Genomic DNA, 55,985 nt, shown 5'->3' on the forward strand with positions numbered 1-55,985 from the left:
CCCGCTTTGCGGACGCCACGATCGTTCCAAGCCCTGCGATGTCGCGCGAACTCGACACCGACCACGTCGAGATCCCGTTCGGCGTCGACACCGAGCAATTCAGTCCCGTCCCACGCGCGGACGCCCGCGAGCGCGTGGGCTGGGATCCCGACGAACGCATCGCACTCTTTCCGTACGATCCAAACAGGGATGAGAAGGACTATCCACGGGCCGAACGCATCGTCGAGCGCGCCGGCGCCGACCTCGAGTTGCGAACGGTCGACGGCGTCCCCTACGAAGAGATGCCCTACTACATGAACGCCAGCGACGTCCTCCTCGTGACCTCGAAGCGCGAGGCCGGCCCGATGGTCGTCAAGGAGGCCGCCGCCTGCAACGTGCCGGTCGTCTCGACTGACGTCGGCTTCGTCCGCGATACGATCGGCGAGGTCGACAATTGCGTCGTCAGCGACGACGAAGCCGACCTCGCCGCGGGCCTCGAGACCGTCCTCGCCGGCGACCGGCGGTCGAACGGCCGTGACGTCGTCGACGGACTGAGCCTGGACGCCATGGGCGACCGACTGCTCGAGTGCTACCGCGACGTCCTCGGACGGCGGTCCCGACCCACGGGCCAGGGTAGCGGTCTCGAGGTGACGGAGAATGCGTAACTCATCGTTCCTGTCAGGAATCCGGCCACTGCGCCTCGATACCGTCGCCGCGATCGTCGGACTCGTGCTGGCGCTGGCGATGCTTCCACTCCGATTCCTGGCGTCCCAGATCTACATCGAAACCGTGCCGATCGTCCTCGGGCTCGCCTGCGGGCTGTACCTGCTGTCGCTGTACGCCGAGACCAACAATCCGGCGATGCCGACGCTGTCGAGACCGGCCCTGATGACGCTGCCGACGCTCGTCTTGTTCGGCCTGTCCGCGCTCGTCGCGCTGTCGTTCGTACAGGGCGAGCGGACGCTCGTCTTCTTCGTGTTGTCGGGTCTCGTTGGCACGCTGTTGATCGCCCAGATCGTCTTCTCCGAGGACGAGACGTTCAATACGGGACTCGTCTTGCTCCAGATCGTCCTCTTCGCGTTCGTCTTCCGGTTTACGGCACTGTACGCCACGCCGGGGTTCATCGGCATCGACATCTGGACGCACATGGAGCTGGCCAATGCGATCTTCGAGGAGCGGTCACTGAGCGCCATTTCCGACAACAAACACTACGGCTCACCGCTGTATCACCTGCTCGTGGCGTCGAGCGCACTCGTCTTCGACGTTCCGCTGCGGGCAGCACTGTACCTGACCGTCGGCGTGGTGATGCCGCTCTCGATCCTGCTCGTCTACGCGACGGCGAACCTGCTGATCTCGCCGCGCTGGTCGGTACTCGCAGCCGGCCTGTTCGCCATGGCGAGTTACGTCGCCCAGTGGGGGATGCACCTGATCCCGACCAGCATGGGGCTCGTGTTCTTCCTCGGCGTCCTCTATGCACTGCTTCGCGTCATGCGGATCGAGTACACGATCCGGGACTTCATGTTACTCCTGGTGTTGAGCCTCGCGGTCATCCTCACCCACCAGGTGTCGACGTTCATCATGCTCGTGGTGCTCATGACCGCGTTCATCGCCCAGATCGTCTTCATGATCGGCCCATTCGGCCTCGATCGCCTCGACACGAACACGTTCCGGACGAAGAAGCCGGTCAACCTGATCGGTCTGGTCGTCTTCAACTTCGGGCTGACGATCTTCGTCTGGTCGCTCACGCCGTATCGCGAGGATTCGTTCCTGAGGACCGTTCTGAGTTTCTTCACCCAGACGATCGAGGAGAGTGCCGGCTTCCTCAACATCGCCAGCGGAACGGGAAGCGAGGAATCGGCCAGCGAAGTCGCAGCGCCGACGCTCCTCGATCAGGTCGTCCCGTACGTCGACGCGCTCGGATTCCTGATCCTGCTTGGACTGACGTTCGCGGGCTGTCTGTACGTCGTCCACCGGCGTCGGGCGGAGCAGTCGGTTTTCACCCTGTTGCTTGCGTCGGCGATCATGCTCTTCTTCGTGATGGGGCTGCCAATGTTCGGCATTCGGAACTTCATTCCGACCCGCTGGTTCGCCTTCCTCTACGCGCCGATGGCGATCCTCGGAGCCATCGCGATCCGGGTGTTCGTTCGCGACCTCGATCCTCGCCTCGCGATGGTCACCATACTTCTGGTGGTCCTGGTCTACCCCGGGGCGATGGCCTTCGCCGCCGAGAGTAACACCGAGAATCCGGTCTTCCCACAGCAACACGAACAATTGGCCTACGACGAGTCGGAACTCACGGCCGTCTCGTCGATCGGCGAGATGACCGGCTCCCCGGCCGGTTCCGAAATTCGACCTGACCAGCAACTACACACCGACCATCCGTACTTCACGGTCTTCGATCGGACGCACGCCTACTCGTCCTCGTCGTACGTGACGTTAGCCGAAGACGGCGCCGCTGACCACGACTACACGGTCTACCGGACCAGCCAGACAGAGTCCGTGGCCTACTTCGTCAACGAAGACGGTCGAGCGGAACTCAAGTCGGTCGACCGCGCACAGATCTGTCGTCCGACCCAGGCGACGGTGTACGATAGCGGCGACGTCAATTTCTGTACGCCGTCGCCAGTTTCGAACTGACGGGGCGGTCACACCGTCCGCGTGCGCCGACTTTTTACTCGAGTACGACGTCACGAACGCTCGAGTCGCTATCGACCGAGTGACTATCACTCGAGTTGCTCCCAATCAAGTGAGCGCCTACGTGTGCGTGTACGCACCCCAGATGGGAGAGCTACGCAGCCCTGCTCGAGTGAAAGCCGTCCAGGCCAGCGTGTCATCCATCTCGAGTCCGTGAGCGACGGTATGAACTGATGTGACCCGTCCACAGATCGTGCCACGAACGTTTGGACGGATTCGGACGAACTCCACACGAGACGTTCTCGGACGGTTTCAACGAACGCCACACGAGACGTGAAGCGGTTGATCGCTTCCATCTCCCTCGCCCAGTACAGGTGTCGATCTTCGGTCTGGTAGACGAACAGTGTGACCTCCTCACGTATCGGACGTCGTTGCAAGGTGGACCCGTTCGTTTCGGTGGGGCGTCTCTCGAGCATCTTACTCGTCGTCCCTCTCGCTGTGACGGACGACGACGTGCAGGGTACAGGGGCGTGAGCGGACGACTGAAGACGTGCCGGGCGTGTGTGGGCGGACGATCGAACTACGTCCGCCGGGACACCCACCGCCAGCAGTCGGCGGCGACCGGCGCCCCGTCGTACACCCACAGGACGACAGTGAGCGCCAACAGACCGAGCAGCACCGTCAACTCCTGGGGGATCTCGCCGCTGAGAAACAGCTCGAGAGATCGGTGGCCGTAGATGACGACGTGATCGAGGAAGCTCCCCTGATCGACCGCCGGGGGTGAAGCGACCGGCCACGTGACGGCTCTCGGCTTCAAGTGGCCACCCGTGAGCCACGGATAGACGATGTCCCCGGCGAGGTGGGACAGAATCGCGATCGAGAACGCAGTCGCCTGCCGGACCGATCCGCGCTCCCAGCGGTGGAGGAGTACGTACACCGCCAGGCAGACGAACGGAACCACGAAAATCGAGTGGGCGACGGAGAGCCCCGTCTGCGTGACGTCGAACGTCCAGGCCAGCGGCTTATCGACGAGATCCGGGAGCTGTGAGCCGACGGCGACCGCGAGGGTCTCAGGCCCCGACGGACTGCGTCTCCGAACGACGTTGGCATAGAGCGAGTACAGCAGGTACGCGAACAGCAAGTGCTCCCACGGCCACATTCACTCCACCACGATCGGTGCGTGCACCGCCCGGTAGGCGTTTTCGGTCGAGGGGTCGGAGGGCGGCTCACCCTCGTACAGCAGCACTGTCAGTCGGAGGTCGTCTCCTTGCATTGACGGCGTCATCTCGAGCGTCTGGTTTTGCTGTTCGCCGTCCGCGAGTGTAACAGATTCGCTCGTGAGCTGTGTCCGTTCCTGAACGGTCACGTCTGACTCCCCGTAGCTCACCCGCTCGAGAAGGACCACGGTAGTGTACGTTTGCTCCGTTCCCTCGTGGTTCGTGATCGAAACGGTCACGTCCGAGGCCTCGCCCGCTGCGTAGTTGGTCTGGTACACCGTGTCGGTATCGGCCGTGACTGGCTCGGTCTCGAACGCGAATTCAGTGTACGACTCCGAGGTCGGTGGGTTGGCGACCGCGAAACCGGTCGTTGCGACGAGGATCAGGAGTGCGAAGATGATCGCGATGTTGAACGGTCGCGGGGACACGCCGGTGGATCGGCCCGAGTGACTGAACAGGAGACCGGACGTACCGACCGTCAACGCGAATCGGCGATCTGGTGCGCATCGGTACCGTGCGACAATCGCGAAAAGCGTCAATAATCCTGTCAATCCTGCAATACCGAGGATGACCGTTTCCGGAGCAATACCCCTAGGGGCTACGCTCGCAAGAAGGGCAATCACCGGAACGAGGAAAATACTCGCAACGATTGACAAGATAATCCGCTCCGTGGACGCCAGGCCGCCAGAGACTAAAAGCGGGTTTCGAAGCCCAGTGCGGTCGATATCGAACGGTTGGTAGTCGTCGCTCGGCGCGTCCGGGAACAGTACGGCGATCAGCGCGTATCCCGGCAAGAATAACACGAGCGGCAGGGCGAATACCACTCGAGCGGCGCCTGGAACGCCGAGCAGGAGGCCGAACGAGAGGAATCCGGTCGCCGCGACGACAGCGGCTAGATCGAGAAACCACCAGTTGTTGTCGCTCATTGCTTCTCGAGAGGTTTCCCCGGTCATTTATTATCTGGACGGTAATTCTCGGGGGTCACAGGCGGAAAAAACGGGGGATGTGGCCCGGAATGTAACGTTCCAGACACTGTTTTGCTATCTTTAGCCCTTTCTCGAGACTGGCTCCTCATATGGCCAAAAAATGGTCTTGAACAGTGGCTAATACCGTCCTATTTTGAGCGAAATCAATTACAAATTGGATATTTTACATAAAGGAGATTCTGGCGGTATAGGGGCTGTAATTGCTAATTATTGGATATTAAAACGACAGAAAATGTCTGGGACGGCCCGTGAACTCAACTAAAATGAATCGTTCATCACTGGACGGTTTCTATCCTTTATTACCCGGAACTGTTTCCAGAAGACTGGTGCGATGAAGTCCGAATATATCAGCCCTGAAGAAGAGAACGAGCAGACGACTGATGGGAGCGCCGATGCTCCGGAAGAGGACGTCCCATTTTCGAAGGACGAACTCTTTCATCTACTGCAAAACGAACGTCGCCGGCTCGTGCTCGAGTATCTGCGCGATTCGGAGGGGAGCGTTCGCATGCGCGACGTTGCAGAGCAAGTCGCCGCGTGGGAACACGAGACGACCGTCGACCAGCTCACGTCCGCACAGCGCCAGCGCGTGTACATCCCGCTTTACCAGTCACACCTGTCGAAACTCGACGAGGCCGGTATTATCTCCTACCAGAAGAACCGGGGGGTCGTCGAGCGAGAGCCGCTGGCCGATTACGTCGACCAGTACCTCCAGGTTGGAGAACCGACGGACGAGGAGTCCGCAGAGCCCACCGCGAGCGGCGGGTGGGACGATTACTATCTGGGAGCGACTGCACTGTGTTACCTGGTCTTCCTGGGCGCGATCTTCGAACTGCCGTTCGTCTCGTTGCTCTCTGGCATCGGCCTGAGCGCGTTGATACTGCTGTTGTTTACGGTACTGACTGCTGGTCGATTCGTCAACTGAGTCTCCCGTTGATCGGACGACGGTCGTCTCACCGTGCTGACGACGGCCCTCCTTTCTGTGTCAGCTACGTTTTCTCGAGAACACCGTCACCTCACCGTCGCTAGTACGTTGAGAAGTTTGTCGGATGCTACGGGTAGAACGGGGTCGCCGTAACGACACCGGTCGAGACGAGAAATAGCGTCGTCGCGAGCAAGACGAGCGAGAGTAATCCGAGGACTGGTCGAGAAAACCAGACGTCTTCGGCGTGATCTTCGGTTTCTCGAACGTGTTCGATCATTCCTTTCTCGGCGTCGAATTCCAGTGCTCCTCCCGCTTCGAGTCCCGGAAGCCGTTCGTCGTAGAGGAGTTCGTGGACGTCGGCCCACGTTTCGATTGGCGGATCAGCCGGCCAGATAAGGTGGTCTGCGAGCTCGTCAACCGTGACTGGCGCTTCGAGCTCGGCGATTTCTTCGAGGAGCGCCATATCGGATTCTGGCACGAACGAGGCAGCCGATACCGGAGGAGTCGACGACGAATCCGTCGACTCGTCGGTCGCTTAATAGATTGGTACCTCGGGTGCGGGTGAAACGCTGTCGTCGGGGGTGGACTGGGTGCCCGAAGACGCGTCTCGCGACGAACGAACCCAAGACGGCGTCAGACGCATATTCCAACCAAACAAGTGATGGGTTATAAGTATTCTCCTCATTTTTGGATTCTGAACAGTACTACGAGCCCATTAGAAAGCGTTGAGGCGAGCAAAACCGAGTAATGACTCATCGGTCCGTACGTTCACCAATTCGGACACCTTCGTGAACGAATGTGTGTGAAAGACGGTGACAGAACCGTTGTTGAGAAATTTGAAACCGACTACAGAACATCTTTTGGGCTATTACTCACCGAAACAGTCCACTACTGTCACACGTACGGCCCGTTACTGGGGGAGTGGCTGCGTCGAGCGGTCGTCATTTCCGTTTTCGTCTCTCACTATCGACTTCGGGTGAAGCCACGAACGAGCACTGTCGACGTCGTCGGTCGAAGCACCGATCCATCGGTTGAGATCGTTCAGCCGTAATTTGTGTCTCGCCGGTAGCTCGTGTACGTGTTCGAGCTCGGGGAGGAGTTTTCGGTCGAGTTCGTAGTGCTCGAAGATCCACCTGCGGTCCGGCCACGGCGATTCGAACGGCTCGAGCAGGGGCGTCTTCCGGCGAATGAACCGCTCGGCCTCGTTGAGCAGCGTGACGTCGTGCGGACGATCAGGCGGGCGATGGTGGAGGAGGTCGGGATCGAGACGTTCGCAGGCCTTGAGGAAGGTCTCTGTCGTTCGGTGGGCCGGCGGCGTCTCGAGGTGCCAGCGGACGAGTTCGATGTCGGCTGCGAGGAACGACGCGAAGAAGTTGTCCGCGAGGTGATTATGAAACGGGATCGACGGCTGGTTAGCGATTCCACAGCACGTCAGCGAGTTCTGAGTCGTCACGGCGCGGTCGCCGACGGCGTCGAACTCTTCGGCGATCGCGTCCCGGACGAACGGCTCGGGATCCTCGTCGAAGGCGATGCGCTCGGCGAGGGCTTCACTCGACTCCCGGTCGTATCCGAACTTTCCGAGGAGGGAGTCGACTGGATCGGGGTCTGGATCGAGCCTGTTCCGTGGAACCTCCGTTCCGAAGAGTTCGATCGTATCTTGTGCGGTGAAGTGACCCCGGAAGAACGTATCACAGAGCAGGCCGTGATACATCGTATCGACGTTCATCTCGTCGGTGTACCCGGCGTGGTGGATGTGGAGCGACTCTTTGATCCCCTGTCCGTACCTGGTCTTCGACTCATCAGCCAGCAGGTATCGCTCGTCGGGTTCGAAGGCGACGTGGTCGGCACCGTACTGGTTCGCGACGCGCCGTGCGCCGGTAACCTCCTGGGCGGACGGCGTTCCGACCGTGTAACAGCGGTCGATGTCGGGTATCGTCGGCAGGAAGATTCGAGAGTCGTAACCGGCAGACAGGAGCAGCCCCTTCCGTCCCGGGAGGATAGACCGACGCTCCAGTGCCTGTTTCAGCCGATTAGCCAACTCTTCGACGTAATCGAACTGGTGGGGTCGGTAGACGAAGCGTTCGAACGATTCCACCCCGGATTGGGTCAGTTGGCTATCTATCGGCAGTCGCGAGAGCTCCTCGAAGGCAGCCTTTTCCCCGAGGGTCACCCCCAGGTGGAGGTACTCAAGGACGGCGTTTCGATTCACCGACGGTGCGTCGATCGTTTGGGCGACGCTGGCCGCGTCGGTCCCGAACGTTCGGACGCCCGGTTCGTCTGTATAGAAACACTCTCGAGAGCGAACCGGGTCGGTCGCCACGAAGGCGTCGTCGTCGACGGGATCGACGACGGCGAGGTAGGATCCGTTCAGCACGTCGAACGCCGCGTCGTCTTCGGAATCGTACTGCTCGAGCAGCCAGCGAGCCGCGTTGGTTTCGTCGCCGGGAACGTAGGCTTCCCCCCAGACGACACAGATACCGCGCTCGTCGGCGTAGCGGGCGCTCCAGCCGGGCGTGCCGAGACCGGGGTCTCTGATACCGACCGTGAGCTCCGTTCCCGCGAGTACGTCGTCGAACGCCTCGACCGATCGGTGTCGTTCGAACACCTCGATGCTTCCAAACACGCCGAATAGTTCCTTATTCATCGTCGAATGTCTCTCTCGAACGAACCGTCGACGGCGTCCCGACGATCGTGGTGGGGCCGTCGCGCGTTCGCCTGTGTACCTACCAGTAGCTGGCCCCGCGTCGTTTACTATGGCGTCATTAAGCATCGAGCGAGTGACGGGCTCGGTTCGAGTCGCGCCCGATTTCGGGGACTCTGGGGCCAGAACCTGCTGTGGTGGTCTGCTACGGTATCGGATGGGGGCTCGAGGGGTCTATCGCGTCTATAATAATGGGGCCGTTGCCGGTACTGCCGGGTACCAATGACGCGAGACAATACGACGCGGCGACGCTTCCTGGCCACCTCGGGTGCGGCTGCGATGGCGGCCGGGCTCGCGGGCTGTACCAATCGCCTGAACTCCGTGAGAGGTAACGGGGACGGGAACGGTAACGGGAACGATACTGGCAACGGCAACGACTCCAACGGGAGCGAGGACGGCAATGACTCCGACGGAAACGAGGACGGCAACGGCGTGCCGGCGCTCGAGACCGAGTACAACAGCCGTGAGGAGTTTCGCCAGGCGGGCGACTCCCTCGACGACTTCGAGGATCTCGGTCCGTGGGAGGTCGTACAGGGGTCGGGCGAAGCCGACGAGGAGGTCGTCTTCGATGAGTCACAGAGCTTCCATCTCACGGCGGGCGAGGACGAGAACATCGTCGTCGAACGCGAACTCTCCGACGTCGACCTGACCGACCTCGACCTGTCGTTCGCCGTGCGAACGACGACCCCGGACAAGATCACCATCAACATCCGTGTCGTCGACTCCTACGGAAGCGAGCGAGTCTACTCCCTCCGGGAGATCACCTACCGTGCACCCGACGTCGGGTGGTTCCGCTCGAGCCCCGGCGTGTTCGAGGAGAGTTCAATCGAGCCAATGATGGACGACATCGCCACCCTTCAGATCCAGGTGCTCCACTCGATGCCGGAGGCGGAGGTGTGGGTCGACGACCTGCGCGCGGTCCCGACGGCCGACACGGGGTACGTGATGCTGTCCTGGGACGACGCGTCTCTGGACTTCCTTGAGAAAGCGAGCCCACTCCACGACGAGTACGGCTTCAGTGCGGTCCAGGCCGTCGTTCCCCGGTGGTCCGAGGAGGCACGCGAGGGGATCATGTCGACCTCGCAACTCAAGGAGCGACAGGAAGCGGGTGACCAGATCGTTACCCACGGGACTCACTCTCGCATGCACGAGTACGATGACGAGGACCAACTGGACGGTCGCCTCAGGGGGGACAAGAACTGGCTCATCCAGCAGGAGTTCATGGGCGCAGATTTCATCGTCTACCCGCACAACAGCTACGACGCCACCAGCCTCGAGTACATCTCGAAGTACCACTACTGTGGCGGCTTCAACCAGGCCGGGAACGTGAACACCACGAACGTCCACGGCTTCGATCCGCTGGCGCTGCCCCGGACGATCGGTCACGACCTCGACATCGCCAAACGCTGTGTGGACCTCGCCGGCGCGTACAACCAGTGTACGATCCTGAACTTCCACGAGTTCTCCGCGAACAACACCATGCCCGAGGAGGACTACGAGGAACTGCTCGCCTACATCGACGAGTCCGACGTGGAGGTCATCACGTTCGACGAACTCTGGGAGATGCGCACGTCCGGAAACTGATTCAGCCGAATCGCCAGGAGTCACTCGTTGCGTCGTTAGCGTTTGACGACACTCGAGCGAGTACCAGTCCTTCGAGAGCGATTGTGTGAGAGGACCTAGTTCTTCGAGAACTATTGTGTGGAGGGTCCTGCTCGATAGCGAGTACTATCCCGTTCGAACGAGCCATCTCGAGGCGCCAGACCGCGCCACCTCACCACACGAGCGGAGGTGGTGCAGTCAGTCGCTCTCTTCGCGTGGAACTCAGGAACTCTCTACCGAGAGCGTGATCTCCGCGGTATCGGTTCGCCCGCCGTCGTCTTCGACGCGGAGGACGATTGGGTGGTCACCCTCGCCGCTGATCGTCACGTCGATCGTTCGTCCGGTTTTGTCGAAACTGCCCTCGTCGTAGCCGCTCCATTCGTAGCGAACGATCTCCCCCTCCGGCGCACGCGAACAGGAGGCGTCGAGTTCGACGGTATCGTCGACCGAGAGCGTCCGCTCGGCCGCGTCCTCGGGCGTCGTTCGGATTTCGGCGACCGGATCGCGACCCGGCTCACCCGCGTCGGGGTCGTCGGGTTCGGGTTCGGACTCCGGTTCGGGTTCCTCCGGATCGTCGACGTCCGGGTCCTCGATGTCGGTCTCGTCGTCTTCGTCCGCAGCGACGACCCCGTCTCCGACTAGCGACTCGACGGCCGCCAGGTGCCACTGGACGCGCGTCTCGAGGTCGATGTCGACCGAGAGCGTCTCCTCCAGATGCGGGACGGTACCTTTGCTCGCGTATTCGACGCCGGCGCCCGCCAGCGCACAGCTACCAACAGCGGTCAGTGGCGATCGGCGTGAGACGAACGCTCTCTCCATTCCGGTCCGGACTCACGCGCAGACTGACATTACGATCTCGACGCTACCGTCGACGGGCGAGTAACGCACTCGAGATGCCGTTCCGGGAAAAATATTCCATCCAGTGAAACGTTTGGCCGCATCGTTCCCGACGCGTGGGCTGCTCGACGGCAGTCGTTACCGCGACGACGACGGATCGAGAACGCGGTTCGTGAGCGTCCGTCGGGCGAGTGCGCTGGCGACGAAGATCAGCGCGAGCGAGGCGACGATCGGAAGCGGTCGACGCCGGACGCCCGATCCCGTTGCCCAGAGGAGGCCGGGGTAGTGCCGGGCGGAGACGGCAGCCTTTCGCAGGTGCCAGGCCCCCCGGAGCAATCGCCCCTCAGCGAGGTATCGCTTCGCGACGACGAGTTCGTGCCTCGAGCGAATCTCGTAGCCCTCGGCCTCGTAGCGCTCGACCAAACCCTCGTGTTTCGAGAGGTACTGCTGGTTGGCTCGACGGACGATGTCCGCTGGCGGGTGACCCGTCTCCTCGCGGACGACCAACTTTTCGTCCACGTACGCGAGTTTCCCCTGCTCGAGGACGCGGAGACAGAACTCGGGATCCTGGAAGCGATCCAGGTCCTCGTCGAAGCCGCCGATTTCGCGGGCGACGTCGGTTCGGACGAGCAGCGTCGAGCCGGCACCTGGCTGGACACCGTCGGACAGGATCTCGCCGATCAGGTCGTCGTTGCCCTCCATCGTCGGCTGCTCGTCCGTCCGCGAGAGGAGACTCGCGGCGATCCCCCGGAGTCGGCCGCTGGTCCCCTCGAGGTCGAACGCCGTGTCGCAGTAGGCGCCGATCCAATCGTCGCCGCGGTCCTCGATCGCCGCGAGCTGTTTCTCGAGTTTGGTGGGGTCCCACTCGTCGTCAGAGTCGAGGAATGCGACGTACTTACCGCGTGCGTGCTCGATGCCGGTGTTGCGGGCGACGTTCGCTCCCTGGTTCGTCGCGTGGACGACCGGGCGAACCCGCGGGTCGTCGTAGTCGGCGAGGACCAGTCCGGTGTTGTCCGTCGAGCCGTCGTCGACGACGACGACCTCGAGGTCTTGGTCGTCGACCGTCTGCTCGAGCGCGCTGTCGATCGCGCGCACGAGCGACCCGGCCCGATTGTACGTCGGGATGATAACGCTAACGCGTGGCATCTACCCCGGATAGCGACCCCGCGTCCATTATTATCAGGTGAATAAGCGCCGTATACGGCGTATTTCCTTCGCATAAGGTGTTTCGCTCGAGCCACCTATTACCTCTATAAGGAAGGTGCAACGTGTTGACGACTCTGATGATGACGTACCGAAATCGACGATCGTTCATTCGTACTGCTGGGACGGTTGGTGCACTCGGACTGGCGGGTTGTCTCTCGAACGACGGGGGCTCGTCTCCGTCCGACTCGAGTGACAACGAGACGAACTCGTCGGACGGCTCTGACACCGGTAACGGTAACGAGACCCCCCAGGACTCGACCGGCGAACTCGATCACCTTCCGGGCGAGACGCTTGAGGACTTCGAATCCCTCGACAACTGGGCCACGTTGCTCGACGGCGGCTCCATCGAGGCGACGACTGACGACCCCTACGCGGGATCTCAGTCCGCTCGACTGCACGCAGGCGAGAACAACGAGTCCGCCGGTTCCTCGTTCATGCTCCCCGAGAGCATGGACCTGTCCGATGCGGCTTTCTCGATGGCCGTCAAGTACTCGGGCCGAGAACAGCTGATGATCACGCTGGAAGTTCTCGCACCGAACGCACGGAACAAGGTTTCGTTGCGTCGGACGCTCACCGGACCGGTCGACCGCTGGGTCCGCGTCGACTTCGGGACGACGAACGTCGATACCTCGCCCGACCTCACGGACGTCCGCGAATTCAGGGTCATCGCTCACCGACGCGGCTCGAACGAGGGACCGATCGACTTTGCGATCGACGACCTTCGCGTGACCGAGCGCCCGGACCAGGGATCGGTGCTATTCCTCTTCGACGGCACCCTCGAGTCACACCACGCAAACGCGTTCGAGCACATGGAGTCGTTCGGCTTCGCTGGTGTCGAAGCTGTCATCCCCGAAGCAGTCGGCGAGACCGGACGCCTCACCCACGATCAGATGCAGGACCTCGCTGACGCCGGCTGGGACATGGCCGCTCGCCCGCGAACCGGCTCCAGAAACATCAACGAGTTCACGCGCGAGCAACAGGAGGGCGCGATGGAACGGGCGAACAAGTTCCTCGAGCACCGCGGGTTCGAAGACGGAGCCAACTGCTTCGTCACGCCGCGAAACATTATGGGGCCAAACACCTACGATCTGGTCCAGGACCACTACGACGTGGCGTTCCGCTACGGGGGCGGCCCGAACGGACTTCCCCTTACCGACCCGCACAACGTCGGTACGTTCTCGGGGACGGCTGGTTCGGAAGTGACCCGGTACGTCGACTACGCCGACCAGTACGGTCAACTCGTGGTGATCCGCTTCGAGGAGATCGGCGATTCCAACGGGATGTCCGAGGACGCGTTCGTCGACCTGCTCGAGTACGTCGATTCGGCCGACGTCCAGGTCGTGACGGCCTCGGCGCTGGCCGGTGGCGCGTGATTGGACGTATGGATTGCCGTCCGTGATCGGATCGAAGCGTCGCTGTCGACCGTCGACTGAAAGCGCGACCTCGACCCCGGCCTCGGCCCTGGCGTCGACCACGAGCTTCCTGGTGACTGAAATCAACCCGGTGCCCGTGCTTTTCGCGACAGCTTTCAACGTGTTCGCATTCGCGTTTGCACCCACGCTCGTGCTCGTGCTCGTACTCGAGAACGAACACCTCGAACACCGGATCGAGTGACTGCTGAGTTCACCCTCGAGTGTCGGGAAGTCTGGCAGTCGATAGCCAGAACTCTCTGACCGACTCGATGATCTCGAGGAATGCGTCGGGGTCGATCGGCTTCGTGAGAAACGCGTTTGCACACTTGTCGTACGTCCGCAGTACGTCCTCGCGCGCCTGTGAACTGGTGAGCACGACGACCGGAATCCGACGAAGCGTCGGTTCGTTCTTCATCTCTTCGAGGATTTCGTCACCGTTCTTCCGCGGGAGGTTGAGGTCGAGCAAGACGAGGTCCGGAGTGGGACTGTCGGCGTACTCCCCACGTTGAAAGAGAAAGTCGAGCGCCGCGATACCGTCGTGGACGACGGAGAGCGTCACGTCTTCGCTGTGTTCCCCGAAGGCTTCCTCTATCAGGCGGATATCGCCAGGATTATCTTCGATCAGCAGCACGTCGGTGTGTTCGTTCCTAGTAGCGTTCATTGCAGTCTCTTCTCGGTGATACGTCTGCGGGTATCCAGGACTCCCCACCGCCCCAGCCCGCCAGTCGCCGCCCATGTTACATCTCGAACGTCGGTCCCGCCGATCACGGGCACCACAGCCGCTCCGGCCGAAGGTCCATTGTGGAAACTAGGAACGTCCCACTTGTAAACCCTTCCTCCAAAAATTTTCGTGTCTGTTGGCCAGACTACGGTCGTGGCCCCGTGACGTCTACCGGTCAGGGCTGAGTCACTCCAATCCCCGGACCGACCAAGCTGAGAACGAGTCCGGAAACCAGCAGCGATAGTCCGATCGCGACGAGCAGGCTCTGTCCCATCGCGACCGGCGAATCGCCTGCCGTTGACTGGAGACGCCGACAGACCCTGCTCGCGACGGACCCGATCGGATCTGGCGCGATCGCGAGAATTTCGAACGGTTCGGCGGGATCGAGTGCGCCGAGTAAGACCGCAAACCCGAGGAAGATGGCGAGCCCGACCGGCGGAACCACGACGAGCGCGAGCCACGGGTTCTGGATGGCGGTCGCGAGCGCGAAGATTGGCAGCCCTGCGAGTCCGGCGGTCGCCATCGCCTGGCTGAGTCGCGCGTCCGATAGCGGGTTGAATCCAATCGTTCGAGCGCTCACGACGTGGAAGGCGAACATCGAGCCGTATCCGATGCTCGTCGCGACCGCCGCGCCGTGCATGCCGAATCTGGGGATCAACAGGAAGTTGAGGACGACGTTGATCCCGGCGGCGACGCCGGTCGCAGCGACGGGATACCGGAGCTGTCCGTTCCCCTGTGAAATCGCGAGAATCGGGCGTGCGAGTGCGAATCCGAGTGCGCCGGGTAACAGGAGTATGAGCGGTTCGACGGCGGGTTCCGCGTCGGACCCGAAGTAGAGCGGTACGGCGACGTCTGCCAACGCGGCGAGGCCAATGGCCATGACGGCCGTCAGGAGGAACGTGTACCGGGTCGTTCGGGAGGCGAGCGACGATATCTTCCGGTATCGATTTTGCGACCAGAGTTCCGACGTCGAGTGAACGTACACCGTCTGCAAGGCGAGCGGGACGAACCAGAGGAACTCCGCGAGCGTGAGCGCCGCTTTGTAGTTTCCGACCTCCGAACTGACCCTGAATCGCTGTAGCATGATGATGTCGATGTGATACAGCGACATCAGGAGGAAGACGAGGACGATACTCATCGAGTTGAACGTGAGCATCTCGCGTCGGGGAAACCGCGACGACGGTGAGGTGAACACACACGATAGCGACTGTCGTCGATTGACCACGTACAGTCCGGCGAGACCGACCGATAGACTCGCGACCAGGTGGCCGGCGAGCGCCCCCGCCACGCCGAACCCGAGAGCTGCGAGCGGAATCGCGACGAGAACGAACCCGATCGTATCGAAGGTCTTCAACGGTTCGGAGTAGCGCTCGAGGCCGAATCCCATGAGCGTCTTTCGGGCGTAATCGCGAAACTGGGCCGTGATGACGAGGAGGGCGAGCGCGTAAAAGTATGGAACGAACGTCTCGCCAAACGCTGCCGCGACGACCCCGAATCTCGCGGCGACGACCATGAGTGCAGCGCCCACGAGAGCGAACACGACCGCGAGCCGAAAGTAGAAACTGACGACGTTTGCCTCCCAGTGTTCGGCACCTCGATCCTCGGCGAGGAATTTTCGAACGCCGTCGGTAATTCCGGAGCTCACGAAGATCATGTAGATGGCGAACACCGAGAGCAGGAACGAGTACTCGCCGAACTGAGAGACCCCGAGCAGTCGGTACAGAAGCGGGGTCGAAATGGCCGTCACCACGAGAACGACGACTTTGGCGCTGACGACCGAGAGGACACCGCTGGCAATACTCCGGTTCATGGCTGTTTTCGGAACCCGAAACCTGGTTCCACCACCCTACTTCGATCGATATCCGACACGGTCACTGGGTGGACGAACGGCCTGACAGCGTGTTATTATAGGGGGGCTAAGTAGGACCGACCGGCGATTACTGTGCCTTCACCAGGGTACCGTCTGGCGTTCAGGACGACGTGTTTGAGTAGGTGTAGACGTTACTTGCACCGAAGTCGCGGATGCCATTGACGAGACGGTTGTGCTTGAACGAGACACCGTTCACCGAATCGTACAGGCAGGCCGCCTGCTTGCCGCCGGTCGATTCGAGGTCCGAGGATAGCACGAGGTTGTCGTCTCCGAGGTCGACGTAGGGGTACTTGCTCGCGCGAAGGGTGCTCTTCCAGACCGTCAGGTCGTCGGCAGTCGACGTGATCGCGTTTCGGGTGGCACCGCTGCGGGTGGACTGATTGACCTCGATCACGTTGAACCGGCAGTTGTCTCGCTCGACGCGGATGCCGTCGCGGAATCCGGAGGCGTCGCCTGCTTTCCCGGTGATTGTGAGGTATTCGGCGAGCACGCGGTCGGTCGCGCTCGTGTTTCGGATCCACACCGGGTAGCCGCCGGCGGTTTCGTGATTGATCTTCGTATCGACGATTGTGACCTCCCCACAGTTAGGGGAGACGACAATGCCGTGATTGACGTCGTTGCCCTGCATGTCAATGCGGACACCCTCGATTCGAGCGCTGTCACACGTGCTCATCGCCGAGATCGCGTGGCTGGTCGGCATCGGCGAGGTCACTTCGACGGCCGCTCCTTTGATACGCAGATTCTTGCCGTTCTCGATTCGAATCCCGCGCTGAGCTGCGTCTTCCGGACGGGTGTCGTCGATTCTGACCGTCGGCCAGTTGATCTCACTGCCGTTACCGCCGATGCGGAGATTCGCGCCGTTGCTGTTCCGGTAGGTACCGCCGCTGACGATAATCTTCCCGCTTCCGCCGGCCGCGTAGAGACCGTTGTCAGGGAAGGCACCGAGCGTACAGTGTTTGAACTCGAGTGTCCCGGCGTTCTGGTTCGCAATGATGCCGGTCGGACCCCGCCATCGCTCGCCGGCCGTCGGGGTGTTGTCGATCCACTCGCCACCGTGGGGGGCGCGGAAGCGTTCGACGAGGCCGTAGCCGCTCGAACTGGTGACGTTGAACAGACCTGGTCCCCACGTTCCGCTGTCGTGCTGACCCTTGATGTTGACGTCGCGCACCTCGAGATGGTCGGAGACGTGCGCCTCGATGACGCGAATCCCGGTGTCGGGGGCCGTCTGATCGACGTCGAATCCCTCGAAACGGAGACGGCGTCCTGGTCTGTAGCCGACGCCGAGACGGAAGAGCCGGTACTTCGGCCCCTCGAAGTTGTAGTAGTTCGCGGGCACGAGCGTCGCGTTCTCCCCGACCATGCCGAAGTTGTCGAAGCCGGTAAATCGGAGCTGTTCGTCGATGTAGTACCGCCCTTCAGGGAAGACTAGCAGCGTATCGTCCGCGCGCAGTTTCTTGAGAACGGGGGTGATCGATCGCTTCCCGGTGTTATCAGCACCCGCGTCGGTGACGTCGACGACGTTGCTATACTCGTCGTAATAGTGACTGTACGTGCCCGTCGCCGCGCTGGCACTCGCGGTCATTCCAACGAGAGAAACACCGGCAGCGGCGACACCACCCATAAATGCTCGCCGCGATCGGCCGTTGTTGTTCGATGAGTTCTGTTCGTCTCCTACCTGGGATCCGTTTTGGAAATCCGAAGGTTGAGCACCCGAATATTTTGCACCACTTCGTTTCGCCATTGATATTCACTTTGTTTAGAGTAACGTCCCAGGCCAATATCTATGGATTCGGATATCCAGCCTTTAAGACGGGTCGGATTATCAGAGTGATAATCCCGGAAATGCCGTATTATGACTGTTTCATCAAATGAAATATGGTCTGAAACGGTGTTTTTGGACCTTCTATGGCCCATATTCTGTTTCAGGAGCGAAGACTGTCGAATCACTGCCGTCTCCGAGTGGGAACGTCTACCAACCGTGGACCCTCTACTGTCCCATCCAATCCCACCGACTTGCAGCGGGCGGGTGAGCCGCGGTCCTGTGCTCGAAACCCGTGGGACGGTCAGATACGGTCAAACGTGCGCGTCGCTCACGAATGGAGGTGTTCTCAGGTACCGAGAACCGCTAATACTGGAACCGACGGCGAAAATCGCAACACCATATCGCCGGGGCGATCGAGGCGATGAGCGTAGTTAGCGGGCGAGGAAGTCGGTTCGCGACTTAGCGATCGGGCGTTCGATCGTTCTCGAGGGTCGACTCGATGAGCTCGGCGACGGCACGGCGAATCCGCTGAGAGACCGCTGACGTCGAAATTCCGAGCTGGTTCGCCAGATCGTTCTGGGAGGCACGACGTGGGATTTCAAAGTATCCCGAGTAGTACGCTTTCGAGAGAATCTCGTGTTGCTGTTCCGTGAGAAAGTAGGTGTCGTCGTCGTCCTCGGCCGTCGACTGGGACAATCGATTGACCCGGAACGTGATCGACCAGGATCGACAGTACTCGCGAAACGCCGATAATGCCTCCCGGTCTGGAACGTGTATACGGACCGTCCACCCGTTCTCGTTGCTGATCGTCTCGAACACGAAAACGCCCCTGGCGGCACATCGATACGGGACGATTTCGAGGTTCGTATCGATGGCTAGTTGGTAAATCGCTCGTCCTTCGAACGTGGCCACCCGGGTCGGATTCGAAATGGTGTGGTCGTCGGCCATTGTCGCCTCGACCCGCTCGAGGTCGTCGCCAAACACCGAGACGAAGCACCGCTCACCCCCGTCGGTCACGACACCGTACTCGTATCGTATCGTCACATCCGGTTTTGCCCGAATCGTGGGTGTGAGAACGAGATCGGGATGCGACAGTGAAACGTGTGCTACGAAGCCCATGTACCAGTATACGTGTGCTATCGGCGACGGGGACAATACTTATGAGTAAAATAAGATTGAATGACTGTTTCACCGACTGAAACGGTTAGTTCATATACCCAAGATCGGCGAGGCGAGCGGTTACCGTCTCGTCTGCGGCCTCTCGACTCGCTGGCGTCGACTCGCTGGCGGTTGGATACGCTTCGGTTCCCAGGGAGTCGACGATTGGAAGTACCATCCCATCCATCCGGTCGCTCTGGGGCACGCCCAGCGCGGCTAACACGGTCGGTGCCACGTCGTAGATGGTGGGGTGTCCGAGCGCTGCGGTCTCGTCGATCCCTGCTCCGCTCGCGGCGAAGACGCCGTCGAGCTTGTGATTCCACGGTTCCACGGGGCCGAACTGTTTGCCACACAACTCCTCTGAGAGCGCGTGTTCGAAGTCGGCTGGAATCGTCACGATGTCGACGGCGTGTTCTTCGTAGGGGCCGTGGAAGTACTCCTCTCGGGGGGCGACCGTCTCGAAGACTGGCTCTCCGTCGGGCGTCTCGACGGCCCGGAGATCCGCCATCAAGGATTCGCGGAGGGCGTCGTACTCAGACGGCGAGACGATGCCGTTGGGCTCTCGCCCCTCGAGGTTGATCCGAACGCCGAGTTCGGTTCGAGCGCGGACGTACGCCTGCGAGGCGGCGAAGTCGACCTGCCTATTGGCCGTCCGGGCGACGTTCTGCGGGGCGTACTTGATGACGTGATCGGCGAGGCCGACTCGTTCGAGGGCAATTCGAGCCCGTCTGGCGGTAATGCCGAACCTCGCGGCGACGGCGGCCGCTCGCTCGGCCATCGTCGGCTCCCAGCTGTTGCAGTCTTTCCCCTCGCGTAACTGGTGACGCATGGGCTGCCAGGAGGGCATTCCCTTCCCGCTAGTCGTCGCCTCGAGGTATCCTGCCTCCTCGAGGAATTCGTTGATCCGGAACTCGTAGCCCTCGTACGGGCCCATGCCGTGATCGCTCACGACGAAGACGGTGTCTGGGTCACACTCTTCCAGGATCTTCCCGATCTGGTCGTCCGTCGCCTCGTACACCGTCTCGACCTTGTCGGGGTCGCCCGCGAACTCGTGAAAGACGGTGTCGGTCTTCTGGAACTGCACGAACCCGAAGTCCGGTTCGTGCTTGCCAACGAGATACCGGAACGCCTCCCCGCGCATGCGAATGAGGCGCTGGTACTCGGCCATCTTCTCGCGGTCGGAGATCGACTCGTCGCCCCGAGTGTAGCTCGGATAGACGCGGTACTCACCGATGGCCTCTCGAACCTCTTCGAGCGTTCCTTCGGGGTGACACTTCGGATTCTCCGGACCGATGAACCCGGGGATGATCGCGCCGTCGAATTCGTCTGGCGGGTGGGTCACCGGGACGTTCACGACGACGCTCGAGCGACCGTGGTGGTCCAGGAGCGACCAGAGCGAGCGTTCGTGGACGTCGTCGTTGCTGGAGACGTGCCAGTCGTAGCCGTCGTAGCCGACGAAACCGACGACGCCATGTTTGCCGGGATTGACGCCGGTGAAAATCGACGGCCACGCGCTCGGCGTCCACGGCGGAATCTGCGACTCGAGCGGGGCCGAGACGTTCCCGGGCCCGGTACAGAGTCGCTCGAGGTTCGGAATACGCCCTTCCTCGTAGAGTCGTTCGAAGACCGGTAGACAGCCAGCGTCGATACCGATTAGCAGTACGTCGAGGCCGGAGTCGTCGGTCGTTCGGCCAGTCGTCGATGCCCCATTCGTTCGATTGTGCCGTCCTGTCATCCTCTCACCGCCTCCCCATGAGTTGGTGTTTCCGGCCGTCCACATCCACTGAGCCTGGACAGGGGTCGATGCGAAGTTGCTTCATACGGATGCCAATACGCGGGGCGCCCTTCATTATCGAGGCGTTAAACCCTGAAATTCACCTCCAAACCCATCTGGCAGCGAATTCGACTGGATCAACACCCACGCTGTCTGACTATTTCACTCGTTGACGTGTCCCGCACGTCGAATAGCGTTCGATCGCTCACTCGCATCGTTGACCCGGGCCGAGCCCGCCTCACAGCGCCGAGTAACTATGGATTTCTTCGTTTCGAAAATGAAATGTCCGCCCAGCCATCTTTCAGGTGTCGGCTGGTGAGTGAAACTGGTGAACGCCATCGGTTTTCAGTCGTTCAGGCTCAGACCGCCACTAGAATTCCGTCGAGCATCGATCGATGAGACGAACCGGACACGAGACGTCGGTTCGTCTCGGAACGATCGGCTTGCCCAACACTAGAGATACCCGAGGTCGGCGAGCCGATCCTTCGTCGAGTCAGCCATCTCCGGGGCGGCTCCCTCGGCGGGACGTTCGACGGTATCGACGCCCTCGAAGTGTGTCTCGAGTCGCTCGCGAAGCGCCTCGACGCGGTCACGTTTCCGGTCGGACAGGTCGACCGTCTCGGCCGGATCGCTCGAGATGGCGTGCAGGCGTTCGAACCCGTCGTCGCCACAGACGTACTTGTACTGGTCCGTACGGATCGCTCGTAGCCGGCGGTCGTAGGTATAGACTTGCTCCGGGAGCGATCCGAACCGGGCCTCGAGGCGTTCGATCGACGGCTGGGGGGCGACGTACTCGGCGAACACGGCGTCCCTCGTCTCGGTGATCGCGTCGGGATGGAACGACCGCCCCCGACTCTGGGTTTCCATCTCGGGATCCGACACGCCAGTCGCCTCGAGCACCGTCTCGGGCAGGTCGAGCAACTGGACGAAGTCCGTCCGTCGCCCGCCATCGGTAAACGCCCCGCCGTGAACGACCAGTGGGACGTGGATCAGGGTGTCGTAGAGGTTGTACTGGTGCCCGAAGAAGCCGTGGTCGCCGACGTTCTCGCCGTGATCACCGCAGACGACCAGCAGCGTCTCGTCCCAGACACCGGCCGACTGGAGCGCGTTCCGGAGGCGCTCGAGTTGACTGTCGACGTAGGCGAGTTCGGCGCGGTAGAGGCCGTGGAGAGCGGCGAACTCCGACTCGGAGAGGTCGTAGTCCTCGCAGTCGTAGGCCCGGGGGTCCTGGCGGATGTCCGTCGCCGCCTCGTAGTCCCAGCCGTCGGGCAGGAACCGCTCGGCGAACGCTCGGGGCGGATCGTACTCGATGTGGGGTTCGATGTAGTTACAGAAGAGGAAAAACGGCCGATCGTCCTCCCGCGACCGGATCCAGTCGGCGATCCACGTTGTCGACCGGTCGGCACCGTCGTCTCCGCTCGGCTGGAGGACTTCACTGTAGAGGACGTTCGCGGCGTTGATCAGCGGATTCCCCTCGAAGAGGCGGTCGCGCGTCGCCTCGAGTTTCTCGCGGAGGTCCTCGCCGCGTACGACGGTACCCATGTCGACCTCGGACTGGATGTACTGCCAGCCGCGACGGAGGTCGTCGAACCCCCGGTCGAAGCCGAACTCGTCGGTGATCCAGGTGTTGTTCGAGACGCCGACGGTCTCGTAGCCGGCGTCTCGAAAAGCCTCCGGGAGCGTCCGGAGGCTCGAGTCGAGGTAGGTGTGCCCGCCGTGGGCGCCGTGTTCGCTGGTGTAGGTACCGGTAAACAGGGACGCGTGCGATGGAAGCGTCCAGGGGGCCGTCGCGAACGCGCGTTCGAACGTCGTTCCCTGCTCCGCCAGGTGGGTGAGCGTCGGCATCGTCTCCCGCGAGACGCTCGTCTTTCGCGCCGTGTCGAGAACGACGAGAACGACGTTCCGCGGGTTTCGATGGGTCTGTACATCACGCTCGTTAGCGTCGCCCGTTACCATACGATTCATGCACCGTAGATGGAGAAGGCCATCGGGCCGGCGTATGCAGGTTCTCAGCGTCCGAATCGAGTTACTCGGGGCGTCCCTCGAGCACGCTCGCGCCCGGCGCGTTCCGTACGACGCTTCGAATGCCGTTGCGGGCGCTCTGCTTCGACGTGTATCCCTCGCCGCTATCTGCGATGATGTTTCCGTTCTGGTGGCGGAGGTGCCAGCGCCATTCGCCGGCCCGATCCTCGAACAACCGAAACTCGGCGAGCGACTCGGGTGGTGAAGCGATGGCGACCACTTCGTGGGGACGCTCGGCGTCGACCCGATTCGTCTCGCCCGCCGGTTCCACCTCCTCGCTCGACTCGGCCGTCGATACTACTTCGACGGCGTCCGCACCGGCCACCGGCCACTCGAGTTCAATCTCGAGTTCGAAGTGCGTCTCCTCGTCCCCGGCTTCACCGCCGTCCTCGCTTTTGCTCCCACGGTCGGGTTCGTCTCCGTCCTCCCCCTCGCTCTCGTCCACCCCCTCGAGTTCCAGTCCCACTTCGAACGCGACCGAGTCAGGAAGCGGAACGGCTACCCGCCGATCGGTTCCCTCGAGTCGCAGTCGGTCACCGTGCTCGAGCTGGTCGGCAATCGCTCGCAACGTTCCCGCGGCAGCGGTCAGCGATCTCTCGTCGGCCATCGTCAGGAGGTCCTCGTCCATACGCATCGTCCACCAACCCTGCGTAAATAGGTGCCACCGGGTGAGCGTTCGTCGAACGTGATAGTCGGATCGACGGCCAATAGCCCGTTACCCGTCTGGGGATCGAACGACATCTATGAGAGGCAGTGATCGCGCTGATCGCGCGAACTCCCCGCTCGACCGCGAGGATCAGGAGATCGCCGCCGAAATCGCCGATGAGGCCGACTCCCTCCTCGCGATCTTACCACACTACTACCGGGGCGAGGTCAGCCAGGCCAACAACGCACAGGACCGAATCGATCAGACGACCAATTGGGCGATCACGGTCATCGCGGCGCTGCTGTCGCTGGTATTCTCGAGCCGCGAGATGCCGGCCTACCTGCTGTTGATCGGCCTCGTCGTCCTCTGCGTCTTCCTCTCCTACGAGGTTCGACGATACCGCTTCTACGACATGTACCGGGCTCGAGTCCGGTTCGTCCAGGAGAACGTCTTCGCGAACGCCTTACAGCCGGTCGGCGTCGAGCATCCGCGGTGGCGCGAGGAACTGGGCACTGACCTGCGCGAGCCGACGTTCAAAGTCTCGCTCCTCGAGGCGCTTTCCCGCCGCATACGACGCATCTACGGGTTGTTGTTCGTCATCGTCGGTATCGCGTGGGTCGCGAAGGTGACGCTCTTCACACCGGAGGCGCAGTGGACCGAAGCGGCCGAATTACCTGGCATTCACGGCTTCGTCGTCGCCGGGATCCTCGGCGTGTTTTACCTCGTGGTCGCGGTACTCGCGGTGTGGCCGGGCAGGCGGAAGGCGAAGGGCGAAATTCACGGCGAGAATACGGGCGACTGGAAGTAGCTGCTGAAATCCGGCGATCGGTCGTCCGATTCGGCGCTGGGCGCTGGAAGTGGAACCGTAACCGGAATCAAAACTGGAACCGGAACCGACGGGCCTAACCCCCACAGGACCGTCTCGACGCTCGAGAATCGATGCGCGCCTACCGGATCGCCTACGACGGGACCGGCTACTACGGCTTCCAGCGCCAGACCGACGTCCCGACCGTCGAGGATGCCATCTTCGACGCGCTCCGGAACCTCGACGTGCTCGGCGACGACCCCAAACCCGCGGGGTACGCGGCGGCCGGGCGGACGGACGCTGGCGTCTCGGCGCTCGCCCAGACGATCGCGTTCGAGGCACCCGACTGGCTCACGCCGCGGGCGCTAAACTCGGCGTTGCCGGCCGACGTGCGGGCCTGGGCCAGCGCGAACGCGCCGGCGGACTTCCACGCGACCCACCACGCCACGCGCCGGGTGTACACCTATCACCTGTACGCGCCTCGAGCGGACTCGAACGTGGCAGCCGAAGAGGCCGTCGACGACGAGCGCTTCCGAGCCGCTCTCGAGGCCCTCTCTGGAACCCACGACTTCCACAACCTCACGCCCGACGAAGAGGGGACCCGCCGGTCGCCGACGCTCGAGGCCCGGCGAGACGGGCCGTTCCTCGAGGTCACCGTCAGCGCGTCCGGGTTCGCGCGCGAACTCGTCCGCAGACTCGTCTCCCTCGCTCACGGAGTCGGAACCGGCGAGGACCCTCTCGAGAAAATCGACCGCACGCTCGAGCCCGAACCGCTTCCCGGTCACGAGGGCATCGCCCCCGCGGCGCCGGAGCCGCTGGTCCTTTCGCGCGTCGACTACTCGAACTCGAATCCGACCCTCGAGTTCGCCGTCGACGCGGAGGCCGCTCGACGGAGCCGCGAGATCCTCGAGACCCGACGGATCGACCGGCTGGTGGGGGCTCGCGTGGCGAGACAGATGCGGGACGGGCTCGAGTCGGGTGCGTCAGGTGCGTCGGGTGAGTCGAGTGCATCGGGAGAGTCGGGTGCATCGGGTATGTCGGAAGAGTCGAGTTCGCTGGGCGACTCGAGCGAACCCGGACCCCCGACTCACTGATGAGTGACGAGTGACGAGCGTCGACGACCACCGGAAGCTATCACCCGCGAGCGCCACCTCGAGCCAGAGGAACAGACACGAACATGGAGGTCTCACCCGAAGAGTACGGCGCGTACTGGCAAGCCGCCATCCGAATCGCCATCGGCGTGATCGTCCTCGTCTTCGGCTACCGCTTCACCGCACCCTTCCTCGAGTACACGGCGCTCGGGGCTCGAGCGCTCGGCTTCGTCCTCTTTTCGGGACTCGTGCTCGTCGGCTCGGTCGCGATCACGATGGGGCTGGCTCGAGTCGTCAGAACCGCGGTAGGGGCCGAGCGGCGGTGAGAAACGATAAAACCTTAACCGTACCGGGATCAAACGCCGGCATATGAGCGACGACGAGGGTGGGCGCAAGAACCTCCGAATGCCCGACAACGACGAGGTCTTTGCGACCGTCACGAACATGCTCGGGGCGAACCGCGTGAAAGTGCGGTGTGCCGACGGCGAGGAGCGCACGGCCCGCATTCCGGGGAAGATGCAAAAGCGCATCTGGATCCGCGAGGACGACGTCGTCCTCGTTTCCCCCTGGGACTGGCAGGACGAGAAGGCGGACATCACCTGGCGCTACGAGAAGGCCGACGCCGACCAGCTCAGGCGGGAAGGCCACATCCAGTAAAACGACCTTTTACGCTGCGTTCTAGCTCACGGACGGCAGCATTGCTGCCGTCCGGTTTGCTGTCACTCGGTAAAAGCTCGGCCAAAAACACTCCTCCTTCCCCTCTCCTCACTCCGTTCGTTCCGGGTCAGTCGTCGGCCCGCTCGGTCGGCCGTTGGCCTCCCTCGCGGTGAGCGTCAGTGGAACGCCTGCCTTTCCCCGGGAAACACGACTCGAGCAACGCGAGAGGCGTGTCCCCGGCCACCGCACGTGGTGGTACTGAGGCGGATTTTCGTTTCGAGCCCACTCGCTACAACCCGGCGACGTCCTCGATCGCGTCGGTCAACGCTTCGATCGACTCGAGGTCGTGTTCGCCCATGTGGCCGATGCGGAACGTCTTCTCGCCCAGTGCCGAGCCGTAGCCGTTCGAGAAGACCATGTCGTACTCCTCGCTTACGGCCTCGATGGTACCGGCGACGTCGATGTCCCGAGTGTTCTCGATGCAGCTCACCGTCTGGGACTCGTAGCCCTCTTCGGGAAACATGTCGAAGTGCTCGCGGGCCCACTCCTGGGTGTACTCGGCCATCTCCCGGTGGCGCTCGTCGCGAGCGTCGTGGCCCTCCTCGAGCATGTACTTCATCTGTTTCCGGTACGCGAGCATGATCGGAATGGCCGGCGTCGAGTGGGTCTGCCCCTTCCGATCGTAGTAGTCGATGGTGCGCTGGAAACCGCCGTACCACGACGCGGAATCGCTCTCGAGTTCGCGCTCGTAGGCGTCCTCGCTGACGACGCAGACGGCGAGTCCGGGCGGCATGGCGAACGCCTTCTGGACCGAGGTGAAGATGACGTCGATGCCGTGGGCGTCGATGTCGACGTAATCGCCCCCCAGCGCGGAGACGGCGTCGACGACGAAGGAGGTGTCCGGGTACTCGGCGACGACGTCGCCGATCTCCTCGACGGGATTGCGGACGCCGGTCGAACTCTCGTTCATCACGCAGGTGACGACGTCGTAGTCCGTGTCGCTCTCCTCGAGGCGCTCGCGCACGTCCTCTGGTTTCACCGCCTGGCCCCACTCGTACTCGAGGGTGTCGACGGTCTTGCCGAGGCGTTCCGCGACGTTGGCCTGGCGCTCGCTGAAACTGCCGCAGGTCGTGACGAGGACGTGCTCGTCGACGAGGTTCAGAATCGAACTCTCCATGAACTCGGTACCCGACCCCGTGAGGCCGATCACGTCGTTGTCGGTACCGAGGAACGTCTTCGTGTCCTCGACGATGGTCGTGTAGAGGTCAGTCATGCGGTCCATCCGGTGGCCGAACATCGGCTCGCACATCGCCTCGATGACGTCCTCGCGCACCTCGGTCGGACCCGGAATGTACAGCGTCTTGTCGGGGTAGTCGTCTCTGTATTCGCGTTTCTCGGTCACGGGGCTCACCTGGTAGGCGGTACTGGGTCACGTGAGGCTATGGTCCTTGTGAATGGCACAATACCACGACGGGTGCCCAATCAGGCGCCACAGTAGCGAGAAGGTACTCGAGGTGCGTGTAGATCGCTAGTCCGCAGCGACGGCGTCGCCTCGAGTCGCTCGCGTCGATCCGGGGGTTCGGTCCTGATCCTGGTCCTCGTCCACGAGGTAGACATTTCTGCCGACGACGACGCCGTCGGTGTCGGTGTCGCTCGGACGGTAGGGACCGTAGCCGATAGCGGGCGCAGCCGTCTGCCAGAGGGCGCCGAGTTTACACAGCGCGAAGCCGACGATGATCAGCGTGAACCCCGCGACCGTCCCGGCGGTGAGCGACTCGCCCAGCGCCGCCCAGCCGACGACCGCCGCGACGACCGGCACGGCGTAGTTGACGAGACTGAGTTCCGTCGCTCCGATGCGCTCGAGGAGGACGAAGTAAACGAAGAACCCGCCGCCGGTGGCGATGACGGCGAGGTACGCCAGGGCGAGCACCGCGTCGGTCGTCACCTCGAGGCCGACCAGGGTCTCGGCGGGGTGGAGGCCGCTGAGGGTGTGCAGGACGATTGCTCCGAGGCCCATTGCCCAGGCCTGTTGGGAGACAATCGGCAGCGTTCCCCGGGTACGTTCGGTGAGCACCGAACCCAGGGCGAAGACGACCGCCGAAGCGAACAGCAGACCGACGCCGAGGGCCTGGCCGCCGAACGAGCCGCCCTCGAGCGCGATCGTGCTGACGCCGACCAGTCCCAGCAACAACCCGATGACGGCCTGTGGGCGAATCCGCTCACGGGGGAGCAAGGCGAGTGCCAGCGGCGGCGTCACGATGGGCGTCAGGCTGAGGACGACCGCCGCGACGCTGCTCGAGACCATCGACTGGCCGAGAAAGAGCAGCGCGAAGTGAGCGCCGACGAGGAGGCCACCACCGACCGCGATCAGGAGCCAGTCGGCTCGAACGCTCGGCCGCCAGGACGCGCCAGTGAGGGCGACGGCGGCGACGAAGAGGAGTGCCGCGACGTCGAATCGAAGTGCGGCGAAGAGGATCGGGGGCACGGTCGCCAGACCGATCTCGATCGCCGCGAACGAGGTCCCCCAGACGAGCGCGAGCCCGAGAAAGAGCACGATATCTCTCGTTTCAGTCATTATCCAACAAATGACTCGAACGTATATCTATGTTGCTATGCGCGCTTCTCGGCCCCCAGAAGTCCTCAAATCGAAGGGGTATGCTAACACTCGACAATGGTGGTAGTAAGCGTGTTACTAATTCACGTGACAGCTATGCGGAGTCGAGACGACCGGGTTCGTCCGCGATGGCAGCCACGAGGCGCTGCCTCGTGGCTCAGCGGTTCGTCAGTCCGTCGCCTCAAGCGGTGCTCCACCTGGTCGGTAAAAACGGTCGACGCGCGATGGGTTATTCGTCTTCGGTTTCGTTGTCGGTCTCGTTATCGCCCATCTCGGTCTCGTTGTCGTCGGTTTCGTTGTCGCCGATATCAGTTTCGTTGTCGTCGGTTTCGTTGTCGTCGGTTTCGTTGTCGTCGCCAATATCGGTCTCGTTGTCCTCTTCCTCGTCGTCGCCGATGTCAGTTTCGTTGTCCTCCTCGTCGCCAGCGCCGGTATCGGTTTCGTTGTCGCCGCCAACACCGGTATCGTTCTCTGGCGCACCCTCCTCATCGCTCGGTCCGCCACATCCGGCGAGGACGGCCGAAAGCGCAACGCCTGAAATACCGAGTATTCGTCGTCGTGAGTAGGGTTGTTTTGATCCCATACTCACCAGTTCATCAAACGGATGGATATAACGATGACCTGCAACTGCCGGTTTTTTGTTACGAACCGACACGTCGATCGGAGGATTCTCGACGGCTGAAGCGCCGATAACCACCCGGTTCTGGCGCTATCTGACGCTCATCCAACGGGACCTCACTCCTCGAGAGAGGGTTCCGGTCGGCTAGACGTCTCGACCCTCGAGCGACAGCGACCCCCGGCCGAGCGAGAGGTGCACAAACGCGGGTGCGGCGACGACAGCGATCGCGATCTCGAGGCCGCCGACGACGAGGAACGCCAGATCGTAGCCGTACTGGCTGGCGACCGTGCCCCCGATGAGGAATCCGCCGAGAAAGCCGAGGCTGCCGGCCAGGTTGAACCCGGCCATCGCCAGTCCGCGCTCGCCGTCGGCCGCGAGGTCGGTGACGAGGGCCATCGTCGCCGGCGAGATGAGCGCCCCCAAGATGCCGACGACGACCATCATCGCGGCGGCGAGGGTAACCGATGGAGCGGCGCCGACCGCGAGAATGCCGACGCCGTAACAGAGTGACCCGACGACGATGGGGACGGTCCGGCCAATGCGATCCGAGAGCGCGCCCATAGGGTACTGCAGGAGGGCGAATGGAGCGAAAAAGCACGCGAGCAGGAGGCCGGTTGTGGCCGCGTCCACCTCGAACGTCGCCTGGAAGTACAGCGTCCCGACGAGGGCGAAAAAGCCCGCCGTCAGTCGATCGATGAAGCCGAACGCGTACGGGATCGACAGCGTCGGCCGTCGTCGGACGCCCTCGAGGATCGCGCTCGCTCGTCGGCGCGTGCTGGGTGCGCGGTCGGTCGCGAGGGTCACGAGGAGGCCGACCAGGCCGAGCAGGACAGCCGCGACCGCGAGCGGGGCGAGGGGGTCGACCGCCGTGAGCTGTCCGCCGACCGGGGCGCCCATCGCGGCGCCGAGACCGATAGCGATCCCGGCCGCGCCCATGTTCCGACCGTGTCCGCCCTCGAGGTCCATGAGCATCGTCATGGTGAGCGAGAGCGCGCCGACGGTCATCGCCCCCTGGAACGCGCGCAGCACGAGCACGCCCCCGAAGGAGAGCGAGGCGAACGCGCCGATGAGCGCGAGGACGGCGTAGCCGGCGCTTCCGGCGAGGGCGCTCGCGACGATGAACGGCGTCCGCTTCCCGGTCGCGTCGCTGGCGATTCCCCAGAGCCCGACGAAGACGACGTAGGCGGCGAACTCCGCGACCAGGAACCACATGCTGGCGTCGAGGACGGTCGACGTCAGCGGCGAGGTGGTTTCTCCCGCGCCGAGCGCCTCGACGAGGTCCGCGATGCCGGGGTAGAGCAGTAGCTGAGAGAAGAGCACGGCGAAGACGACCGTCGCGAGGACGATCCGATCCCGGTCGTTCGAGTGCACGCACACGTGTTGGCACTCGATACCTATGAAACCGTCAGTTCCGGGTGGGCTCGAGTCCCCTCTAAAACACTCGCTCGGCCACCGTGCAAGCGAATCGCTCTCATCCGATGGCCGTATTTGCCGTTACTGCTGTGCATAAGTCTCCGTAGAAGTATGCATACGAAACATGAGTAACGACGAGAGCGACGGCCCCTCGAACCCGGGGCTGGCCACCCGGAGCGTCCACGCCGGCTACGACGGCGATCCGGCCACCGGTGCGGCCGCGGTACCGATCTATCAGACGACCTCCTACACCTTCGACGACGCGGATACCGCCGCCGACCTGTACGCCCTTGAGCGCGAGGGTCACATCTACTCGCGGATCAGCAACCCCACCGTGAACGTTCTCGAGGAGCGTCTCGCCTCGCTCGAGGGCGCGAGCGGCGCCGTCGCGAGCGCGAGCGGGATGGCCGCGCTGGACTCCATCGTCCTGGTGCTCGCCGAATCCGGCGACAACGTCGTCTGCTCGACGGACACCTACGGTGGGACGACCGCGTACTTCGCGAAGACGGCCGCTCGCCGCGGGATCGACACCCGGTTCGTCCCGACGCTCGAGGCGGACGCCTACGCCGAGGCCATCGACGAGGACACGGCCTTCGTTCACGTCGAGACGGTCGGCAACCCCTCGCTCGTCACTCCGGACTTCGAAACGATCGCCGACATCGCGCACGAGAACGGCGTTCCGCTGGTCGTCGACAACACGTTCGCCTCGCCCGCGCTGTGCCGGCCGCTCGAGTACGGTGCCGACGTGGTCTGGGAGTCGACGACGAAGTGGATCCACGGCTCCGGAACGACGGTCGGCGGCGTCGTCGCCGACGGCGGGTCGTTCGACTGGGGTGCTCACGGCTACGAGGAGGTCGCCGGTCCGAACGACGCCTACCACGACGTCGACTTCTCGCGTGACTTCGCGGACGCACCGCTGGCCGCCGCCGTCCGCTACCGGTCGACGCGCAGCCTCGGCAACCAGCAGTCGCCCGTCGACGCCTGGGAGACGCTCCAGGGGCTCGAGACGCTTCCTCTCCGAATCGAGAAACACTGCGAGAACGCCGCCATCGTCGCCGACTACCTCGCCGACCGCGACGACGTGGCCTGGGTCACCTACCCGGGGCTCGAGAGCCACCCCACTCACGACAACGCCACGACCTATCTCGCGGACTTCGGCAGCATGATCGCGTTCGGCCTCGAGGGCGCCGGGGAGCCGGATTCGGACGACGCGCGCGGGGGCTACGAAGCCGGCAAGCGGTTCTGCGAATCCGTCGAAGTCGCCCAGTTCCTCGCGAACATCGGCGACGCGAAGACGCTCGTCATCCATCCGGCGAGCACCACCCACGGCCAGCTCACGCCCGAGGAGCAGGCCGACGCTGGCGTCACGCCCGACCTCGTCCGGCTATCGGTCGGCATCGAGGATCCCGAGGACATCCTGGCCGACCTCGAGCAGGCGATCGAGACGGCGACGACACCGACGGGAGGCGAGTGACCCGATGACCACCAGGGACACGGTCGACCTCGGCGAGTTCACCTTCGAGTGCGGGGAATCCATCCCGTCGCTCGAGGTTGCTTACGAGACCTACGGCGAGTTCGACGGCTCGAACGCGGTCCTAATCTGTCACGCCCTGACCGGGAGCGCGCACGTCGCCCGCCGACCCGACGCTGGCGACGAGACCGCCGGACAGGCTCGAGCCTGGTGGGGCGACGTCGTCGGCCCCGGAAAGGCGATCGACACCACGGAGTATTACGTCGTCTGTGCGAACGTTCCCGGTTCGTGTTACGGCACGACGGGACCCTCGAGCGAGAACCCCGAAACCGGTCGCCCCTACGGGACTGATTTCCCGCCGGTTACGGTCGGCGACTGGACGCGCGCCCAGCGGCAACTGCTCGACGAACTCGGTGTCGGTCGCCTGCGGGCGGTCGTCGGCGGGTCCGTCGGCGGGATGAACGTGCTCGACTGGCTCCGGCGCTACCCCGACGACGTCGAGTGTGCGGGCGCCGTCGCAACCGCGCCTCGCCTCGATCCGCAGTGTCTCGCGCTCGACGCGGTCGCTCGGCGGGCGATCACGAGCGACCCCGACTGGAACGGCGGCCACTACTACGAGGTCGAGGACGACGGAAACGACACCGGCGACGGCTCTCTCGAGGCCGGTCCCACGGATGGCCTGGCTCGCGCCCGTCAAATCGGCCACATCATGTACCTCTCGAAAGCCTCCATGGACCGGAAGTTCGGCCGTCGAGCGGCCGGCCGGGAGGCGACTCGAGACGAACCGACGGACCCGGCGGGCGCCTTCTTCCCGTATCGCGAGGTCGAATCCTACCTCGACTACCAGGCCGAGCGCTTCGTCGACCGGTTCGACGCGAACAGCTACCTCTACCTGACCCGGGCGATGGACGACTTCGACCTCGCTGCGGGCTACGAATCCGACGCCGACGCGCTGGCTGCCTTCGAGGGTGACCTGTTGCTCCTCTCGTTTACCGGCGACTGGCACTTCACCGTCGAACAGGCCGAAGCCCTCGCCGAGACCTGTCGCGAGGAAAAGATCGACGTCGCCCACCACGTCGTCGACTCCGACCACGGCCACGACGCGTTCCTCGTCGAACCCGAGAAGGTCGGCCCACCGCTGTCGGGACTACTCGAGGCTGGCCTCCAGGGGCGAGCGATCACGGACACCGTCGAACGGCCGGACTCGAGCCCGTTCGCACCCGTCCACACGAGCCTCTTTTCGCGGTGACGGAACACAACACGCCAATGTGACGCCGAACCGTACTGTACACTACTTTAACCTATATTCTCGTATATTTATTGAGTTGCTATCTTTCACCGATTAATGATTCTACGATGATGTAGAAAATTATAAGGCAGTACTGTGGAATAGATCGATGATGGCAGTCGATAGCCAACTCGAGTACGACGATGCACCACCAATGGACGAACAAGTACACCAGATGCCGGCGGACTCGTCGGACCTGCCGGTCAAGGACGGGGCCGTTTTCGGCATCGGAGCGTTCCTGCTGAGCTATTTCTCGCTGTACGCCGTCGTGCAGGGGGCGATGAGCATGGGCGGGGTCACCGCGGACGACGTTCCGGCTACGTGGGAGACCGCTGCGTGGGTACTCCTTACGGCGCTCGGTGCCGGTTTCGAGGTCGACGGCGAGACAGCCGCAGTCGGGGGTTCGATCATGGAACTCTCCGTGGTAGGGGGCTTCGTCGTATTGTACGTCGCGGTTCCAATCGTCGTTCTCGTCGCCGCCGGATACAGCATGGCGAAATACACGAACGCTTCGGACGCCAGCGAAGCGGTGCGCTCGAGCGCTCTCGTCGTGCCCGGTTGGCTGGCACTTTCGGTCGTGTTCGCATTCCTCTCGGAGTGGGAAAGCGAGGCCGAAATTGCCTACGCCGTCGTTACGTCCGACGCGATTCTCTACGCCGGCGTCCTCGTTCCGGCACTGTTCGCCATCGCTGGTGGCCTGCTCTACAGCTGGCCCGACCCCGCCGAGAAAGTGCTGGCGAAGATCGACAGTTAAACTGAATTGGCTATTGTCCCCGCCTCCACGATATCGCCACCCTACCGATCACAAAACTTATTTTCCGTCATTGATACCCGGCTGTATGTCACTCGACCGTCGTCTCGAGTACGACGCGTCGCCCCCTGCCGACGGTGATTCGTTCGACGACCAGCCGCAGTCGACGGAATCGGAGGACGACGGGTCCGGGAACGACGTGCGAACCATTCTTTCGGTAGGGTCGGCAGTCGGTCTCGGCGCCTTCATCGCCGTCTATCTCGTCGCCTATCAGCTCTCGCTGGCCGCCCGGAACGGAATCTCCTGGTCCGAGGGCGAGCCAGGGGCCTGGATGACGGCCGGAATCGTCACACTCACGAGCCACGGCGGCACGTTCGTCGAGGACCCCGAACGACTGCCGTACGTGGCCGCCACTGGTGCACAGACCGCTACCCAGCTCTTGCCACTGGTCATCGTAATGGCGCTGGTGGTGGCGGGAGTTCTCGTGGGTCGCGTCCTCGAGCCCTCGACCCCGAAAACGACCGCCGCCTACGCTGGCTCGATCATCCCGGCGTACGTCGGCTCGCTCGCGGTGCTGACCCGTCTCGCGAGGTACACGCCCCCGGACGACCGTCCGCAGACCGGCAGCCAGAACATCTGGTTGCTGTTCGAGGTGGAGACAGTCGCCGTCTCCCTCGACGCCTCGTTTCTGCTCACGACGACGGCCCTCGCGTTCGTGTTCGCGTTCGCCGGAGCTACGTTCGCACGGCGCGCCGTCCTCTTCCCGTCGACGTTCGAGCCTCGAGTCGAGCGGACAGTCACTCTTCCCACGAACGAAGCCGGAGAAACTTCCGATACGGTCGAACGGGAGACAGGTGCAATGCCGACATCGTCGGCTGGAAACGGAAATGCCGACTCGTCGGGATTGCCTCAGAATCTCTCGAGGGAAACGGACGAATCGGACACGAAAACCGCTCGAGGGCATCGAAACGATGGAGCTGAGGGCGTCACGAGCGACGATCACACTCGATATCGGCCCGGCGGCGCGTCCGACGGCCGAGCGAATCGGGACCGAAGTAGCGACCGCGACCACGACCGCTACCGCCCGTCGGACGACTAGTCGTCGGTTGGGCGTACCTGATCGAACCGGTTGCCGCCATCGGCGAGACCGTTTTCGAAACTCGAACGACCGAGCGAAGCGTCGGTCCCTGGCTGGTCGAAGACGAACTGGTCGTACGCGGTGGACTGATCGACCAGACCTTCGAGCCAGCGGTGTGCGTCTCGGGCGAAGAGCGTGAGACCGTCGACGCGAGTAATCGGTGCTGACTGACTCCCGGGAGAGCGGAAAAGGGCGATTAACGCCCACATAGTGCCGGCACTGAGCGCTCCCATCGCCGAGAACGTCATGCCCATCGTCGAAAACGTGAAGCCGTACACCATTCCGATTCCCATGGAAGGAAGACTCGTTCCGAGCGGGACGCGTGCCGTCGCATCCCGCAGCGTCGGGGCGAGGAAGAATATCGACAGGCCGCTCCCAATCGTGAAAATCAAATCTTGCCACATCATCACCAGTACTATTTCGGAGCCGAGTAAAGGTCTGTTGGTATCAGAAATGGACGGTTGGAAATAAGTTAGCATGGAATTGACTATCATCCGAGTTAATGTGTAGCCTCACCAGAGAAAGAACAGCCTTCGCCTCACTCGTGCCCTCTTTCGAGGGACGAGGACCCGGACGATCACTCGAGTATGTCTGCCTTACGGAGTTCCGCTCGAACGCCGTCCATGGACGTCACGACGACATCGCAGTGGGGCTCGACGGCTGGCTTCGGATCGAAGCCGATGGCGAGGCCGGCCACCCGGAGCATCGGCAGGTCGTTCGCCCCGTCACCGACGGCGACCGTCGACTCGAGCGGGACGTCGACGGTTTCGGCGAGGTTCGCCAGCGCGTCGTCTTTCGTCCCCTCGATCAGCGGGCCCTCGACGTCACCGGTCAGCGCCTCGCCGTCGGCGTCGAGCGGTAGGCGATTCGACACGACGTGATCGACCCTCACGCCGTCGCGCTCGAGGGCTGCTTCGACGCCGCGCTGGAAGCCGCCAGTGAGAATCGCCGTCGTGATCCCGGCTTCGTTCAGATTCTGTATCAGGTCCGCCGCCCCCTCGCGGAGGATCACGTTCGCGTACGCGGCCTCGACCTCGTCGCGCTCGAGCCCCTCGAGCAGGGCCGCCCGCGAGCGCAGGCTCTCGGCGTAGCCGATCTCGTCGTTCATGGTTCGCTCGGTGATCTCGGCCATCTCGTCGGCGACGCCGAGTCGGTCCCCCAGCAGGACGGTCATCTCCGAGTCGGAGAGGGTGCCGTCGAAGTCGAACGCAACGATCGTTTCGCGCATCACTCCCCGATTGCCAGTCCCAGGATAAACCAGTTCAGGTTCCCGCGAGTCTGGTCGTCACGAGGAAAGGACGCTAGTGATGGGGCCGCTGGTACGAGTATGACCGACTCGAGCGACGCTGTTCGGTGCTGGCTCGTCGAACGAACCTTCGACGATCGGAACCTCGTCACGCTCGTCTACGCGACGCCGAACGGCGAGCGGTACCAGCGACGCTCGTAGTGTGGCTCGCCCGATGGTACGGACGCGCTACCGGTGCCTATCCCCCGATTACTTACGCCACTGCTCGAGGCCGATGTAGTCGATGTGGTGGGCCGACTCGGTGGTCACTCTGGTCACTTCTCGGGTCGTCGATGAGCACGCCGCGGTGCCGATCGCACGTCGCTACCATCGTCAGCGCATTCGTCTACAGACCTGGTGGACCTGCGGACGGCACTACGCGGCCCCGATCGACCCATTTCGCGTCGTCGACGTCGCTCCGGACCGGATACGATACGCGCTCGAGCCACACCAGCGTAGCGCACTCGAGTCGAAATCGCCGACGCACGTACCGGCCGTCGCCCCCGGGACGTGGGACCTCGAGAACCCCCGGGTCCGGGAAACCGATTGCTATCGTCGCGTCGTCCAGTGGTTCACTGGCGAGGGGCGTCCGTCGTCGGCACGCGCGGGTGAACCGATCGCCGTAGCTGCGGATGGCGGTCCCCGATCCGGAGACGGCGAGGGTGCGAACCCACGACCACTCCCGGTGCTCGAGCGGACAGCCGGTTCCGGCGACCGGAGCGCACTCGAGTGGTACCTCGCCGACCTCGCTACGCGGGGCTGTCCGCGGATCAGCGCGCGTCGCGACGAACGATCGGCAATTCTCGAGACTCGGTCAGTTCTCGATCCCTATCCGTCGTTTCCGGCCGCGATAGGCGAGATTCGGGTTGACGTCGGTCGCGACGGTCGGTGGATTCTACACGACGGACTCGAGCGCCTGGCCGTCGCGCAGCTACTCGGACTCGAGACGATCCCGGTTCACGTCTACGTCCGTCACCGACGGTGGCAACGTCGGCGCGACCGGGTGGTCCTGACGGGAGCCGATGCGGGCGATCATCCCGACCTCCTGGATCTCGACTCGAATCGGAGCATCGACGGGAGAGGTCGGTAGGCGGTCGCGAGTGCGCTCGATAGACGGCGACTGCTCCGTCGAAATCCCCACTGCTTATACTGGTTGACAGACGACAGGGACTCGAGGGCACGTAGCTCAGTCTGGATAGAGCGTCGGACTTCTATCCCCGTCGCGGTTGTGGTCGCGGTTGCGGTGGGGGAAGACATCCGACGGTCGTGGGTTCGAATCCCATCGTGCCCGTGCGAAATTTAACCGTTCAGTACCCGTCACTGAACGGACGCGAGCGGGCTTATTATCCTCGAATTCGCGAGAATCGAATTCTCAATTCGTTTCTGAGAAACTGGATACCGTTCAATCGTTGAACACCCCCTTCTGCGGTCGGGCGATTTTCATTCCCGTTTTCGGGTGTCGAAGGGGGTGGTCGGCGTGGCAGTGAGCGACTGGGTACCCGAGAGCAGTTCGAACTGTGATCACTGCGGCGCCCACGTGAGCGAGCAGTTCCGTCGCGTCTACGGTGACGATCAGGACCGAGCCCATCGCTGCGGCGAGTGCGATTCGTTCCGTCGCCTGAGCCGCGGTACTGGTGCTGGCGTCGACGTCTCGATTCCCGATCCGGAGACCTCGCCCGGTCGTCACGGAGGTGACTGTGCGTGAGCACTAGGAAGGGCCTCGAGCGCTTCGGCGTCGTTGCGCCGACGGTCGTTCGGGAACCCGCTCGAGACGCTCAGAAGATTCCGATCTGTGCCGAGTGCGGCCACCCGGTCGCGAACTCGAAAGGATCACAGTCCATCGAGAGACCGACGCTCGTCGACGACGACCTGGCGGACGTCGATCGGCTGATCACGTTCGGCTGGTCGTGCGAGCGCCACGCCTACGAGGTCGTGATGCCGGCCCATGCCCATGGCCCATCGGCGCCGGGCATGATCGATGGCTGGATTGGCCTCGAGGTCGAGTTCGTCGACGGCCACGTTCGTCACGTTCCGACACCGGAACGGGAGGTGAACGATGTCGAGTGAACAGGCTCGCCTGGTCGACTTTGGGCCGGATCTCTCGCCGTTGACCGAGGCTGAACGCGAGGCCTACGTTGCTTGCCGTGAGAACGACGTCGGCGTTCGCGAGTTCGCCCGCCGGACCGACCGGCGGCCGGGAACGATCGGGAACCTGCTCGCTCGGGCAGAGCACCGCCTCGAGAGTCGGGGTGAATCGGCGTGAACGCCGAGTGCTGTACAGCCGGTACTGGACACACTGATCGACTCCCGATTCGAAAAGTGAAGGAGCGGTTCCTTCGTCCGATAGGTGGTGGGTGCGCCGCGGAGAGTCGGCTGTCTCTCTTAACGGCGTTCATACTTCTTACACAGAGGTTCATAATACGATAGACAATCAACCAATTTTGCCACCGATATTGGAGAAAGATTACCGTCTTCTTCAATCAATCATTCATCGGTCAGCTTCACTGGTTGCGATCTCTACAAGAAACGAAGGGGGTGACCAGCGATGAGCCGACTCGTCGAGAACAGCGAGTGCGAGCGCTGCGAGGAATCCATCACCGGTCTCCGTCGACTCTGTCCTGAGTGTGCTCGAGAGGTGCGCCGCGCTCGAGGAGGGCCGCTGTGACCTCACAGCCGGCCACCACGCCCCACGAGAGCCACGGCCGGTGGAAGTGGGACGACTGGGGCCGCGGGCCCTACGATGCGCTCTCGAGCGTCATGCTCGGCCCACCGTTCGAGGGACACCTGAAACTGGACGTCGACGTCGACGGCGAGCCCTGGCACCTCGAAGTGACCTACTCGAAGTCGGGCTTCAAACCCCGGCCTCGAGACAACATCAACGCCTCGAGGCTCTACGAGTGGGATATCAAGGGCCGCGGACCGGGAGAGGCGAAAGCTTCGTTCAATATCTCGCCACGGTTCCCGAACATGCGTCACTGGGAGACCGGCGATCCGGTGGGTCTTCCCTGGGAGAATCAGTTCGGCGAGGTCGACGGCGTCGACGTCGAGTACGAACCCTCGAACGTCGAACCCGAGCGTGCCCTCGAATTGCTACCGGAGTTCTATGCGGCAATCTTCGAGGAGGCGGGCGAACCCGTATACCCCGAGTACTTCCGGAAGCCACCGCACCCGGAGTACAGCCGCGAGTGGGCGCACGAGCGCTATGTTCGGATGCGTCGCGAATGGGCCGAGAAACTGGCCTCGGCGGGCGTCCTACAGAAGATCACGCACCACCTGACCGACATGGAAGGCGTGATCGCCGAGTTGAAGATCAACAACAAGGAGGTCGTCAATCACCAGAATCGGCTGGTTCTCGACCCCGCAGCAGTGAGCGAACTCCTCCCCGGCCACACCTACGGCCGGAAGTTCGAGATCTACCAGCTGAAAGATCCCGATGCGGTTTCGAAGGATCACCCGTCCTACCATCCGAAGGTGGAGGTGCTGGTGAACAAGAAGATGAACGACCGCGAGGCATGGGCATGGGCCGATCGGCGCGAGGTCGTCGAGGAGATCGACGAGACGCTCATGAACTTCATCAACTGGGACGACATCCCGCTCGCGCCCGACGCCAGCGCTGTGTACGTCGCAGACGATCATTTCGAGGCCGTCGCTCGAGACGAGCCGGTCGAACTCTACCCGGACCCGACGCCCCGCCTTGAGGCGAAGAGCGAGCATCTGCTGTTGACGACGCTTCGCGATCTCGGGAAGACGCCTCGAGACGTCGCCGAGAAGGTCTCGACCGATGGTGGGGTGACCGTCAACGACCTGGCCGACGAGCTGGGAAACACCCGTCGACGATCTACCGGGCGATCGAGGAACTCGGTGAGCTGCTCGATCTCGAGAACGGCCACGTGTCCTACCGGGCTCGGAAGTACCGCGAAGAGATTCGTGCGCTCGTCGAGAGCGCCGAGTACGGCATCGAGAGTTACGCCGACCGCATCCAGCACATCATGGGTCTGGCGGATCACGTCGCCGAGTGCTCGCCGTTCCAGAAGTGGCTGGCCGAACACGGCGCCGAACTCGAGTTTGACCAGGAGGGCGAACCGAAGCGCCTCCGCATCGACACGATCCTCTCGACGCTGAAAGCCTCGAGCTTCGAGAGCGCCCAGGAGGTCGCTCGCGAGGCGATCGAGAAGTGGCGCCACTCAGGGAACGACCCAGCGTTGTTCTCGAGAGTACCGATGCTGTGGCGGACACCTGGAGGCGACACGGAGACGCGACCGGTCGGACGACTCGCGCCCGACTGGTAGAGCGGCCCTCGTGAGTGGCGACACTCTTCCGAACCTTCTTTTCAGCAATTAAGATTGTATTCAATCCGTGAGTGTGCAACTTCGGTTGTGTTCCGGTCCTCGAGGGGCCGGGCTCCGTCCCGATCGGGCCGGGGCCCCTGCGGGGTCGATTCGCGCTGCACGCGAACGCCCCCTTGCGGCGTGTCCCCAAGGGGACAAAGCCAAAAAATACAACGCCTCCGCCTCTCCTCCGCACGCGGATCTCCAGATGAAGCACTCGAAACACTCCCTCTTCTCTGCGTGGTAATTCGTCTTCAGCTCTAATCTCACATATTCAGAAATGTCTTATTTATCGAAGCGGATAAAGACACTATACGTGATATAATGGTTTTCACTCCCACCTCGTTACGGGAACCTATTTATCTCTAGTTTTAATGAAATTAAAATAATGAGAAACGAGGAAATTATCTATTCTCTCTCTAATTTATCAAATTCAGATACGGATATTCCATACTTTTCTTGTAATTCATTCCTTCTATTAATTAATTCCCCCAACAATTCATTCGATTCTTCTTTTAATATCTCCCTTTTACTCACCATGAGGTCAAATAATACGGGAGTTTCTGATTTCATTACTGCAAATAGAGATTCGCGATTTTTCTCCATGAAGTGATCCCAACCTGCATAGCAACTCTCATTATTTTCGTAACCCCCCTCATCTAAGAGAAGAACGACCGCTATTCCAGGGTCAAGAGGGGCAGATCCCATGCTGTAATCAATTCGGTTAGGATAGAATTCATCTATGTAATTTACTGTCGGTGGACCAGCAACTCTGATAATCTCCTGAACAATTTTCTCAAGATGTAGTATGCTCTCATTATACTCTTCTATATGACCATGAATTTGCTGATTTCGGCCCTGACTGCGTAATAACGCTGTAGGATCGACTTCGTTATTTATCGGATATTTGATCCCAAGACTTCCTTGAGGTTGCCAATTTGTTGGCTCATCTGGGACTTCCTGAGGAGGAGGATTCCAGCCGACTGTTTTTTCTTCAAGTATTCGAATATTATATCCAACCCTATCAATAGCAGGTTGTATTACTTCACTAAGTTCATCAATAACTACATCCTTTTCTCTGTCTCGCTCTAATTGTTCAAGTGTTTCGCTATTTTGGCTTACGGAGTATAATGTGACATAAACAAAAAATAAAGTTGCTAGTACACCTGTTGCTTGCGCCGTGACAAGTGCTGTATCTGAATCAACGAAACCACGAAATTTCGATACAACAAGCAGTGTAATCGCTACTGAAAGGCCAATAATACCGATAGAAGCAAATCGGATAACTCTCATATCATAGATAGTAAATTGATACCATATATTTCTCTCGGCTAAAGGTTACCTATGTTTCCATTCATCTTTCTCTATCTGGATTTCACGCCCTCAGAATGCGTTTACCCGATATGCACACGAGTATGGAGCTTCGTGTGTATAACAGCCAGGTCAACGTTCACGCTAGGCCCTCAATCACACCAATCGGTATGGTTTATACTCATCAGTTATAACCATCGATGTTTGAATGAACGGAGACTTCCAAGACTATCAGACTGTGTTCATGAAATGCCCCTAAAAAGCAGATAATCTTGCGGCGCGTTCTGCGCGCCGCGCTCGAGATCTGGCTGATGGGCTGGACATAAGTGACTCATACCGTCAGTACCCCCCAATGGTGTAGTGGGACTCCGACAACAGAGATTGGCGTATTTGCACAGGGCGGACTGACCCAGCCAATACGATTACGTTCACTGAAGAACAATTATCTAATAGCGCGGGGGGAAGGGGTTTGTCGTTGCCAGCGTCACCCTCACAGCCAACCAGCCACTAACCACATCATTGTTACCTCCGCGCTATCCTATCTATCGTCAATAGTCCTCACGTCTTGCGATCGGCGCGTGCTGACCAGCCATTTGCACGTGTAGACCTGGGTTCTGTCTGAACGGAATTGCGACCCATAATCATGAATTATCTGAACAATCTTGGCCCACTATATGGCATCTGAAAATAAGTCCATGTGTGATGATTCGATCACACATTGATGAGCAGAGACAGATAGGACAAATCACCACTTTTAGCGAGGTGAAAAATGAGCGATTTCGGTGAGGCGGCTGCAGCCGTAGGCGTTCTGATTATTGGCGGTTTCTTGTTCCTCAAGATGGCGCCCCACCTAGGCGCAAATGGAGCAATGAACCCCACCTTTTGGGGCGTCATTTATATCCTCGCAGGAATACTTGGTGGTGTGATCATTATTGGAGGAGTCGTCGGAGCCTTGTTCTCGAGATAATTATGTCCATTCTGGAGCACCTATCCACTGACGAGAATACCAGAGTAAGTAGCGAGGAGATTCTTAACGTCCTTCGCAGGAGCGACGATCTTGTGACAGGGACTTCTGATATCGCAGATACAATTGGGATGAGTGTTGATGGTGCACGTGACCGTCTTCGCTCTTTAGAGGAAGATGAACGAGTGATATCTCAAAAGATCGGGAATAAGAATGGTTACACACTGGTCTGGGGGCTTCATCCAAGCGAGAGACAGGAGCCTATTGTTCCTGAAATTGATCGGCTTGTGAAATGGTGTGATGCAATTTCACATATAGGCTGGTCAATAATCCGAACCGGAGTAGTTGCATTTGCTATTGGCACGCTCTTATGGTTTATCTCCATCTCACTGACTTTGGGTGGATGGTCATTGGGCATATTAACAAACGCACAGCTCCATGTGTATGGATACGGGATCGCTGGAGGCGGGACTAGTGCTCTTTTATTTGGTAGCGCAGTTGTTATATTTACTATTGTTGCAGAGACCATTGCTGAATTCCGGGTAAATAGGACTGTTCAATAGAATACATCTCTGATGCTGATTTTCGCCTGTTGAGTTCCACGGTGATCACCACCACCGTGCCATCGTAGGAGTGGGAGACTTGAGGCCTTGCACATCCTGTCTTTGACGATTGTCAATCCCGAGCGATCATGTGGACGATACACCACGAAACAGTACCAGCCGTTCGTCCGCCGGAGTCGATCGTGATACGCTTTGTAGACCTTGAAATTCCCCGGCTGACCGTCGCTGTGCTCGAGCATCGTGCTCTTAATCTCCACTGGTGTCCCGTTCTGGAACTTCGCATCGTGCCAGCCGAGGCGCTCGAGGTCGAACCGCCGCTTCCGAGCCATGCGCTTCTCGCAGATCGTGCCGAAGTGGTTCGCTCGCTTTGAGCGATTCACGACGACCACGCGCTACGCGCGCTGATATATATCAACTCCTCCGCCTGATTCGACGACCGCCCATCGGTCGCTTCGCTCCCCGCGGGAGCGAGCGATGGGCCTGGGCTTCGAGTAAAGGGGTCTGGGTATCCGTATCCAGCCATCCAGTGGGTCGCAGTCATGCGATAACCTCGTTCACTTTGGAAATCGCGTCGACGTGCTCGCCGTCGTCTCGGTACTCCCGCCAGCGTGAACCCACCCAACCGTGACTGTAGGGAACGAATTTGGCGGTTTCACGATTCGTCATTCCCTCCTCCTTACAGCGGATAACCGTCCACAGCGAGGTGAGACGGGCGGCCTCGTCGGCGTCCATCTCGTCGGTTTCGTCGCCGAAGCGTGACCAGCCCAGTCACTCGCTTCCTTGGTGTTGTACCGAAGGTCCGTCGGCGGGACGCCTTCGATCTCGCCCTGGATGTCCGCGAGTTTCGCGTTGCTGATCGAATCGGCGATGATCGCCTTCTTCTGGCTGACCTTCTTGACGATCGTGCCGACGCGCCAGAGCATCGGGTGGATCGATCGCTCGCCGTGAGCGATGTAGATCAGCGCGCCGCCGTACTTGCGGATCTTGTAGACCAGCGGTGCCATCTTCATCCGGGTTTCGTAGCCCTGCTTGCCCTGGCCGCTCGCCGAACTCGAGAACTCGTCGCCAATGAACAGTTTCGGGCGCTGACTGTGCTCGAGCGGGTCACCGTCCTGCTCGACCCACTCCATGAGGGTGCCGTAATCGGGAATCCAGCCGTCCTGGACGTCGCCGTCGTCGTCGACCCAGCGGTTCTTCTCCTCAAGGGACTGGATGTTAGTTCCGAGCAGCGAGTCGGATCGGTTCAGATCACGCCAACGTTGCGCGAGTAGACAGGCGAAATCGGTCTTTCCGGCGCCCATCTCACCTAGAACGACGACGACTGGCGCCGGGCCGTCGATCAGGTTGTCGACCTTCCCGATCGCCTTCATGCCGGAGACGTCCGCTCGCTGCGAGGTGTCGCCCACCATGTGCTTGATCGTCGGCATATCGCCGTTCTCGAGCGCCTGGCGGAAGGTTTCGGTCCCTTCGACCATGCGAATGTCGCGGTGTTTGCGGAGGTCTTTGCACTGGCCGGGCATCTTGTCGGGCCGGTCGGCCGCGAGAGGGTCGTAGTGAACCGAGCGGATCGACAGCGCCCTCGAGACGTGTTCGTCGCGAACGACACCGCCGTGATCGTGGATCTCGCGGTTTTCCCGGTCACTGTAGCCTTCCTGATGTTCGCGCGCCTGTGCGGTCGTGTAGAGCGCCTGCTGGTCGGCGCCATTGTTGTCAGTCATTGGTTTCCTCCGTCTACGATCATCTGGTGAGTGTCTTCGTCGGTCGACTCCTCCGGGTCCTCTCGAAGCCGTCCGTAGCTGTACCACACAGCCACGACCGGAGCCGTGAGGGTCACGAGAAAATAGCTACGTGGAACCGGAAGGAACAGCGCCCGTTCGGTCGTCTCGCCAGCTGGTCCGGTCGACCGTTCCTCGGTTGGAACGTTTAGCGCCTCCGCGGGGAGCATGAACAGACCGGCCCACAAGCCCACAACAAGACCGCCCGCGAGCGCCATCGCGAGAATCGCTCGCTCTCGGTCGGTGAAGTCGATCGTCACTTCGACCACCTCCATTCACTTTCCTCGTGATCGATCAATAGCGGCCGATTCTCCATCCGGCGCTGTTTGGCGAGAATCGACACCATGAGTGCCGCAGTATCGGTCCGTCCTCGAGCCGCGTTCTGGCTCTCGTCGAAGACGAATACCGGAGGTGGATCGATCGTCGTCTCTCGAAGTTTACCGTCGTGGATGTACCTCACGAGTCGACACCTCCATCGGTGGCCGTCTCCGCGGGCTCGAGCGTGATTCCCTGGGGATTCTCGGCCGGATCGTAGTCGATCGCGTAGTCGTCGACGTCGCGGATCTCGTCGCTGTCCCACTTGTCGGCTTCCTCGCGAGCAGACTCGAAGCGTTCTTTCACGCTGGTCTGCTGGCCCATTAGCCCACGCTCGTCGGCCTCGGCCTGGAAGTTGATTGAGTCGCGCTCAATCTCGACGCCCATCTTGCTGATGCGCCCGCGGAGTTTGTTGAGCGCGATCGAGTCCTCGATGAGATCGCCGTGGATGTCCTCGAGCATCGCTTTCAGCGTCACGAGCTTGCTGTCGGCCATGTTCGACTGATAACAGCCGGTGACGATGAGGTCCTCCGTGTCCTCGAGCCACTCGAACTCGCGGACTTCGTACGATTCCTCGTCATTGACGCGGTAGGGCGATGGTCCCTCGACGGTCTTACCGTTCCACACCTCGGGCTCGACGTAGTACTTCTCTCGCGTGTCGGTGACGCCATTGATGTGGTGAACGGGAATCATGTGCCGGTTCCGGAGCTTCCGCGCACCCGTGATGAACAGCGCGAGCAGCGGCGGGCCCAGGAGCAACAGCGCGGCGAACCAGCCGAAAACGATCGGCGGAATACCGGGAACTGACGGCCGAATCCAGATGAGCGCAGCGCCGAGCGAAACCATGATCCCGAGAACGATCAGCTGGCTCTCGGCGAGCAGGTACGTCACCCGGTCGGACCAATTCGAGAACGTTCCGCTCGTCTCGGTCATGCCTTGATCACCCCGCTCTCTTCGGATCGGATGACGTACGCGGCGCCGAGTCCTGCGAGCCCGGTCGTCATGATGACGCCCGAAAACAGGCCGCTCTCGCCGCCGAAGTGACGGAACGGATTTTGCTCGACGGTGCCCGTCGAGACGATCGCGCCGCTCCCCTGCGCGAGTGACTGACTGGTGGCGACGGCGACCGCGGCACCGCTCCGATCGGCGACCGCGAACGTCACGGTGTTCTCGCCCTCCTCGAGGCGCACCTCGTCGTAGTTGAACGACGACGTCCCTTCCTCGAAGGTGCCCGCTTCGGTCAGCGAGATGCGGCGCTGTTCGTCGGCCTCGATGGTGAGCGTGAACCGTCCGCTCGAATAGGACCAATCGACGATTCGCGTCTCGGCGTCGATCGCCTTCTCGTAGTCCTCGTTGGCCTCAAACTCGGCTGGCGTCTCGTTCGTGGCGTTCTCCTGGGACTGTGCGAGCGCGCCTATACTGCCCATGCCCATCGCCAGCGATACCGCTACGACCGTAGCGAAAATGAAAATCCGATTCATAGTCAGTTACCTAATCCGGGGATGAGGTCGGTCACGATCCCGACGACCGCCAGAACCACTACGCCGATGATCCCGATACCGAGCAGACCGGCGCCCTCGCCACCGAGACCGAATGAGGGAAAGCCGATACTAACGTTTGTGTCGGTCTCGTCGTCTTCGGCCATCGTCTCAACGAGTTCGTATTGTCGTTCGAGCAGTTCCTTCTGGAACTCCTCATACTCGTCTAGACGGTCGTGTACCTCGTCGTAGTCGGTCGGCGTCTCGGTCTGGAGTGTGTGATCGGTGAACGTGATGGAATCAGTGTCCACGAGGTCGCCGTCCTCGTTGACTTGCTTCGCCTCGATCACCGTGAACTCCCGGTGCTCCTCGAACTCAACGAACGCGCCTCCCTTCTTGCCGTCCTCCGTCTCGAACGAGAACGAGAACGTCACGATAGGAGCCTCCGCCGCGCCCATCGTATCGCCTATACCAGCCGGTGTGTAGGCCTCGCCCACCTCGAGCGAGTCATCCGGGCCGGGATCAATGTAGACCGTTCCCGGCACCTCCTCGCCCGCGAGGGCTTCAACATCGTCGTCAGTCGTCCCCTCGGTTACGTCACCAATCTCGAGCGTAACGAGACTGGTAGAGGGGGAACGACCGAGCATGGCGAGGTGTGCGTTTACGATGGCGTAAGGGTCGTCGTCGGGCGCGTCGTCGGCCAACGAGGTGAACGTCTGAATGTCCTCCCACGAGATATTGTCGTCAACAATATCCTCGTATACCGTGTCGATCATCTCCTCAACGTTCGTGGACGCCGTACTATGAGCATCGAGCAACGCATTCGCGGCATCATCGTACGATTTCCGATCCCACACCGTAGATTCACCATCTACGTCGTCAAAATCGGAATCGTACACGTTCCGGTACTCAGCGTCATCGAACTCCCGAATGTGCCACTGCCACTCGTCCAAAACCGGATCATCGTACAGCACTCCGCTCGAGGAAGCATCGAAGGACGGGATAGTGAGCAAACCGAAATCAGGGCCGTCACCACCGCCGCCCTCCTCCCTGTAATCAGCCTGAACCCCGATGGTAGGAACGTCGATTATTTCGCCGTCCAACAGGGTGTACTCGATTGGATCAGTATCGGTTTCGAACTCAAAGATTCCACCGTCATCTATGTCGGTCCTCGAGTCGTTCCGAATCTCAAAGACGAAATAATTTTCGAACGAACTAACGCTACTCCATTCGTCAGCCGCCCGAAGTGCGTCCTCGAGATGGTCAGCACGATCACCGAGACTGCGGAGTGCAAGATGTGCCTCTTGAATCAACTCCCCTGCGGAATGCTATACGTAACGTCAACCGTTTTCGTCGCCTCATCGATTGCCTCCTGTCGGGTCGCGCCGTCGTCTTGAATCGCCCGATACGCCGACTTTAGGCCCTCTATGTACGCTTTCCCTTCGAGATTGGTGACATTATCAGTCAGCCACGTCAGTGCCGTCTCGGTCGAAGCGGTTTCTTCGACCCCGTAGCGGTACATATCGCCGTGAATCCGAAGAACCTCGTTCTCGAGATACTCCTCGTATTCTTCGTCGTCGTCATCGTCGCCGAACATCCACGCGAGAGGGTTCGAGGTGCCCCAATTCCCGATGATGATACCCGACGATTGAGCGGCCGCCGGGATCGAGGCCGTCGCCCCGAGCGCCCCGGCCGTCGCCGCGCCCGCCGTCGCCTGGAGCATCCGTCGCCGCGAAAGCGTCCACCCGTGGTGATATGCCTCCTCGTTCGTGGGCCGTGGGCATGGGCGATGGGCCCCGCCGTCGAGATCGTCACCGACGTCGACTAAATCGGCGCCGGAATCGTCGGCACTCGCCCCCATCATTCACCTCCTCGAGCCCGAGCCCGAGCCACGCCAGCCGCCCCGAGAGCCAGGACAGCCACCCCGACACCGAAGCCGGGCAACTTGTCGGCGCCACCGACGACTACGCCACCGATCAAGCCGTCCACCTCCACGTTTTCGACGTTATCCTCGTTGCCTTCAACGACCAGCCGGTATTCGGTCTCGTAATCGAGGCCGTCCGTATCGTTGAACGAGACCGACGTTATCCGCGTCTCGCCCTCGCTCCCGTCGACGGAGAGGGAATGGGCTTCCGTCGCGTTCGTTCCCGACTCGTTAAACTCGGTCTCGTTGTAGAACGTCGCGTTCACCGTCGAAGTGTCCGAGTCGTTGAAATCGCCCGAGAAGTCCACAGTAAAGGTGAGCGGGTCGCTCTCGTTGTCGACCTCCATCGTTTCGTTCAGCAGCTCGTCGGTGTCCGCGGCACCGAGGCCGACCAGGAGGCCGGCACCGAGCGCGAGTACGACGACCGCGACGGAGACCAGGCGGCCAGCCGTGGGCGTGGGCCGCACTCAGACCACCCCCGCAGCCATCACCCCTGCAAGCGCGATCGAGAGCGCCGAGGCCGTGATGATGTAGCCGGTGATCGTCGACTCGTACCACTCCGCTTTCGTACCGTTGAATTTGAGGAATTGCATTGGTGAACCTCGAGGTTACTTGTAGGCGATCAGGTAGAACGCGGCGGCGTTCAGCAGCACGATGAACCAGCCGAGATACCACATCGAGTCGATGGCGTAGGAAACGGCTGGCACGAGCGCCGCCAGGATGTTGAGGATGAACGCCAGCAACATCACCACCGTCTCGACGTCGGTGTAGTCCTCGATAGTGGTCTGGCCGTTCGTGACCCAGGCGGTCACGAGCGTCAGCATCGAGACGATGAACGCGTAGGTGATCTCGGTGCCGTGAGCGCTGTAGAGCGCGGCGTCCATCCCGACGTTGAACGGCTGGTTCAGCGCGATCGAGACCACACCGACCATCGAGACCGACGCGAGTACGAACAGCGGCGCGAGCACGCTGTCGATCAGGTCAATACCGTCCTCCCGGCGAACCGCGCCGGGAACCATATTCTGCGGTAGGCTAAGTGCCATACCCGGAAACGCGCAATCCGCCCTATCGAAAATCTTCGCGTTTCCTTGGTGGGACGGCCGCCAAACCTTGGTTTCCCTGATAGTCAGCAACGTTTATATCAAGGCGGGTTGCGCGCCATCCATGGCACTCAACAAACTACGCCAGCTCGACCAGAACTCCGCGGGAATCACGCTCCCGAAAGACGATCTCCGTCTCGAGGGTCTGCTCGACGAGAACGGAGAACTGAAAGAGGAGTACCATGCGCATATCAGACTCGTCGACGAGAAGGAATGGACGATTACACTCGTCGACGGGATCGACGCCTAATTTCTGAACTTCATAGCCAGCCGACTTTGCTACGCTCGCGCTGCTGAGCCTCTGGTGAGTACGTCCCGCGGTAGTGCTCGAGGAACGTCTCGAGATCGTTCCATCCGCCCCAGTCGACCACCAGGAGCGGATCGACGTCGGCGGCGGCGAGCGCGGTCGCCCAGGTCCGCCGAAGATCGTGCATTCCGAGATACAGCCAGCCGTCGTCGCCGGTCGCCTGGTGAAGTTCGCGAGCGGTCCCGCTGAGCCAGCGCCGAAGTGAGCGCGTCGTCGAGATTTCGAGTAGCGGCTTCTCGCTCGAGGCGTCGCGAACGTCGGCCACGGTTCGGATCGTCGTCGCCAGATCGCGCGGAACGGGTGTCTCGCGGAATTTGTCGCCTTTCCCGTGCCACACCCGGAGTACTGTTCCGGCGTCAGTGTCGATGACGTCCTCGGGCGAGACGTCGAGAATTTCGTGCGACCGAAGCCCACAACGCGCGCCCAGGGAGTAGGCGAGTCGCTGTTGGGTGTCGGTGGCGGCCTCGAGGAGCTGTGCAACTTCGGTCTGGCTGAGCCAGACTTTCATGTCGTCGCGGTTGCGATGTTGCTGGAGATTCATGTCCGGGTTGCGAGTAAGGCGGACGGCAACCCGGGGTATAGTGAGTGTTTTGGTGGGATGGGCGGCCCGATCGGGCCGCTCACGTCCGAGATGTACCGATTATCGGACGAGTATCTCGCAGCATATGGTTCCGAGACCGCGCTCTTATCTGCCATCCCGGTCGGGATCGGCCAGCGGGGCGCCTGCGACGTCTGCGGGCGGCTGTTGTACCCGAACGCGAAGGTCGAACTCCTGGTGCTTATCGACGCCGGTCACGTTTCGGTCGCGGCGACTCGGTGCAATCTGTGTTCGAATGGTGAGCCGAGGATGGGACCGAACGGCCGTGCTGGCTCGCCCGGGGGACGCTCGCGCCGTCGGTCGATCCACACGGGCGCTTGAGATTGATCCTCTCGGGTGCGAAGGTTGTCGATCGCGAAGCATAGCCCGAAGATTCATCTTTTCCGAACCGAAAGAGAGGGTACCTCGAGCGGGTACTCTCGAGGCGGGTAATACGGCCACACGGCCGGGCCGGAGGTCCATCCGGCCCCGATTCGCGCACCTGTGAACGGTCTTCCGTTCGCGGTGTCAAAATGACTTGTAGAGACATCTCAGAAGCTTCTGGCACAATGATTCACGAAAATCGAATAATAAAACCAAACCACTAATATAGGGGGATATTTTCACCTACCGTAAAAACGTAGACTCAAAAGATCAGGTTGATCCAGCCGAATTGCCACAGAAAAAATATAGGCCGCTTGAGGATAACTAGTCTAATTTAGATATCCATATCGGCAGTGAAGGAACCAACAGTGCTTTCATCACCATCTTCCGAGACTGCAACTACCGTAAACTCAACTTCGGTCGCGCCTTCTTTAGGAACTTCAACGAGCCCAAAAGAATTCAGATTGATCGTATCACCGGTACCATCGAATTCAACGTCATCTGACCGCTGTTCATCGCCAGTGGTAGTGTCGAACACGTCCTTATCGGACCGTACAATGAAACTGTCAGCGTTTCCGCTATCATCCAGCGTCATCGTAATCTCAGTGTCGTCGTAATCGACTTCCTCTGAGACCACTGCGTTCACGGGAGCGTTTCCAGTGCTACTGCCAATATCCAGCACGAACGCTGCGATCACGGCCGCGAGAATCACCGTAATGGCGACCATAAGTATAACTCCGATGACAGGTGATACTGCCCGTTCCGATTCATTACCGATCAGCTTGCTTCTGTATTTCTTTAGATCCATGATTGATCTTCTTGTGCGCACCGTGCGTGAACGGTCAGAAACTTTATTGACTGGTCCGGTGTCGGACCAATCGGCGGATAGGGATGGGGGTAAGTCAACCACACCCACGCCGTCAGCTTCTTCGCGCTGCACTTGTGCTGATAGTCACACTTAATCCGTGTATAATAAACCCTGTGGCTGGGTTTGAATAAACGAGATTCACGGTATATGAGACACTTTCAGAATTGATAATCAGCGACCCATAGAAAGGTTACAGCACCCCCTTGAAACGTTCACGCCTGGCGATTTCACCACCGACAGTGTAAATCCGAATGCTCTTTCAATTTCCGCCCACCGAACTCTTCAATGACTGACCGAATCTTCGTAACCGACGAAGAACTGGCACGGACCTTCGACGGTGGGGCCTACGAGGATGCATTCGAGGCGGTCGAACAGTACCGTAAAGCGACGCGTTACGCCTCAAAACACAACGTAAAGTCGGGCGCGACCGCGTCGGCGCTGGATCTCCCTCGAGGACGGCTCCGGACGTGGATCGATGATGGCGGCGCTCCCGATGCCGTAAACGCGATCGAGACTGCGCGCTCAAAGGGCTGGCTCAATCTCGAGTACGACGATCGCCGCTTCGATGCACTGAACGCGCTCGTTGCGAACGTCTTCTCCGGCGGCTCGATTGAGAAGAAGTACTACCAGCCGTCGTTCGCGCTGAATCGACGCGGCCAGGATAGCCACGTAATTGACGCGCTCGAGCTGACCGGTGTCGACTATCGAATCGTCGACAACCGAAGCGGCCGCGCCGATGAGGTCCGCCCGACCGAACACGGCACTGTCCTCGGACGCGTGCTCGTCACCCTCGGAGCGCCTACCGGGTCGAAAACCGAAGGCGAACTCGAGCTACCGGCATACCTTGATGGAGCACCCGACGACATCCGCCGGCTGTTCGTCGCCTGCTACCTCGAAAACCGCGCCCATGCTCATGGCTCCATCCTCAAATTCAGGGAGGAACGCTCGAGTGCGTACCTCCAGGATCTCGCGGCGCTGATCGAAGACGTCGCCGGAGGACCGGTCACCGTATCGGAAAAGAACATCAACATCTCGAAAGCGGCCACCGAAACCCTCGGAAACGTGGTTTAGCGATTATTCGAGGTCGTCAGCCTCGAGGTCGCCTGCCACCCAGTCCCGGCCCTGTTCCGAGATCTCGTAGTATCCGCCGTCGTCGATGCGTCGAATCAGTCCGTGGTCCTCGAGTTCGTTGAGTCGCTGGCGAACCGTCGAGTAGCCGATCTGGTGACCGTGACGGTTGAGATTCTTGAAGAGCGGCTTCGCCGGAAGCTCAAGGTCGTGCTCCTCGAGGAACTCGAGGATCAGGCCGTCTTTCAGACTCATCCACTCGGGACGGGGTCGCATTCAGTCCGTCCAACCCACCCAGACGGTTTAACTGCAGTCGGTTCGCTGAGAGACGATTTCATTTGTGCTATATTAGTAGCGGAAATACGCTAAACTATAAGTCGATGGGGTGTTTCGAGGCGAGCATCGGACGCCAGACGGACCCACCGCTCCCGGTCGGGTCCTCGCAAAACGCGGACCCGGTGTTTGGGGCACCGGCCCGCCTGGCCTCCGTATCCAGACTACGGAAGCATGCTAAGTCGCAATTCGCGGGGAGATAAAGCCCCCGACAGACGACAGTCGTATCGATCGCGGCGACAATCATTTTTACCGACATTCGAGTTATCGGAAAGTTATCGGAAACGGGGTTTTCCGTATTCTGTCGGATCTCAAAATCGCTTGGATTCCCCGATATGGGTCGGTAGAGCGAATTTCGAGACGCCACCAAACCGGCCAAAACCCGGTTTCGGAAATATTGGAAACTACCCCCCGATGCTTAAGACGTGTTGCCACTCAGAACATACTCGACCAGCGGACATCGACCGCACGCGCGTTTTGGTGGAACAAGCGGCGCGCGCGGTCTGTCCGCGGTCCCTGAAACCAGAGACCATGCACACCGACGAAGGCATACGAAGTAAACGTACCGCCAGGTACGTCGAAGACGAAGCGCTGTACTGTGACGGCTATGGAACCACCTCCGGTACCATTCGACTCGTCGATGTCGAAGATCCGGACGGGCGGCTCACATTTTGCGAGAGTTGCGAGGACCTGCTTGAGGCGACGATCGTCCGGGAGGTCCCGCTCGACGATCCCGAGGAGGGGTCGGCGTGATCTACGAGCAGCGCCACTGGGCGCGAGTTCAGCAGGTCGCCCGAAAAGCGCTCTGTGAACTCGCCACCGGGAACGCGGAAACGGCCACCGAGGCCGTCGATACCGTGGGCAATGGGCTGGGGCCAGCTCGGCGCGCCGACTCCGCCTGGCTGGTAGAAACCGTCGACGATCGACTCGACGACCAAGAGCGAACGGAACTCCTTGAGGCTGTCCAATCGGAGGCTGGTTCGAGGTGAGCGACCTCGAGCCGATTCCACCGGCTGAAGCGGCGGAGATGTACCACCACGCGATGCGCGACGAGCACGCAGCCGCGACGCGGAAGAGTTCGAGACATCGGTTGCAGTCGTTCATCCAGTTCTGCGATGAACACGACATCGACAACCTGAACGACGTCAATGGGCGCGATCTGTACCAGTTCCGCATCTGGCGACGTGAAGGACGGGGTGAGGGACGCGAGCCGATCAAGTTGGTAACCCTGAAAGGTCAGCTGGCGACGCTTCGGACGTTTCTCCGATTCGCAGCTGACATCGATGCCGTGCCGCCGTCGCTGTACGAGCAGGTTCGGTTACCAACGATGAAACACGGTGCCGACGTCTCGGATTCGACGCTCGAGCCGGACCGGGCGGTTGAGATCCTTGAGTACCTCGAGCGCGCGCAACCGGCCTCGAGAGACCACATCATCATGCTGTTGCTCTGGCGAACGGGAGCACGAACGGGAGCGATCCGAGGACTCGACCTTCGCGATCTCGACCTTGAGGGCTCCCACCCGAAGGTGAAGGGGCCAGCGATTCGGTTCGTTCACCGACCGGACACCGGAACGCCGCTCAAGAATCAGGAAGCCGGCACTCGATGGAACCGGATCAGCGACCTGACGGCGCGGTATCTCGAGGACTACATCGAACTCCACCGTGACGACGTGACCGACGATCATGGGCGAGACCCGCTGATTACGACGCAGTACGGCCGCCCTGCAGGGAACACGATTCGAAAAACGCTGTACCGGATCAGTCGACCCTGCTGGCGCGGCGAACCCTGCCCCCACGATCGCGACTTGGCGGAGTGCGAGGCGACGCATCTCGACCAGGCGAGTAAGTGCCCATCCTCGAGGTCGCCCCACGACGTTCGCAGCGGCCGAGTGACCTACTACCGAAGCGAGGACGTCCCTCGACGAGTCGTCCAAGATCGACTCAACGCGAGTGAGGATATTCTCGATCGACACTACGACCGCCGTACCGACCGCGAGCAGGCCGAACAACGCAGTTCCTTCCTTCCAGACCTATGAAATCCACGAACGAAACCATCGACAGTACAACCCCCCGGATCACTAATGCCCATCGTGCCCGTGAGTACGTGCCG

58 protein-coding genes, 1 tRNA gene and 3 pseudogenes (1 of these 62 cut by a window edge) are annotated in these 55,985 nt (G+C 61.3%); 28 read left to right on the top strand and 34 right to left on the bottom strand.

All coding sequences use genetic code 11. The features are described from left to right. Window positions 1-644: the 3' portion of a glycosyltransferase gene (locus tag ACFQS4_RS15125; protein ID WP_500193978.1), read on the top strand. The gene continues 328 nt to the left of window position 1, outside the view; 644 of the gene's 972 nt are visible here — the last part of the coding sequence; the start codon falls outside the window, past its left edge; it ends in the stop codon at window positions 642-644. After that, window positions 637-2,616, top strand: coding sequence for a hypothetical protein (locus tag ACFQS4_RS15130; protein ID WP_500193980.1), 1,980 nt, complete (start codon window positions 637-639; stop codon window positions 2,614-2,616). Before ACFQS4_RS15125 ends, ACFQS4_RS15130 begins: the two co-directional genes overlap by 8 nt. Window positions 2,617-3,193: 577 nt before the next feature. On the opposite strand, the gene ACFQS4_RS15135 is transcribed toward ACFQS4_RS15130, so the two are convergent. Further along, window positions 3,194-3,772, bottom strand: coding sequence for a metal-dependent hydrolase (locus ACFQS4_RS15135; protein ID WP_500193983.1), 579 nt, complete (start codon window positions 3,770-3,772; stop codon window positions 3,194-3,196). Further along, complete coding sequence (locus tag ACFQS4_RS15140) at window positions 3,773-4,756, bottom strand: DUF1616 domain-containing protein (RefSeq protein ID WP_500193985.1); 984 nt, start codon at window positions 4,754-4,756, stop codon at window positions 3,773-3,775. A 391-nt stretch (window positions 4,757-5,147) separates the two neighbouring features. Between ACFQS4_RS15140 and ACFQS4_RS15145 the strand changes: the two genes are divergently transcribed. Next, window positions 5,148-5,738 carry a DUF7344 domain-containing protein gene (locus ACFQS4_RS15145; RefSeq protein WP_500193988.1) on the top strand — a complete coding sequence of 197 codons (591 nt, stop codon included), beginning with the start codon at window positions 5,148-5,150 and terminating at the stop codon, window positions 5,736-5,738. Between the two features lie 127 nt (window positions 5,739-5,865). On the opposite strand, the gene ACFQS4_RS15150 is transcribed toward ACFQS4_RS15145, so the two are convergent. Together ACFQS4_RS15150 and ACFQS4_RS15155 are read right to left on the bottom strand one after the other, a co-directional pair. After that, window positions 5,866-6,201, bottom strand: a complete 336-nt coding sequence (locus ACFQS4_RS15150; RefSeq protein WP_500193990.1) for a hypothetical protein — start codon at window positions 6,199-6,201, stop codon at window positions 5,866-5,868. Window positions 6,202-6,648: 447 nt separating this feature from the next. After that, entirely contained in the window at window positions 6,649-8,382 is a 1,734-nt protein-coding gene (locus ACFQS4_RS15155) for a hypothetical protein (protein WP_500193993.1), read from the bottom strand. A gap of 279 nt (window positions 8,383-8,661) precedes the next feature. On the opposite strand from ACFQS4_RS15155, the gene ACFQS4_RS15160 reads away from it, so the two are divergent. Next, window positions 8,662-10,023 (top strand): polysaccharide deacetylase family protein, encoded by a 1,362-nt coding sequence (locus tag ACFQS4_RS15160; RefSeq protein ID WP_500193996.1) that lies wholly within the window; start codon window positions 8,662-8,664, stop codon window positions 10,021-10,023. Between the two features lie 240 nt (window positions 10,024-10,263). Here the strand turns inward: ACFQS4_RS15160 and ACFQS4_RS15165 are convergent, their stop codons facing one another. Both ACFQS4_RS15165 and ACFQS4_RS15170 read right to left on the bottom strand, forming a co-directional pair. Next, on the bottom strand, window positions 10,264-10,860 hold the full coding sequence (locus tag ACFQS4_RS15165; RefSeq protein WP_500193998.1) for a PKD domain-containing protein: 597 nt from the start codon (window positions 10,858-10,860) through the stop codon (window positions 10,264-10,266). A gap of 156 nt (window positions 10,861-11,016) precedes the next feature. Further along, window positions 11,017-12,024 carry a glycosyltransferase family 2 protein gene (locus tag ACFQS4_RS15170; protein WP_500194000.1) on the bottom strand — a complete coding sequence of 336 codons (1,008 nt, stop codon included), beginning with the start codon at window positions 12,022-12,024 and terminating at the stop codon, window positions 11,017-11,019. A gap of 140 nt (window positions 12,025-12,164) precedes the next feature. On the opposite strand from ACFQS4_RS15170, the gene ACFQS4_RS15175 reads away from it, so the two are divergent. Next, window positions 12,165-13,457 carry a polysaccharide deacetylase family protein gene (locus tag ACFQS4_RS15175; RefSeq protein WP_500196616.1) on the top strand — a complete coding sequence of 431 codons (1,293 nt, stop codon included), beginning with the start codon at window positions 12,165-12,167 and terminating at the stop codon, window positions 13,455-13,457. Between the two features lie 112 nt (window positions 13,458-13,569). After that, window positions 13,570-13,698 carry a hypothetical protein gene (locus ACFQS4_RS15180; RefSeq protein WP_500194002.1) on the top strand — a complete coding sequence of 43 codons (129 nt, stop codon included), beginning with the start codon at window positions 13,570-13,572 and terminating at the stop codon, window positions 13,696-13,698. Window positions 13,699-13,707: 9 nt separating this feature from the next. Here ACFQS4_RS15180 and ACFQS4_RS15185 read toward each other — a convergent pair whose 3' ends face one another. The 7 genes from ACFQS4_RS15185 to ACFQS4_RS15215 form a co-directional block, all read right to left on the bottom strand. After that, a complete protein-coding gene (locus ACFQS4_RS15185; RefSeq protein ID WP_500194005.1) occupies window positions 13,708-14,157 on the bottom strand; it encodes a response regulator in 450 nt (149 codons plus the stop codon). Between the two features lie 235 nt (window positions 14,158-14,392). Further along, complete coding sequence (locus ACFQS4_RS15190; RefSeq protein WP_500194008.1) at window positions 14,393-16,027, bottom strand: flippase; 1,635 nt, start codon at window positions 16,025-16,027, stop codon at window positions 14,393-14,395. 160 nt (window positions 16,028-16,187) lie between these two features. Next, the gene (locus ACFQS4_RS15195) at window positions 16,188-17,669 is read right to left on the bottom strand and encodes a right-handed parallel beta-helix repeat-containing protein (protein ID WP_500194011.1); all 1,482 of its coding nucleotides are present in this window, start codon (window positions 17,667-17,669) and stop codon (window positions 16,188-16,190) included. A 639-nt stretch (window positions 17,670-18,308) separates the two neighbouring features. Further along, window positions 18,309-18,968, bottom strand: coding sequence for a helix-turn-helix domain-containing protein (locus tag ACFQS4_RS15200; protein ID WP_500194013.1), 660 nt, complete (start codon window positions 18,966-18,968; stop codon window positions 18,309-18,311). An 85-nt stretch (window positions 18,969-19,053) separates the two neighbouring features. Next, window positions 19,054-20,742, bottom strand: coding sequence for an alkaline phosphatase family protein (locus tag ACFQS4_RS15205; RefSeq protein ID WP_500194015.1), 1,689 nt, complete (start codon window positions 20,740-20,742; stop codon window positions 19,054-19,056). Window positions 20,743-21,234: 492 nt separating this feature from the next. Next, window positions 21,235-22,737, bottom strand: a complete 1,503-nt coding sequence (locus tag ACFQS4_RS15210) for a sulfatase (protein WP_500194018.1) — start codon at window positions 22,735-22,737, stop codon at window positions 21,235-21,237. Between the two features lie 70 nt (window positions 22,738-22,807). Then, window positions 22,808-23,431 carry an HVO_2922 family protein gene (locus ACFQS4_RS15215; protein WP_500194020.1) on the bottom strand — a complete coding sequence of 208 codons (624 nt, stop codon included), beginning with the start codon at window positions 23,429-23,431 and terminating at the stop codon, window positions 22,808-22,810. Window positions 23,432-23,546: 115 nt separating this feature from the next. Between ACFQS4_RS15215 and ACFQS4_RS15220 the strand changes: the two genes are divergently transcribed. The 4 genes from ACFQS4_RS15220 (at window position 23,547) to eif1A (ending at window position 26,002) form a co-directional block, all read left to right on the top strand. After that, complete coding sequence (locus ACFQS4_RS15220) at window positions 23,547-24,257, top strand: DUF2270 domain-containing protein (protein WP_500194022.1); 711 nt, start codon at window positions 23,547-23,549, stop codon at window positions 24,255-24,257. Window positions 24,258-24,388: 131 nt separating this feature from the next. Then, on the top strand, window positions 24,389-25,348 hold the full coding sequence (gene truA / locus ACFQS4_RS15225; protein WP_500194023.1) for a tRNA pseudouridine(38-40) synthase TruA: 960 nt from the start codon (window positions 24,389-24,391) through the stop codon (window positions 25,346-25,348). Between the two features lie 83 nt (window positions 25,349-25,431). After that, window positions 25,432-25,671 carry a hypothetical protein gene (locus ACFQS4_RS15230; RefSeq protein ID WP_500194026.1) on the top strand — a complete coding sequence of 80 codons (240 nt, stop codon included), beginning with the start codon at window positions 25,432-25,434 and terminating at the stop codon, window positions 25,669-25,671. 43 nt (window positions 25,672-25,714) lie between these two features. Next, entirely contained in the window at window positions 25,715-26,002 is a 288-nt protein-coding gene (eif1A, locus tag ACFQS4_RS15235; protein ID WP_500194028.1) for a translation initiation factor eIF-1A, read from the top strand. Between the two features lie 289 nt (window positions 26,003-26,291). Here the strand turns inward: eif1A and ACFQS4_RS15240 are convergent, their stop codons facing one another. The 4 genes from ACFQS4_RS15240 to ACFQS4_RS15255 form a co-directional block, all read right to left on the bottom strand. Further along, window positions 26,292-27,404 carry a pyridoxal-phosphate-dependent aminotransferase family protein gene (locus tag ACFQS4_RS15240; RefSeq protein ID WP_500194031.1) on the bottom strand — a complete coding sequence of 371 codons (1,113 nt, stop codon included), beginning with the start codon at window positions 27,402-27,404 and terminating at the stop codon, window positions 26,292-26,294. A gap of 126 nt (window positions 27,405-27,530) precedes the next feature. Beyond that, window positions 27,531-28,577: a DMT family transporter gene (locus ACFQS4_RS15245; protein ID WP_500194034.1), complete on the bottom strand. Its 1,047-nt coding sequence runs from the start codon at window positions 28,575-28,577 to the stop codon at window positions 27,531-27,533. Window positions 28,578-28,845: 268 nt separating this feature from the next. Then, window positions 28,846-29,199: a hypothetical protein gene (locus ACFQS4_RS15250; RefSeq protein ID WP_500194036.1), complete on the bottom strand. Its 354-nt coding sequence runs from the start codon at window positions 29,197-29,199 to the stop codon at window positions 28,846-28,848. Between the two features lie 180 nt (window positions 29,200-29,379). After that, window positions 29,380-30,606, bottom strand: coding sequence for an MFS transporter (locus ACFQS4_RS15255; RefSeq protein ID WP_500194038.1), 1,227 nt, complete (start codon window positions 30,604-30,606; stop codon window positions 29,380-29,382). A 166-nt stretch (window positions 30,607-30,772) separates the two neighbouring features. Here ACFQS4_RS15255 and ACFQS4_RS15260 point away from each other — a divergent pair, with 166 nt between their 5' ends. The 4 genes from ACFQS4_RS15260 to ACFQS4_RS15275 all read left to right on the top strand — a co-directional run bounded on the left by ACFQS4_RS15260 (window position 30,773) and on the right by ACFQS4_RS15275 (window position 35,257). Further along, window positions 30,773-32,122, top strand: coding sequence for an O-acetylhomoserine aminocarboxypropyltransferase/cysteine synthase family protein (locus tag ACFQS4_RS15260; protein ID WP_500194041.1), 1,350 nt, complete (start codon window positions 30,773-30,775; stop codon window positions 32,120-32,122). Between the two features lie 4 nt (window positions 32,123-32,126). Beyond that, on the top strand, window positions 32,127-33,368 hold the full coding sequence (gene metX, locus ACFQS4_RS15265) for a homoserine O-acetyltransferase MetX (RefSeq protein ID WP_500194042.1): 1,242 nt from the start codon (window positions 32,127-32,129) through the stop codon (window positions 33,366-33,368). A 151-nt stretch (window positions 33,369-33,519) separates the two neighbouring features. Beyond that, on the top strand, window positions 33,520-34,161 hold the full coding sequence (locus ACFQS4_RS15270; protein WP_500194045.1) for a DUF7978 family protein: 642 nt from the start codon (window positions 33,520-33,522) through the stop codon (window positions 34,159-34,161). 85 nt (window positions 34,162-34,246) lie between these two features. After that, complete coding sequence (locus ACFQS4_RS15275; RefSeq protein ID WP_500194047.1) at window positions 34,247-35,257, top strand: DUF7978 family protein; 1,011 nt, start codon at window positions 34,247-34,249, stop codon at window positions 35,255-35,257. On the opposite strand, the gene ACFQS4_RS15280 is transcribed toward ACFQS4_RS15275, so the two are convergent. Both ACFQS4_RS15280 and serB read right to left on the bottom strand, forming a co-directional pair. Then, the gene (locus ACFQS4_RS15280; protein ID WP_500196618.1) at window positions 35,254-35,703 is read right to left on the bottom strand and encodes a hypothetical protein; all 450 of its coding nucleotides are present in this window, start codon (window positions 35,701-35,703) and stop codon (window positions 35,254-35,256) included. The two genes, ACFQS4_RS15275 and ACFQS4_RS15280, sit on opposite strands and share 4 nt — an antisense overlap. A gap of 170 nt (window positions 35,704-35,873) precedes the next feature. Beyond that, complete coding sequence (gene serB / locus ACFQS4_RS15285; RefSeq protein ID WP_500194050.1) at window positions 35,874-36,524, bottom strand: phosphoserine phosphatase SerB; 651 nt, start codon at window positions 36,522-36,524, stop codon at window positions 35,874-35,876. A 99-nt stretch (window positions 36,525-36,623) separates the two neighbouring features. On the opposite strand from serB, the pseudogene ACFQS4_RS15290 reads away from it, so the two are divergent. From ACFQS4_RS15290 to ACFQS4_RS15320, 7 genes and pseudogenes are all read left to right on the top strand, one after another. Then, window positions 36,624-36,737 (top strand): annotated as a pseudogene (locus tag ACFQS4_RS15290) (DUF7967 family protein); the annotation flags it as partial. A gap of 106 nt (window positions 36,738-36,843) precedes the next feature. After that, window positions 36,844-37,671 carry a ParB N-terminal domain-containing protein gene (locus tag ACFQS4_RS15295; RefSeq protein ID WP_500194053.1) on the top strand — a complete coding sequence of 276 codons (828 nt, stop codon included), beginning with the start codon at window positions 36,844-36,846 and terminating at the stop codon, window positions 37,669-37,671. Between the two features lie 85 nt (window positions 37,672-37,756). Next, window positions 37,757-37,872 (top strand) — tRNA-Arg (locus tag ACFQS4_RS15300). Window positions 37,873-38,049: 177 nt separating this feature from the next. Continuing rightward, window positions 38,050-38,286: a DUF7563 family protein gene (locus ACFQS4_RS15305; RefSeq protein ID WP_500191844.1), complete on the top strand. Its 237-nt coding sequence runs from the start codon at window positions 38,050-38,052 to the stop codon at window positions 38,284-38,286. Next, window positions 38,283-38,648, top strand: coding sequence for a hypothetical protein (locus tag ACFQS4_RS15310; protein ID WP_500191842.1), 366 nt, complete (start codon window positions 38,283-38,285; stop codon window positions 38,646-38,648). The genes ACFQS4_RS15305 and ACFQS4_RS15310 overlap by 4 nt, the downstream gene beginning before the upstream one ends. After that, entirely contained in the window at window positions 38,638-38,844 is a 207-nt protein-coding gene (locus ACFQS4_RS15315) for an RNA polymerase subunit sigma-24 (protein ID WP_500191838.1), read from the top strand. Before ACFQS4_RS15310 ends, ACFQS4_RS15315 begins: the two co-directional genes overlap by 11 nt. Window positions 38,845-39,242: 398 nt before the next feature. Further along, window positions 39,243-40,870 (top strand): annotated as a pseudogene (locus tag ACFQS4_RS15320) (DUF7845 domain-containing protein). A gap of 447 nt (window positions 40,871-41,317) precedes the next feature. On the opposite strand, the gene ACFQS4_RS15325 reads toward ACFQS4_RS15320, so the two are convergent. After that, a complete protein-coding gene (locus ACFQS4_RS15325; protein ID WP_500191836.1) occupies window positions 41,318-42,202 on the bottom strand; it encodes a hypothetical protein in 885 nt (294 codons plus the stop codon). A 787-nt stretch (window positions 42,203-42,989) separates the two neighbouring features. On the opposite strand from ACFQS4_RS15325, the gene ACFQS4_RS15330 reads away from it, so the two are divergent. Together ACFQS4_RS15330 and ACFQS4_RS15335 are read left to right on the top strand one after the other, a co-directional pair. After that, window positions 42,990-43,187 carry a hypothetical protein gene (locus ACFQS4_RS15330; RefSeq protein ID WP_500191834.1) on the top strand — a complete coding sequence of 66 codons (198 nt, stop codon included), beginning with the start codon at window positions 42,990-42,992 and terminating at the stop codon, window positions 43,185-43,187. A gap of 2 nt (window positions 43,188-43,189) precedes the next feature. Next, on the top strand, window positions 43,190-43,747 hold the full coding sequence (locus tag ACFQS4_RS15335; RefSeq protein ID WP_500191831.1) for a hypothetical protein: 558 nt from the start codon (window positions 43,190-43,192) through the stop codon (window positions 43,745-43,747). On the opposite strand, the gene ACFQS4_RS15340 is transcribed toward ACFQS4_RS15335, so the two are convergent. From ACFQS4_RS15340 to ACFQS4_RS15390, 11 genes and pseudogenes are all read right to left on the bottom strand, one after another. Further along, window positions 43,741-44,127 carry a PD-(D/E)XK family putative nuclease gene (locus ACFQS4_RS15340; protein WP_500194056.1) on the bottom strand — a complete coding sequence of 129 codons (387 nt, stop codon included), beginning with the start codon at window positions 44,125-44,127 and terminating at the stop codon, window positions 43,741-43,743. The genes ACFQS4_RS15335 and ACFQS4_RS15340 overlap by 7 nt on opposite strands. 157 nt (window positions 44,128-44,284) lie before the next feature. Next, window positions 44,285-45,465, bottom strand: a pseudogene (locus ACFQS4_RS15345) (hypothetical protein). Further along, window positions 45,462-45,797 carry a hypothetical protein gene (locus ACFQS4_RS15350; protein ID WP_500191827.1) on the bottom strand — a complete coding sequence of 112 codons (336 nt, stop codon included), beginning with the start codon at window positions 45,795-45,797 and terminating at the stop codon, window positions 45,462-45,464. Before ACFQS4_RS15350 ends, ACFQS4_RS15345 begins: the two are co-directional and overlap by 4 nt. Beyond that, complete coding sequence (locus ACFQS4_RS15355; protein WP_500191825.1) at window positions 45,779-45,982, bottom strand: hypothetical protein; 204 nt, start codon at window positions 45,980-45,982, stop codon at window positions 45,779-45,781. Before ACFQS4_RS15355 ends, ACFQS4_RS15350 begins: the two co-directional genes overlap by 19 nt. Next, the gene (locus ACFQS4_RS15360) at window positions 45,979-46,770 is read right to left on the bottom strand and encodes a hypothetical protein (protein ID WP_500191821.1); all 792 of its coding nucleotides are present in this window, start codon (window positions 46,768-46,770) and stop codon (window positions 45,979-45,981) included. The genes ACFQS4_RS15355 and ACFQS4_RS15360 overlap by 4 nt, the downstream gene beginning before the upstream one ends. Next, window positions 46,767-47,318, bottom strand: a complete 552-nt coding sequence (locus tag ACFQS4_RS15365) for a DUF8063 family protein (RefSeq protein ID WP_500191818.1) — start codon at window positions 47,316-47,318, stop codon at window positions 46,767-46,769. Before ACFQS4_RS15365 ends, ACFQS4_RS15360 begins: the two co-directional genes overlap by 4 nt. Before the next feature lie 2 nt (window positions 47,319-47,320). Beyond that, entirely contained in the window at window positions 47,321-48,628 is a 1,308-nt protein-coding gene (locus tag ACFQS4_RS15370; protein WP_500194059.1) for an Env/VP5 family phage fusion protein, read from the bottom strand. Beyond that, entirely contained in the window at window positions 48,625-49,176 is a 552-nt protein-coding gene (locus tag ACFQS4_RS15375; RefSeq protein WP_500191804.1) for an Env/VP5 family phage fusion protein, read from the bottom strand. The genes ACFQS4_RS15370 and ACFQS4_RS15375 overlap by 4 nt, the downstream gene beginning before the upstream one ends. Then, entirely contained in the window at window positions 49,176-49,706 is a 531-nt protein-coding gene (locus ACFQS4_RS15380; RefSeq protein ID WP_500191871.1) for a hypothetical protein, read from the bottom strand. Before ACFQS4_RS15380 ends, ACFQS4_RS15375 begins: the two co-directional genes overlap by 1 nt. Next, a complete protein-coding gene (locus ACFQS4_RS15385; protein WP_500191869.1) occupies window positions 49,707-49,832 on the bottom strand; it encodes a hypothetical protein in 126 nt (41 codons plus the stop codon). It lies immediately after the preceding gene. 15 nt (window positions 49,833-49,847) lie between these two features. Continuing rightward, window positions 49,848-50,282, bottom strand: a complete 435-nt coding sequence (locus ACFQS4_RS15390) for a DUF8023 family protein (protein ID WP_500191796.1) — start codon at window positions 50,280-50,282, stop codon at window positions 49,848-49,850. Between the two features lie 121 nt (window positions 50,283-50,403). On the opposite strand from ACFQS4_RS15390, the gene ACFQS4_RS15395 reads away from it, so the two are divergent. After that, window positions 50,404-50,589, top strand: coding sequence for a DUF8053 family protein (locus ACFQS4_RS15395; RefSeq protein WP_500191867.1), 186 nt, complete (start codon window positions 50,404-50,406; stop codon window positions 50,587-50,589). Between the two features lie 10 nt (window positions 50,590-50,599). Here ACFQS4_RS15395 and ACFQS4_RS15400 read toward each other — a convergent pair whose 3' ends face one another. Together ACFQS4_RS15400 and ACFQS4_RS15405 are read right to left on the bottom strand one after the other, a co-directional pair. After that, on the bottom strand, window positions 50,600-51,187 hold the full coding sequence (locus ACFQS4_RS15400; protein WP_500191864.1) for a tyrosine-type recombinase/integrase: 588 nt from the start codon (window positions 51,185-51,187) through the stop codon (window positions 50,600-50,602). 754 nt (window positions 51,188-51,941) lie between these two features. Next, window positions 51,942-52,415, bottom strand: a complete 474-nt coding sequence (locus tag ACFQS4_RS15405) for a type IV pilin domain-containing protein (RefSeq protein WP_500191860.1) — start codon at window positions 52,413-52,415, stop codon at window positions 51,942-51,944. Between the two features lie 345 nt (window positions 52,416-52,760). Between ACFQS4_RS15405 and ACFQS4_RS15410 the strand changes: the two genes are divergently transcribed. Further along, the gene (locus tag ACFQS4_RS15410) at window positions 52,761-53,546 is read left to right on the top strand and encodes a hypothetical protein (RefSeq protein WP_500191857.1); all 786 of its coding nucleotides are present in this window, start codon (window positions 52,761-52,763) and stop codon (window positions 53,544-53,546) included. A gap of 3 nt (window positions 53,547-53,549) precedes the next feature. Here the strand turns inward: ACFQS4_RS15410 and ACFQS4_RS15415 are convergent, their stop codons facing one another. Next, window positions 53,550-53,819: a winged helix-turn-helix domain-containing protein gene (locus ACFQS4_RS15415; protein WP_500191854.1), complete on the bottom strand. Its 270-nt coding sequence runs from the start codon at window positions 53,817-53,819 to the stop codon at window positions 53,550-53,552. 588 nt (window positions 53,820-54,407) lie between these two features. On the opposite strand from ACFQS4_RS15415, the gene ACFQS4_RS15420 reads away from it, so the two are divergent. The 3 genes from ACFQS4_RS15420 to ACFQS4_RS15430 are packed head-to-tail and all read left to right on the top strand — an operon-like array spanning window position 54,408 to window position 55,911. Further along, a complete protein-coding gene (locus ACFQS4_RS15420) occupies window positions 54,408-54,629 on the top strand; it encodes a hypothetical protein (RefSeq protein ID WP_500191850.1) in 222 nt (73 codons plus the stop codon). Continuing rightward, window positions 54,626-54,865: a hypothetical protein gene (locus ACFQS4_RS15425; protein ID WP_500191847.1), complete on the top strand. Its 240-nt coding sequence runs from the start codon at window positions 54,626-54,628 to the stop codon at window positions 54,863-54,865. The genes ACFQS4_RS15420 and ACFQS4_RS15425 overlap by 4 nt, the downstream gene beginning before the upstream one ends. A 38-nt stretch (window positions 54,866-54,903) precedes the next feature. Next, window positions 54,904-55,911 carry a tyrosine-type recombinase/integrase gene (locus ACFQS4_RS15430; protein ID WP_500196620.1) on the top strand — a complete coding sequence of 336 codons (1,008 nt, stop codon included), beginning with the start codon at window positions 54,904-54,906 and terminating at the stop codon, window positions 55,909-55,911. Window positions 55,912-55,985: the final 74 nt, after the last annotated feature.

Source organism: Saliphagus sp. GCM10025317 (genome assembly GCF_042663665.1).
Lineage (GTDB): Archaea > Halobacteriota > Halobacteria > Halobacteriales > Natrialbaceae > Natronosalvus.

Coding starts and splice junctions, on each gene's coding strand:
- metX (WP_500194042.1), top strand. CDS start 32,127: ATGACCACCAGGGACACGGTCGACCTCGGCGAGTTCACCTTCGAGTGC.
- truA (WP_500194023.1), top strand. CDS start 24,389: ATGCGCGCCTACCGGATCGCCTACGACGGGACCGGCTACTACGGCTTC.
- ACFQS4_RS15350 (WP_500191827.1), bottom strand. CDS start 45,797: ATGGAGGTGGTCGAAGTGACGATCGACTTCACCGACCGAGAGCGAGCG.
- ACFQS4_RS15330 (WP_500191834.1), top strand. CDS start 42,990: ATGAGCGATTTCGGTGAGGCGGCTGCAGCCGTAGGCGTTCTGATTATT.
- ACFQS4_RS15405 (WP_500191860.1), bottom strand. CDS start 52,415: ATGGATCTAAAGAAATACAGAAGCAAGCTGATCGGTAATGAATCGGAA.
- ACFQS4_RS15315 (WP_500191838.1), top strand. CDS start 38,638: ATGTCGAGTGAACAGGCTCGCCTGGTCGACTTTGGGCCGGATCTCTCG.
- ACFQS4_RS15410 (WP_500191857.1), top strand. CDS start 52,761: ATGACTGACCGAATCTTCGTAACCGACGAAGAACTGGCACGGACCTTC.
- ACFQS4_RS15395 (WP_500191867.1), top strand. CDS start 50,404: ATGGCACTCAACAAACTACGCCAGCTCGACCAGAACTCCGCGGGAATC.
- ACFQS4_RS15195 (WP_500194011.1), bottom strand. CDS start 17,669: ATGACCGCGAGTGCCAGCGCGGCGACGGGCACGTACAGTCACTATTAC.
- ACFQS4_RS15385 (WP_500191869.1), bottom strand. CDS start 49,832: ATGCAATTCCTCAAATTCAACGGTACGAAAGCGGAGTGGTACGAGTCG.
- ACFQS4_RS15155 (WP_500193993.1), bottom strand. CDS start 8,382: ATGAATAAGGAACTATTCGGCGTGTTTGGAAGCATCGAGGTGTTCGAA.
- ACFQS4_RS15140 (WP_500193985.1), bottom strand. CDS start 4,756: ATGAGCGACAACAACTGGTGGTTTCTCGATCTAGCCGCTGTCGTCGCG.
- ACFQS4_RS15220 (WP_500194022.1), top strand. CDS start 23,547: ATGAGAGGCAGTGATCGCGCTGATCGCGCGAACTCCCCGCTCGACCGC.
- ACFQS4_RS15390 (WP_500191796.1), bottom strand. CDS start 50,282: ATGGCACTTAGCCTACCGCAGAATATGGTTCCCGGCGCGGTTCGCCGG.
- ACFQS4_RS15375 (WP_500191804.1), bottom strand. CDS start 49,176: ATGGGGGCGAGTGCCGACGATTCCGGCGCCGATTTAGTCGACGTCGGT.
- ACFQS4_RS15245 (WP_500194034.1), bottom strand. CDS start 28,577: ATGACTGAAACGAGAGATATCGTGCTCTTTCTCGGGCTCGCGCTCGTC.
- ACFQS4_RS15250 (WP_500194036.1), bottom strand. CDS start 29,199: ATGGGATCAAAACAACCCTACTCACGACGACGAATACTCGGTATTTCA.
- ACFQS4_RS15215 (WP_500194020.1), bottom strand. CDS start 23,431: ATGGACGAGGACCTCCTGACGATGGCCGACGAGAGATCGCTGACCGCT.
- ACFQS4_RS15415 (WP_500191854.1), bottom strand. CDS start 53,819: ATGCGACCCCGTCCCGAGTGGATGAGTCTGAAAGACGGCCTGATCCTC.
- ACFQS4_RS15335 (WP_500191831.1), top strand. CDS start 43,190: ATGTCCATTCTGGAGCACCTATCCACTGACGAGAATACCAGAGTAAGT.
- ACFQS4_RS15200 (WP_500194013.1), bottom strand. CDS start 18,968: ATGGGCTTCGTAGCACACGTTTCACTGTCGCATCCCGATCTCGTTCTC.
- ACFQS4_RS15175 (WP_500196616.1), top strand. CDS start 12,165: ATGACGTACCGAAATCGACGATCGTTCATTCGTACTGCTGGGACGGTT.
- ACFQS4_RS15430 (WP_500196620.1), top strand. CDS start 54,904: ATGTACCACCACGCGATGCGCGACGAGCACGCAGCCGCGACGCGGAAG.
- ACFQS4_RS15420 (WP_500191850.1), top strand. CDS start 54,408: ATGCACACCGACGAAGGCATACGAAGTAAACGTACCGCCAGGTACGTC.
- ACFQS4_RS15365 (WP_500191818.1), bottom strand. CDS start 47,318: ATGAATCGGATTTTCATTTTCGCTACGGTCGTAGCGGTATCGCTGGCG.
- ACFQS4_RS15280 (WP_500196618.1), bottom strand. CDS start 35,703: ATGATGTGGCAAGATTTGATTTTCACGATTGGGAGCGGCCTGTCGATA.
- ACFQS4_RS15325 (WP_500191836.1), bottom strand. CDS start 42,202: ATGAGAGTTATCCGATTTGCTTCTATCGGTATTATTGGCCTTTCAGTA.
- ACFQS4_RS15205 (WP_500194015.1), bottom strand. CDS start 20,742: ATGACAGGACGGCACAATCGAACGAATGGGGCATCGACGACTGGCCGA.
- ACFQS4_RS15130 (WP_500193980.1), top strand. CDS start 637: ATGCGTAACTCATCGTTCCTGTCAGGAATCCGGCCACTGCGCCTCGAT.
- ACFQS4_RS15145 (WP_500193988.1), top strand. CDS start 5,148: ATGAAGTCCGAATATATCAGCCCTGAAGAAGAGAACGAGCAGACGACT.
- serB (WP_500194050.1), bottom strand. CDS start 36,524: ATGCGCGAAACGATCGTTGCGTTCGACTTCGACGGCACCCTCTCCGAC.
- ACFQS4_RS15260 (WP_500194041.1), top strand. CDS start 30,773: ATGAGTAACGACGAGAGCGACGGCCCCTCGAACCCGGGGCTGGCCACC.
- ACFQS4_RS15230 (WP_500194026.1), top strand. CDS start 25,432: ATGGAGGTCTCACCCGAAGAGTACGGCGCGTACTGGCAAGCCGCCATC.
- ACFQS4_RS15185 (WP_500194005.1), bottom strand. CDS start 14,157: ATGAACGCTACTAGGAACGAACACACCGACGTGCTGCTGATCGAAGAT.
- ACFQS4_RS15190 (WP_500194008.1), bottom strand. CDS start 16,027: ATGAACCGGAGTATTGCCAGCGGTGTCCTCTCGGTCGTCAGCGCCAAA.
- ACFQS4_RS15150 (WP_500193990.1), bottom strand. CDS start 6,201: ATGGCGCTCCTCGAAGAAATCGCCGAGCTCGAAGCGCCAGTCACGGTT.
- ACFQS4_RS15165 (WP_500193998.1), bottom strand. CDS start 10,860: ATGGAGAGAGCGTTCGTCTCACGCCGATCGCCACTGACCGCTGTTGGT.
- eif1A (WP_500194028.1), top strand. CDS start 25,715: ATGAGCGACGACGAGGGTGGGCGCAAGAACCTCCGAATGCCCGACAAC.
- ACFQS4_RS15135 (WP_500193983.1), bottom strand. CDS start 3,772: ATGTGGCCGTGGGAGCACTTGCTGTTCGCGTACCTGCTGTACTCGCTC.
- ACFQS4_RS15275 (WP_500194047.1), top strand. CDS start 34,247: ATGTCACTCGACCGTCGTCTCGAGTACGACGCGTCGCCCCCTGCCGAC.
- ACFQS4_RS15170 (WP_500194000.1), bottom strand. CDS start 12,024: ATGCCACGCGTTAGCGTTATCATCCCGACGTACAATCGGGCCGGGTCG.
- ACFQS4_RS15270 (WP_500194045.1), top strand. CDS start 33,520: ATGGCAGTCGATAGCCAACTCGAGTACGACGATGCACCACCAATGGAC.
- ACFQS4_RS15210 (WP_500194018.1), bottom strand. CDS start 22,737: ATGGTAACGGGCGACGCTAACGAGCGTGATGTACAGACCCATCGAAAC.
- ACFQS4_RS15400 (WP_500191864.1), bottom strand. CDS start 51,187: ATGAATCTCCAGCAACATCGCAACCGCGACGACATGAAAGTCTGGCTC.
- ACFQS4_RS15360 (WP_500191821.1), bottom strand. CDS start 46,770: ATGACCGAGACGAGCGGAACGTTCTCGAATTGGTCCGACCGGGTGACG.
- ACFQS4_RS15160 (WP_500193996.1), top strand. CDS start 8,662: ATGACGCGAGACAATACGACGCGGCGACGCTTCCTGGCCACCTCGGGT.